The organism is uncultured Maricaulis sp., assembly GCF_947259345.1.
Taxonomy (GTDB): Bacteria; Pseudomonadota; Alphaproteobacteria; order Caulobacterales; family Maricaulaceae; genus Maricaulis.
The window spans coordinates 1-50,919 of sequence record NZ_CAMYLS010000021.1 but is presented as its reverse complement, the minus strand read 5'-3'; the positions used below and the strand labels follow the sequence as shown (position 1 = coordinate 50,919).

Genomic DNA, 50,919 nt, shown 5'->3' with positions numbered 1-50,919 from the left:
GCGTGCGACCGGGTCGCGGGGCACTAAACGACCGACCCCATCTACCTGGCGCATTGGAATCGGGGTGGAGACAGCCCGGGAAAACTCCGCAAGCGGGATGCCGAGGACACCACGGACACCGCAGACCCGCCACACGGACACCCCGGTGTCCGCCGGCATCCCGCTTCCTCCCACCTCCGCCGCAATCGCGTGCGGAGCTGGACGCGCATGCCTGCACCCATCACCGCCGGCAATCAGCCGCCCGGCTACGCCCCCCGTCCTGTCAGGAGAGTCCCAATCCGGACTCGCCTGGACCCGGTTTTCGTGTAGGGTAAACGCCTCGGAACATAGAGGGAACACCACAATGCTTGGATATGTGACACTGGGAACCAATGACCTGGAAAAGGCCGCCGCCTTCTACGACAAGCTGTGCGCCGAATTCGGCGTCGGACGGATGATGGGCGACGAGAATTTCATCGCCTGGGGCAAGCCCGGCGGCGGCGCCGGCATCGGCCTGACCAAACCCTTCAATGGCGAGCCGGCCAGCGTCGGAAATGGCGTCATGGCGGCCTTCCAGGCCGACAGCAAGGAACAGGTCGACAAGGTCTACAAGATGGCCGTCGAAGAGCTCGGCGCCACCTGTGAAGGCCCCGCCGGCCCCCGCGGCGACACTTTCTACGCGGGCTATTTCCGCGACCCCGATGGCAACAAGCTGAACGTGTTCACGATGGGCGGCTAAGCCCGGAACGCACGTGGATAAGGCCTCCCCCCGCCCGGCGTGGGGAGGCCTGACCCGTGAGCGCCGGACCAGGACGTGCCTGCCAACCTTTGCCCGGGGCCCGTGCCCAATCGGCGTCTGACAGCTGACTCCCGGCCTGTGGATCCAGCGCGCCTGCGCGCAGGGCTGTCCATACATCGCTTGTCAGCCAGCAGGCCGTCTCCGCTTCTTCAGCTCAAGGGTGAAACCGCGACGCGGCGCGTACGCGCCCTTGACCTGAAGAAGCGGATACGGCGAGATCTCGACAAGCGGTCTATGGGGTGGTTTGCGCTGTAGGCGCGGGATGGGCCACTGGGGGCACCAACCTTCCCTCACCCGCCCGCCAACGCTTCAAAGAAATGCTTGCGGCAGAGCGAGACGTAATCCGACTTCTCCACCGCAACCTGCTCGCCCTCGGCGATGGCGCTTCCGTCCGCCTGGCGGCGCAGATTCATGGTCGCCTTCCGGCCGCAATGGCAGATGGTGCGCACTTCGCGCAAATGGTCGGCGAGGGCCAGGAGTTCGGCCGAGCCGGGAAAGAGCGCGCCGCGAAAATCCGTTCGCAAGCCATAGCACAGGACGGGCAGGCCGAGCTGGTCAACGACGCGGGCCAGGGCGCGGACCTGGTCGGCGGTGAGGAATTGTGCTTCGTCAAAGAAGATGGCGCCCAGCGGTCCCTCGCCCTGGCGGGTGGCGATGGCGGTGAAGAGGTCGGTCTCCTCACCGAAGATATGCGCCGGTGCGTGCAGGCCGATCCGCGACTCGATAGCGCCCATGCTGGCATTCGGCGTGTCGGCATGATGCGCCGAGGTCCACAACATCACCTCCATCCCGCGCTCGCCGTAATTATGGGCCGCCTGCAGCAGGATGGCCGACTTGCCGGCATTCATCGCGGAATAGGTGAAGTAGAGCTTGGACATGGCGCTTTGCTAGCGCGATTCCGGGCCGCGCAAATCGGCTCTGTCAGGTCGCGGATCTGCGCACGCGAAGCATGGCCAGCCAGACCAGCACGGACAGATCGAACAAATTTGTGACCAGATCAGCGATGACCGTCCACCGCGTCGCCGCCACATCCGGCAGGAAGACCGAGGTATAGGCGATCCAGATCGCGGTATCGATCGCAAAGCCACCGGCATAGACAAGCAGGGCCAGATCGGTCCGGCCGCGCCAGATCATCGCGCCGGCGAGGCCATAGGCGAGTACATAGAGCAGCCAGGGCGCGAGAATCCAGACCGGCCCGGCACGGAAAAAGACCGTCATTTCCGGTCCGGTGGTGACCAGGCCGGCGACAACCAACACCCCGAGCGCCCAGACCCCCAGAGCGTAGACCGCACGCACCATGATCGCGATGGCGAAGACCGATGACAGGTTGAAGGGATTGGTTTCACGTCCCACGTCTCGATCTCCTTGCGGCTCCCCTCAAAGATAGAGCCGCGATGGCGCGCGGACCAGAGCGATCCGACGTGCGTTCTCCACGAGCTTGTTGCGCCCCGGCCAGCTGCCCGCTTAGATGATCCCCGGGGGCCAGTCATGACCAGTTCATCTACATCCGGGAGCGATGCCACAATGGCCGAGCGTTGCGCCAATTGCGGCGCCGCGCTCGACGGGCCCTTTTGCGGGCAATGTGGCCAGTCGAGCACGGAAATCCGCCGCCCGATCCTGGTGCTGGCGACGGACACGATTGGCGATATTTTCGTATGGGACGGGCGTTTCCTGTCCACCTTGCGCGCCCTATTCTCCCGACCGGGCAGTTTGGCACGCGCCTATGCCGATGGTCAGCGGGCCCGATGGACGCCCCCGATCCGGCTCTACCTGCTGGTCAGCCTCGCCTTCTTCGCCGCCATGAGCCTGGGCGGGGTGCGGCCGATCGCCGTCTATCTGTCACCCGATGGTGACACCATCCGCAGCCAGAGCGCCGGGGACATCGCGGCCCGACGGGCAAACATTGCAGCCTATGCCGAGCTTTACGCGCCCGGCAGAGCCCCCATGAGCTGCGGCGTCCTGCCCGGGCCCGACGAGATCACCGCAGACGGGCGCCTCGTCTTCGCGCGGGGCACCGATATCGCAATCACGCCCATGCTATGGGGCCAGGCGCCGGAGGCGCGGGTCATTGATGATGCGACACAGGCCTGCATGGAGGAGGACATACGGACGGTCGGCCTGCACGACGCCTTTGCCCAGCTTCTCATCACCGCCATCCGCGACCCCGCCGGCTTCGAGGCCCGCGCCTCTGCGGCCGCGGCCCAGGCGCTGGTCCTGATGGTTGTGGCCCTGGCCCTGCTCAACCTTCTGCTCCACCCGCGGCGGACCCTGATCGAGCATGTGATCCTGTCGCTGTATTTCCATGCGCTGCTCTTGCCGGGTTATGCCGGCATGCTGCTGATCGGTTATCTGGCGGCCGGGATATCGCGGCGATCAGCCTTCCCCTGGCCGTGGCGGCCATCATCGCCGTGGCCGGGCTGATCTGGATATCCGACCGGCAATTCTACGGATCGAGCTGGTATGGCGCCTTGCTGCGCCTGCCGATCCAGCTGGCCGGATATTCCGCCGCGATCACCGCCGCGATCTTCGCCCTGATGTTTCTCCCACTGCTCTGACGGCTCAGGCCGCCTTGTCACTGAGAGAGTGAGCGGCCTGCGCGATCTCCTCCGCTGAGCGCTGAAGCTCTTCATTGCCGCGGGCAATGTCTGTGACGGCGTCGGACACCTTGGAGACGTCGGACGCGGCCTCGCCCATGTTGCGGCTGATATCCTGGGTAACCGCGACCTGCTCCTCGACCGCCGCCGAAATACCTGCCGCGATGTCCTCGATCTGGCCGATGACGCCGCCGATCCGGCTGATCGCCTGGACCGCCCCGACCGTGCTGTCCTGGACCGCCGTGATCTGCTTGGTAATATTCCCGATGGCGTTGGCGGTCTGGCCGGCCAGGTTCTTGACCTCCGAGGCCACGACCGCGAAACCCTTGCCGGCTTCACCCGCGCGGGCCGCTTCGATGGTGGCATTGAGGGCGAGCAGGTTGGTCTGCTCGGCTATCGAGTTGATCAGCTCGACCACTTGTCCGATCGATTGCGCCGCGGTCGACAAGGTATCGATCACCGCCGCGGTTTCCTGCGTCTCGGTGACTGCTTGCCGGGTGACATCGAGAGCGCCGGTAACCTGATGCCCGACTTCCTGGAAGGAGGCTGACAACTCCTCGGCTGCCGCAGCCACGCTCTGCACCATCTGCGCGGCCTTGCCGGAAGAATTTGAGGCCTCGCCCGTTTTCTGCCCAGCCGATGCGATATTGCGCGTCACGGTTTCCAGACCCCGACCGACCTGCTCGCGCACCTGGTCACGACGTTGGCTCGCCCTTACCGCTTCGGTAACGTCAACGGCCAGCTTGACCACGCTGACCGGCTTCCCAGCGAGATTGAAGACCGGGTTGTAGGTCGCCTGCAACCAGACATCACTTCCGTCCTTGCGAATACGGCGGTACTCGCCGGACTGGAATTCGCCGCTCCGCAGGCTGTTCCAGAACTCCTGATAGGCCGGGGACCTTACGTAATCGGGATGGCAAAACAGGGAATGGTGACGCCCGACCACTTCACCGGCGTCATATCCCAGGGTCTCACCAAAAATCGCGTTTGCCGAGAGAACATTGCCCTGCAGATCGAAACGAATGAGCGCCTGGGAGCGTTCAATGGCCTCTATGGTACTCTCAAAGGCGAAACGGCGGACCCGGCTCTCGGTGATGTCCGAGGCCAGCTTGACCACGCGCTTCACCCGCCCGGCGCTGTCGAGCACCGGATTATAGGTGGCCTGGATCCAGACGGTCTCACCGTCCTTGCGCACACGGCGGACTTCCTCTGCGTAGAACTTGCCGGCGCGCAATGCATCCCAAAACTGACTATAGTCGCTGGAGCTTGCATCGCGTTCGGACAGGAACATCCGATGATTGCGGCCAATAATCTCGGCGGCGTCATAGCCGAGAACCCGACAAAAATTGTCATTGGCGCCGACGATGGTTCCGTCAGGCTTGAAGCTGATCATTGCGTAGGATTTGCCAAAAGCGTCCAACACTGCACGGTTTTCAGACCCAAAAAGCCTCATCGTGAAAATCCTCACTAGGCAGGGCAGGCATTTCGCCCCGCAACGCCATCGATAATTTTATTACAAAACGAAAAAAATCCTAAAAATGCGTCAATACATGTAGTTACCAATTTCCAACTATAGACGAAATCTGCTCCATCTCAGGATGCAAATAATACAGATCAAAACTATTCCGAAAGGCGAAGACCGGAACCTGCACAACCCTGCTGGCGCAAAACCCAGCGTCCCGGCGCCTCCAAAACCGGCGCGCCCGGACTGCGCCGTCGTGTACCGCTGGGCTTGCCCCTTCAATCCGCCACAGTCCTCACCTATATTAGAGGTGTCGGCTTGCCGACTATGGCGATAAACGCGCTTGTAATAACCGGACCGGACCCGGGGGCAGTACCCGGCGGCTCCACCATAACTGTTCTGCGTTGGCGGACATGCTTGGGGCCGAAACAGGATCGACGGACGGGTAAAGAAGATTGCTTTCGCCGGGGTGAGGCCCCTTACAGGCTCATTTTCAGAGTTGCCAACGACAACTTTGCTGAAGAGGTCGCTCTCGCTGCGTAATGCGGTGCGAATGACTTCGCTTTAAACTCCTATTCCCTTTAGCCGGAATAGGCGGGGCCCGGAGGCGCCTGGCAACAGAAGCCTCCACTTTCACGCGGCCGGACCCGAACCGCGCCACCCCACCTCATGGCTTATAAAATACTATTGCCGGGCCCATTGACTTGCGCGCGAAATATAGTACGCTGACAAAACCTTCGGCGCTGGGCCGGTTCTTTCTGTCTGCGAGGTTACGCCATGGCGCACGCTCACCCGCTGATAGACCGACTGGAAAACCACACACTCCTCCTTCGCTTCGACAGCGATGCGGAATGGGCCGACCTTCTCACCGGTGTGGAACGCTTGTCCGAACACAATACGTCCGGCCGTCCGGTCAATTATCTGCTGGAATTCGTCGGCACGGCGGCCTTTTCCAACCAGGGCCGCGCGGAGAATATCGCGGAGTTCTTTCTGCAATTCATCCCCGCACGCACGGCCCTTGCGATCGTACGTCCCGCCGGACTGGCAGAAAGCCCGGGCGCCATGGTGTTCCGGACCCGGCTGGCGGAAGCGGGTTTCCTGACCGGATGTTTCGACACGACCGACGCCGCCCGATTCTGGCTCGAATTGCACCCACCACAGTGCGGCGCTACCGCCCGCAATTGCGGACCGGACTGCGCCAACGCGTTCACGACCGCCTGCCCGCCCATCCGTGCATCGACATCCCGCTGACACCGTTGTCTCCATGTGCAATGGCGCAGCCCTTACTCGTTGACCTGCTTGAGGCTTGGAGTACCCTTCCGGACGTATGATGGGGGAGTATGACATGGCCAAGGATCTGATGCGCTACGACCTGATGGCGCAGGACGCGCTTCGCGGTGTTGTGCGCCAGGCTCTGCTCAAGGCCCAGGCGCCGGAAGGCCTGCCCGGTCCGCACCATTTCTACATCACCTTCCGCACCACGGCGCCGGGCGTCGATATCGACCCGACCCTGCTGGAGAAATACCCGGAAGAGATGACAATCGTCCTGGAACACCAGTTCTGGGACCTCAATGTCACGGAGACCGGTTTCGAGGTCACGCTCAAATTCTCCGGCGTGCCGAAATATCTCAAAATGCCCTATTCCGCGATCTCCCGCTTCCACGACCCAAGCGTCGGCTTTCATCTCCAGTTCGAGCATGAAGGCAGCGAAGACGAGGCCAGCTTCCCGGATGATGATCCCAAGCCGAAAAAGGGCAAGACCGGGACCGATAATGGCAGTGCCGACAAGGGCGATGGGGCCCAGGTGGTCAGCCTCGACAGCTTCCGCAAGAAGTGAGTGAACCCTCTCATCTGCTGGCACCCGACCTGGCGGGTGGACCGCCACCGGAGCCGCTGAGTGACGGTGACATACGCGACCGACTTTCCCAGCGCGGCGTGCGCACCAATGTTTCCACCCTTCTCGGCTTCGAACTGATCGATTTTTCGGTCGAAGAGCGCTGGATTGATGCGCGTTTCCATCCCACGCCGCAGCTCGCCAATCTGCGCGGCAGCGTGCAGGGCGGCATCATCACCGCGATGATGGACGAGGTCATGTCCCTCTCCGTACTGGTCGCTGAACGCTTTACCTGCGGCGTGCCAACCCTGGAGATCAAGACCAGCTATTTCGATCCGCTGCCGGTGGAGCCCTGCCGCGCCCGCGGCCAGGCCACACGGATCGGCGGACGGGTCGCCTTCATGGAGGGCACGATCTGGACACCGTCCGGCTCGATCGCGGCGCGCACCAGCGCCACCTGCCAGGTCCGCCGGGTCAAGCCAGCCGCGAAATCGTGACCCTCGCACCGGCCCCGACCGGCAAGACAACCGCCCTCATCCTGATCGCGGCCTCACAAGTCCTGGCCCTGTCGATCTGGTTTGCCGGGGCTGCGGCCCTGCCTGCCCTGATCGCATCCAGCGAGATCGACCCGATCCGCCAGGCGGCCCTGACCAGCAGTGTCCAGCTCGGCTTTGTCATCGGCGCGCTGGCCAGCGCTCTCACGGGTCTTGCCGACCGCTTCCCACCGCAACGCCTGTTTGCCGCCGGCGCGATCATTGCCGCGCTGGCCAATCTGCTCGCCCTGCAGCTCGAGCCCGGCGGGCTCGGCATGATTGCCAGCCGGGCGGTCGCCGGTGGCGCCCTTGCCTTGGTATATCCGGTCGGGATGAAGCTGGCCGCCAGCTGGGCGCGCGGCGATGCCGGCTTTCTGGTCGGCCTCCTGGTCGGCGCGCTGACCCTGGGCTCGGCCCTGCCCTTTGCCTTCAACCTGGCAGGCGAGGTCAGCGACTGGACCCTGCCCTTCGCCGCCTCGTCCATCGCCGCGCTCGCCGCCGCCGGACTGATCCTGTTCGCCCGCGGTGGTCCGGGCCTGCGCCCGGCAGCACCTTTCGACCCGGGTGCGGTCGCGCTCGCCTTTCGCGATCCGGCCCTGCGCCTGACCAATCTGGGATATCTCGGTCATATGTGGGAGCTCTATGCGATGTGGGCCTGGATCGGCCCCTTCACCCACGCCTACTGGCAGCGCCTGGATGGCAGTGCGCGGCTGGGCGATCTCACCGCCTTCGCCGTCGTCGCCAGTGGCGCTCTCGCCTGCCTGGCAGCCGGACGCCTCGCCGATCGCCTCGGGCGCACCCGCATCACCATGATCGCCCTGGCCATCTCCGGCAGTTGTGCACTTCTGGTCGGCCCGCTTTTCGGACTTTCGCCCTGGCTGATGATCCCGGTCCTCATCGTCTGGGGCATGGCGGTGATCGCCGACAGTGCCCAGTTTTCAGCCGCCATCACCGAGCTCGCCCCGCCCGAGCGCACCGGCACGCTTTTGACCCTGCAGACCGCGATGGGCTTCGCGCTGACCGTCATCATGGTCCAGGCACTGGGCCTGTGGATCGACTGGGTGGGCTGGAGCTGGGCCTTCGCACCGCTGGCTATCGGCCCGGCAATCGGCGTGTGGGCCATGGCCCGCCTGCGCGCGCGACCGGAAGCGGCCAGACTCGCAGGCGGTCGCGGCTAGGCCCAACCGGCGTCAATAGGCGCGCGTGGTTGATCCATTGGCAAGCGCGGCGTCGAGGCTGGGCGAAGCCGCATCCACCACCCAGATCTCGCCGCTCCCGCAATCGAAATCGGCAGCCAGACGGTCCGCCATCTCACGGGCAATCGCATTGGCATTCGGTACGGCAGACGCATCGACATAACCGATATGGCAGGAGGTCGGTGTTTCGCCGGCCCGTAACGCCGTGACAATCAGGGTCTCCTGACGCTCCGCATCACCGGTCTCGAACGTCGCCGAGATATAGCGATGGATGGTGGCATAGGGCGTACCGGCGAGGCTCACCCGCCATTCGATCACCGTGTGATACTGACCGAAATTGCCGACATAGCCGCCATACTGACCGCGTATATCGGGGTCCTGCCGATCGCTGAAACGCGACGACTGACCGTGCTCACCAGAGACGGAATACCAGGTCCAGTCACCCACTCCGTCGCAGGACTGGATATAGCTGGGCCGCTCATCCTCGGACATCAATTCCTGTCCCGTGCAGCTGCCGCGCTCATCGGTGTAGGTATAGACAGCGTCCTGCGCCATCGCGATAGCACCCAGACCCAGACCGCTGGCCAGAATGGCCGCCAAACTCATGCGCTTCATCTCAAACTCCCCCTGAAGACCATCAGGAAAGCCTGACAGTGCAGCAAGGGCAAGCCCCGGATCCGCCATTCCAGCGAAAGCCGCGGGCTGGCCAAGACCGCGGGAATTGTCTTTATGGTGAGAAATTCACTGCCCGGGGAAGACGTCATGATCCTGCGCCGACTCAAGCGCCACGTATCGGACCAGAACTGGTTTGCCGTCGCCATCGAGTTTCTCATCGTCGTGATCGGTGTCGCCGCCGGCTTCCAGTTGACTGGCTATTATGACGAGAGCAAACGCCGCTCGATCGAGACGTCCTATCTTGAGGGCATTGCCGACGATTATGCGATTTACCAGGAATTGCTGCTGTGCAGGGTCGATGGTGAAGCGGCGATTGCGGCGAGCCTGGTTGACCTGATCCATGAGATCGATGGAGCCGAACTGACACCCGCGGAACGTCGCGCGGTCATTTCCACCTTGCCCATGAGCCATGTCGTACAGCCCGGGCTGGTCATGGAGGGCAATACGAGCGCGCTGATCGGCGGCGATCTGGTCGCGATGATCAGCGATAGCGTCTTGCGCGGGCGCATCCTGGCCGCGCAAAGCATCGGAACCGCGTCCGTCGGTTCACTCAACCAGATCGAACGAGCCTATTACACGATTGATCCCATCACACCCTACACCACGCGACACTGGGATGACTCCATTCGATACTTTGTTGCGACCGATTACGACATCGGCGCGATGCGTCAGGCGCCGGGGCTGCGGGACGCATTGATGGATCTCGCCAATCTTCATCAGTCGGCGCGCACAAGTCACCAAATCCTGCTTGACGCCGTCGACGCCGTCCTTGAGCGACTTGTGGACATGGGTGTGCGAGACGCCCCTCAAGCACCGGCCACTTGTCCTTATGATCTGACGCTGCGCGACTCCGAGCCTGCACCGTCAAGCAGACCGGAGTAAAAACGCGGTTTCGCTTGTCATTACGGTTGCAACAAACCACAATCGGTTGAGGCACAAGGGCGAGGGCCACATGGCGTTTCAGACGCATTACCGGCCGGAGCCGGGCTTTTTCGAAACCACCATCACCGGGTCAGTCAATGCGGATGACGTCATCGCAATCGACGTGGAGGTTCTGGGCTCCCCACATTGGGACGGCGGCAAACCTCGCCTCGTCCTCGTCGATCACAATGTCGATCTGAGCGAGATCGACATGGCTTCTCTGGCGGAAGAAATCCTGCCGCATCTCGAAGCTGCCCGCGCACGCCGAACCCGCAAGGAACGCATTGCCTGGGTCGTGCCGAATGACCGCAATCGACCAATCGTGGCGGTGTGGGAATTGATGCCCGACAAGGACAGTCTTCAGGATTTCAAGAGCTTCAGCAATCAGCCCGAAGCGATGAGCTGGCTGCTCGCGGCGGACGATTAGGCGTCTTCGAGCACCCGCACTTCCTGCATCGGACGCGCCGTCACCGAAATCCGCGGACGATCGCCGTCCATCTTCGTGACAATTAGCCGCTCGACCTGGCTGTCATCATGAAAGACCACACCGGTCAGCGCGTCGAGCACCGCCTTGGCAACATTGTCGACATCATGGGTTGGTGTATTGGGAGTCCGTTCGATCTCGATACAGACTTCGTACGGCCCCCATTTCGGCCGCGCCCGCTTGAATTCCAGACGGAAGAACTCCCCGATCAGCGATTTGAAACGCCGGGTCTGGGTCGTGACCGCATCGACACGCAAATTGAGTTCGTCGCCAGACATGTGTGCCTGAACCTTCCCTCGTCCAACCCAGTTCTGCGCCTTGCCCCCGCGGCGATGCGCATCATCGTCTTGATCGCTCATGTGCGAGTGATACACGTTCGAATCAACCGTCACCATCATCGACCCGCGCCCATGGCGCTGCAAGGAGCCTCCCCTGATGAGCGAGATGCGCACCGAAACCGACAGCTTTGGCCCGCTTGAAGTCCCGTCCGAAAAACTCTTTGGCGCGCAGACCGCCCGCTCGCTGATCAACTTCCCGATCGGTACCGAGACCATGCCGGTCCCGCTGATCCGGGCGCTGGGCGTGGTCAAGCGCTCCGCGGCCCTGGCCAACAAGAAGCTGGGCAATATGGAGGCCCGCGAGGCGGACGCGATTGCCGCCGCGGCCCTCGAGGTCGCGGAAGGCAAGTGGAATGACCATTTCCCCTTGTCTGTCTGGCAAACCGGCTCAGGCACCCAGTCCAACATGAACACCAATGAAGTGGTCTCCAACCGCGCCATCCAGATGCTGGGCGGCGTGGTCGGCTCGAAGGATCCGATCCATCCGAACGACCATGTGAACCGCTCCCAATCGTCGAACGACACCTTCCCGACGGCCATGCATATCGCCGCCGCCGAGGAAATCACCCACGCCCTCCTGCCCGCCTTGCAGAAGCTGCACAATGCACTCAACGACAAGGCGAATGCCTTCAAGGATATCATCAAGATCGGCCGCACCCATTTGCAGGATGCGACCCCGCTGACGCTGGGCCAGGAATTCTCCGGCTATGTCGCCATGGTCGGCAATGCGATCCGTCGCATCGAGGCGGCCTTGCCCGCCCTGCTGGAGCTGGCGCAAGGCGGTACGGCGGTCGGTACGGGTCTCAACACCCTGCCCGGCTTTGCCGAGACCTTCGCCGAGGAAGTCGCGGCCCTGACCAAGCTGAAATTCGTCACCGCGCCGAACAAGTTCGAGGCGCTGGCGACCAAGGACGCGCTGGTTGAAGCCCACGGCACACTGAACTCGGCCGCCGTCTCCCTGTTCAAAATCGCCAATGATATCCGTCTGCTGGGCTCCGGCCCGCGCTCGGGCCTGGGCGAGCTGGCCCTGCCGGAAAACGAGCCGGGCTCCTCGATCATGCCGGGCAAGGTCAATCCGACCCAGTGCGAAGCGATGACCATGGTCTGCGCCCAGGTGATGGGCAACAACACGACGGTGAGCTTTGCCGGCAGCCAGGGCCATTTCGAGCTCAATGTCTTCAAGCCGGTGATCATCTTCAACGTGCTGCAGTCGATCCGCCTTCTGGCCGACGCCGCCAACACCTTCACCGACAAATGCGTGGTCGGCATCAAGGCGCGCGAAGACAATATCACCGCCCTGATGGAGCGCTCGCTCATGCTGGTGACGGCGCTCAATTCGACAATCGGCTATGACAACGCCACCATCGTCGCCAAGACCGCCCACAAGAACGGTACCACGCTGCGCGAAGAAGCGGTGAAGCTGGGCTTTGTCACCGGCGAACAGTTCGACGAGATCGTGCGTCCGGAAAAGATGATCGGTCCGAAAACCTGAACATCGCCAAAATCATCTCATCCGAACCAAGCCTAGATGGCGCAGCCTGACGACGCGCACAATCGAGCGTCTAGTCAGGCTGACGCGCCGCCATGAACTCAACAAGTCCGGCATATCGGGCACGGTTGGGCTCCACGCTTTGCTGACAATATTCCTCGTCAGCATCTATCTCGGCCTGGAACTCGGCGCTGCGATGATTGGCATAAGCCTCAACGACCGACAAAACGGACAGACGGGCGGCGTAGGCGAGCATTTCAGGTGACATGGAGATTTCGCCGGGAGACAGCCGGCTGGCCATCCGGGTCGCCAGCTGCTCGCTGGCACGCCGCAGCATGTCATCCGCCAAGGCATTGAACTCCTCGTCAATGACGAAGGGGTATTGGCAATTGATTTCGCCCATGAATACGCGCAGATAATCGTCGATATAGGCGCCATATTCTTGCTCGAACGCGGCAACAAAGGCTTGGCTGTCCTCACTGGCGGCAGCGTCCAGATCAAGCTGGGCGTTGACAGGCGCCGTCAACACCAAAGCCCCGGCAAGAAGGGCGGCAAACTTGGCCGGAATGGCCCGCAGATTAAACTCTATCAGCAAGTCGATGACCTCCATTGCTCGACGCAAACCGGCAGCGGCAAACAGGTCACAACCACCGAAAGCTTGTCTACCACAGTATTGCCTGCTGAGCGCGTTCGGCCAGCTGAATTGACGCGAGCGCCAATCCTGACATCGCCATCAACGCGCAGTGGGGCGCCCGCATCCGTTCGGAAGCGCTGAGCAGCGCGAGACCTGGCCGAAATCGCGCCGATGGCAAACGGAGGGCGGCTTTGTCGAGCCGCCCTTCGCGTGTCTGCCTACTGGATACCCTGCCAGTACCGCCCATGCAGCGGCGCCCCGGCCTCGGCCAGCGCCTCCAGCGCCAGTTCCAGCCCTGAATAGCGCATCCCGTCGGGTGAGACGCTCATCTCGCCGCCGGCCATTAACACAACAGCGATATCGCCGGTTTCAGGCCAGGTGATCGCAAACGCCTGGTAGCCGGGATAATTGATACCCCAGTGCCAGAGCGAGGGCGCGTCGCCGTCTTCAACGGCAATGCCGAGCCCCCAGGCCGTGTCCTCCTGCACCGGCAGGAGGTCGGTGCGCATCCGCGCCATGACCGGATCCTCGCTGGCCATGACGGTATCCAGGAAAGCCAGATAATCCGCCGCGCTCGCCCGCAGGCCCGCGGGAGCGAGGAAGATGGCGGGCCGCTCGGCCAGCGATACGGGCGGGCGCATCACGCCCACCGCCACCAGCAAGGCCAGTGGCAGAAGCGCCAGCCCGCGGGCCCCGCGGCCACCGCTTGCCCACAGGGCGAAGGCAATGGCAATCAGACCGAGGAAAAGGACTGCGAATGGTCCCACCTGCACGAGATTCTGCATGCCCGGCAAGGCCAGCGCGGCGAACACGCCACCGCCCGCGGCCAGACTCGCAAGCAGTGCCAGCAGAAAGGACATGACCAGCCCCCGGCGCAGCCGCAGGCCGGCACTGAGCGCGCCCAGGACCAGGCCGGGCAGCAGGAAGACGATCGCCGCGCCCAGCAGGGAGAAGGCGAGCACAATGCCCCCATCAATGGCCGGCAGGGCCAGGTCGGCGTCCGGGTCGGCCCCGAACGCGCTGTCGGTCATCCCCAGCCGGGGCAGGACAACCGAATTCATATAGGTGGCAAAATCCTGCCCGGTAGTCTCCTCGATCACCGTGGCAAGATACATGAAGCCCTGCCCCGCATAGGCGAACTCGCCCGGCGGCCCGACCGGTTCGACCGCCAGACCCAGGGCGTTGTCGAACCCGGCCGCGTGATGCAACACATCGCGCAGGGTGAATTCCTCTCCCCCGGCATGGCGGGGCGCATCCAGATCCAGCCGGCCCTGGCGGGCGAGATCGAGCACGGCCCAGGCTGTGACCGGCTTGGACAGGGAAGCGACCTCGTACACTGTCCCGGCGTTCGGCGTGTCAGCACCCGCCTGGGCCAGATGGACCCTGCCATCAGCCCCGGCCCGGGCCGCTACCGAGAGCGACCGGACACCGGCCGCCTCGTGACGATCCACCAGAACCGCCGTCAAGCGCGCCGGGTCAAAGCCGGCCGAGTCCGGCGTACGCTCGCTTCCCGACCAGGCGGGTCGCATCAGCAGCGCCGTGGCGACGAGCGCCGCCACGACCAGTCCCAGTGTCAGGCTGAGAAAGGGGTAACCCCGGCTACGCGCCCTACTCATCGCCCGTTTCGATCGCCCGGATCGCCTCCATGGCCGGGTCGCGGCCCGCGACATAATCGTCCCAGTTCATGGGAGCCGGAATGTCGATATCGAGATCATCCACGATGACCGGGAAGATGTGCAGACTGCCCCAGGGACAGATGAAAAGGCCCTCACAACCATTCTGCAGGTCGTAGAAACCCGTGGAGTAACGCGCCCGGAAACCGGAGTTTGGCAGCGAGAACCACCAGCCCTCAGCCCAGAATTGGAGACGGTCGCCAATCTCCGACCCGACCAGACGAACCTGCTCCGGCGCGGCTTCCTTGGCCATGGCCAGATTGACGATACCGGCCGAGAAGGTGCTGCCGCTGGTGAGCAAGTACACGCGCCCATCGGGCCCGACAATCTCGCCCAGGCGGGACATCAGCGGTTCGGTGATGGTCAGGTCGCCGCCGCCATTCATGCGCTGGTCGACAATGATGACCGACGGGGCCATGGCCGCGATCTCGTCACCCGCACGGATGACAAAATCGGGCAGGCTCTCGCCGCTCTCATCATCATAATTGCGGGCCAGATTGAGATAGACCGCGTCCATGTCCGGCAGGGCCTGGAACCAATAGCCGCGGTCCGTGTGTTGCAGATAAAGCGGCTCGGCGGCCGGACGCACGCTCAGCCAATCGTCTGTTTCACGCCAGTTCGGCAGGACCAGATCGCCCGAATAATAGCGGTTCGCACCCTCGACCGGCTCGACCGGGGACAGGCTCACCTCTTCCACACGCCCATCATCAAAGCGCAGGCGCAGCGTCGTGTCCGTGATGCCGACCGCGGCCAGATAATCCGGGGTATCGAGAAAGAGCGGCGCAAAGGTCACAAAGCTCGCATCAACGCCGCCAAAGGCATCGCGGAAGCGCATCATGGCTTCGTCAGCCGGAATGCCACCAACATGGGTCAGCTCGGCGCCCAGCAGGGCTTGCTGGTCGGGCAAGGCGCGCATCACGCGGAGCTCGCCATCCAACCAGGTGAAGCGCACCGGCAAGCGCGGGAAGCTCGCCACCATGCGGGTCGCCGACCCATTGGAGTGACCATTGTCGATGATCGCCTGGACACGGGCCAGGGCCAGCTGGAACTCGGCGTCGGTCAGATCAGCCGCCTCGGCCTCCAGCGCGTCGACAGCCGCATCAAAGCGGGCTTTCATGTCGTCATCCATGGAGCGCTCATTGCGTCGCACATGATGGAAATGCCGAAGGTCCTGGGCGCGCGCCTCGGCAATCGTCTCGGGTTCGCCCTGGAAAATCGGCGGGACGGGAATCGGGTGAAAGGCAATGATCGTGGCGATGATCAGGAGGATATTTCGCCCCAGCCAGGCCAGCACCGCAGCAGCGGCCAACCAGACATACCAGGGGATGAGTCGAAAGGGCGCCGTCAGGACGCGGAGGGCAGAAGCCAGCATGGGTTTTTCCTTATCGAACGCACGAGCCGTTGATAGGATGCTGCCGGGATGAATTTGGATGCACACGAACTGTGCAAGACTTCCGCGAGGCCTGGATGACCAAACCCGTCAATCTGCGTCAATACCGCAAACAAAAGGCGCGCCGGGACAAGGCGGAGACCGCCGCAACCAATCGCGTCATCCACGGCACGCCCAAGGCCTTGCGTGACGCGGCGGCGGCTGAAGCCGCCCGACGCCAGGCCGAGCTGGCCGGCAAGAAGCGCGACTAGCGACCAACCGAAATTCCTACCACTGGGAGTTCATCACCGGCGCGCGGCCATGCTTGCGCTTGTAGGCGACGATCAAGCGCTGGGCTTCCTCGGCATCAGCCCAGGTTTCGGCGAACATCATCGCTTGCGGGTGCAGGCCGCGGCCCTTGTCCGGGATCGCCAGCTCGCGCTCATACATCGCACGCAGCGAGCGGGCGGGACCGATCTTCAACACACTCGAAATATCGTCCGGATCGCGCAGAAGCACATAGACGCCCGGCAAGTCCGGCACGTCTTTGACGCGCAACTTGGAAAACGGCAGGGGTTTGTACCAACGCAGCATCAGGCCACCACCATCGAGTTGTGTGACAGGACTCAGATGACGCCAATCCGCCGCAATATCCAGCCGCACGAACAGTCGCTAGCCGACGCTGAGCGCAAGCACGCGACTGACCTCGGACTGCGAGCAAGCTCCCTCTTTCGCCCATTCGGCGATCGCCGACGCAGATTTGGCGATCGCGGCCTTGGAGGTCGGAGCCTTGTCGACCACGCCTTCCCGCACCAGGGCGGCGCCGACATCGGCCGACAGTATCCACGCATCCCAGCCGGAAAAGCGCAGGAAATACTGGGCGGTCATACCCGACAGGCGCGAACCGCGCGATTTCAATACCGCCAGCAGCCCCGCCTGGTCATGCGATGGCCAATCCGCCATGAAGTTCCCGAAGCCGCCATGCTCGGCGGACAGGTCGGCAACCATGCGGGCATTCTCTACCGTGGCCATGATCTTCTGGCCATTGCGGACGATGCGCGCGTCTGACACCAGACGCGCGATATCATCATCGGAGAAAAAGCTGATCCGGTTCGGATCAAAGCCTTCGAACGCCGCTTCGAACCCGTCCCACTTGGCCTCGATCACCTTCCAGACAAAACCAGCCTGAAAAACGCATCGCGTCATCTGGGCCAACCAGCGATCATCGGGTATGGCGCGAAGCTCATCCGGCGACTTCGGGCCTGCGTGAGCGGCAAGGCGCGCCTCAAGGTCAGGATGATGCCGGGTGGCCAGCGCACGGATATCCGAAAACGTCTTCATTGAGTTCTCTCCCCTGCGACATAAGTGGAGTGTCTCGGGGGTTTCGCAAGAGCCCATCCAATCGCGTGGAGATTGAGCTTTCGATAAAGCGGGATTAAGGTTGCAGAACACGATCGGAGACGCGCCATGTTGCCAGTCAATGCCGACACCCTGCGGGCCATTGCGCCGCGCTTTTCCGGGACCCGCGGTGAGCGACAGGGCGAGATCATCGCCATCGCAGGCGAGGCCCTTGCAGGGACCCTGGAGCGCTACGCCATAAACACGCCGCTGCGCATTGCCCATTTCCTGGCCCAGACCGCCCATGAAAGCGCCGGATTCCAGACCACCGAGGAGTTTGCCTCCGGCGAGGCCTATGAAGGCCGCACTGATCTCGGCAATACCGAGCCGGGCGACGGCAGGCGCTTCAAGGGCCGCGGCCTGATCCAGCTCACCGGGCGCGCCAATTACAAATCACTGGGTGCCACTGTCGGCATCGATCTGGAGGCTGAGCCCGATCGCGCGGCCGAACCGGCACTCTCCCTCGTTATCGCGTGCGAATACTGGCAGAAGCGCGGCATTGGTGACCATGCCGATCGCGACGACATCATCGCCGCCACCTGGTCGGTCAATGGCGGACTGAATGGTCTGGATGACCGAATTCGCTATCTGGTCAAGGCGAAGGCGGAATTGGCAAACGCCCTGTTCGGCGAGCCCGCCGCCTTCCCGCTTCTGCGCGAAGGCGCCCGCGGGCCGGTCGTGGCGCGTCTGCAATTCGCCCTCCGCGACGCCGGTGTCGCTACCGGAATCGATGGTGATTTCGGTCCGGGCACCAAGGCAGCGGTGATGACCTTCCAGACACAAACCGGTCTCGTCGCCGATGGTGTTGTCGGCCCGGCCAGTTGGTCAAAGCTCGGTATCAAGCTCGAGGCACATGCCTGACCGGCTGGCCGAAGACCAGCTGGCATGCCAGTTTTTCAATCCCGTTCGAATAGAGTTCCCATGCCCCTCATCAAACGTTCCCTGTCCCTGGCCGGCCACCGCACGAGCATCTCGCTGGAGCCGGACTTCTGGGCAGAAGTGGACCGGATTGCCCAACAGCAGGGCCGCTCGGTGGCAAGCCTGGTCGGTGCGATTGATGCCGCGCGTGAGGATGAACCGCTGGCCTCGTCGGTGCGTGTCTGGGTGCTTCGGTCTCTGCGCGCCCATGCCAATCAGGACGCAAGCTGACTACTTGATCCGCACGCGCGCCAGATAGGCATCAACAGACTCCAGATCGACGTCAAAACGCACCACCTCATTGCCGCAATCCCAACCGCGCGACAGCCGGTCCGCGACATCCCGGGCGATCTCGTTGGCATCGGGCAAAGTCGACGCGTCGATATAGGCAACCGGGCAGACCGTATAGCCACCCTCGGCTGCGAGTGCGGTGACAATCAGTGTATTGGGCTCTTCGACACCGCCCATCGTGTCCAGCAATTCGGGCGGATTATAGTGGACGTACCGGTGGATTGTCGCGAAGGCCTCACCACCCTCCAATCGCCATTCAAGCACGGTATGGAAGCTGCCATACAGGCCGCGCATCGGGGCGTAGACGGTTTCGGATCGGGTCCCGTCCGGGCCAATATAGGCCGCCGCCGCGCCATGCTCTCCCGAAGTGATGTGGAGCGTCCACGCCCCATGGCCGGGACACACGGTTTCGTAGACGGGCTCATCCGGCAATTGGGTTGTGGAACAGGCGTCGTCGATCCGCGTATACGCGCTATCGAGTCTGGCATCCTGCGCTGCCAGCGCACCGCCACCCAGCATTGCGACTGCGAGCAAGCTCGCCGTAGGAAGTTGAAATTCAGACATGTGACCCCCGCACCAGGCGATAAGCTTACTCGCTCGATACGGGGGCACAAGCGGCAGATCAGGCCGGGGCGGTTTCTGTCTCAACAAGGCACTCACGCAGATTGCCGAAATGCTCGTCCCAGCCGGCGTCGTGATCACACAGGCTTTCGAAGATATCGGTTTTTGCGCCTTCAAACCCGTCATGCACCAGTTTCAGCAAGGTGCCGTTGGCAACCGGCGCCAAGGTCCATTCCACACGGGTCTTGTGACCTTCCAGCCACTGATGGGTGAAGCTGTAGACCAGCCGCGTCGGCGGTTCGGCCTCGAGAACATCGCCCCAGCACACCTTCGTCCCGCCACCATTATTGCTCAGCAGGGCATAGGCGGCACCCGGCACCAGCTCGGTGTCGGACGGGTGAAACCAGCGGGCCAGCAATTCGGGCCGTGTCAGAAAGTCCCAGACCCGTTCCGGGCTGGCCTTCAGGAAGAGTGATTTTTCAATACGGGCTTCAGTCATCTGTCGTTTCCACTTCTGCCTTGAGGGCGGCGAGGCGCTCATCCCAGAACACCTCGAACCGGGCGACCCACTGGGCCACTTGCGCCAGCGGCTCCGGATTGAGGCGATTGATCCGTTCACGGCCACGCGCCTCGACCGTGACCAGTCCGCCATCGCCCAGCACCTTGAGATGCTTGGCCACAGCCGGTCTGGTCATGTCGAAACGGCTCGCCACCTCGCCCACTGTCCGGTCACCATCTGCCAACATCAGCAGAATGGAGCGGCGGGTCGGGTCGGCCAAAGCCTTGAACACGTGATCCTGGATCGTCATAACCACCTCATGAAACCATCTGGTTTCGGATATATGATACTGAATGGTTGCATGTCAAGGCGCCGCTCCGAGGCGACGCGCGCTTGACCCTGACAGGCGACGCGCGCCAAACCTCGAACAGGATCGATTTTTCGAGGCGGGACAGCGTGATCACCCGGATCGGACAGGCTTTCCGCGACGGTCGCGGCCCGGCCCTGTTGGGGCTGGCTATCGTGGTCGGCATCATTGCCGGCTATGCGACGCTGGGCTTGCGACTGGGTATTGGCTGGGTCGAGCAAACGGCCTTTGGCGCCACAGAGGAACGCCTGGCCTCCACCGCCGCCAACCTGCCCGCCTGGCGGCTGGTCCTTATCCCGGTCATCACCGGATTTGTTATCGCCGGCCTGCTCGGCATCGGCCGCCGCCTGGGTCTGTCGCCGGACGGACGTGGTCTGGGCGTTGCCGACGTACTGGAGGCGCGGGCCGTCAAGGCCGGGCGGATTGATCTGCGCACGGGCCTATACTCCGCCTTGCTCTCCGCGATTTCACTCGGTGGTGGCGCCAGTGCCGGCCGCGAAGGTCCGGCCGTCCATCTCGGCGCCACGCTGGCCTCGGCCCTGGGACGGTGGTTCGGCATGGCGCCGCGCGGTTCGCGCATCCTGCTGGCCTGCGGCGCCGCGGCCGCCGTCTCCGCGAGCTTCAACGCCCCGATCGCAGGGGCCTTATTCGCCTTCGAGGTCGTGCTTGGCCACTACGCCTTGCGCTCGATTGCACCGGTGGCAACGTCCAGTGTTGTCGGCGCCTTGATCGTACGCCACCATTTCGGACAGGCACCAGTCTTCGGTGTGCCCGAAATGGCCGCCGCCAGCCTGTGGGACTTCCCCGCCGCAGCCGTTCTCGGCGTCGCCGCCGCCGGCCTGGCCATCCTGTTCAACCGTGGCGTCATCCATCTTCCTCCGCTTTTTGCCGGCTGGAGCGAGCGCTTTCACATTCCCAGCTGGCTGCTGCCCATTCCCGGCGGGCTGGCGATCGGATTGCTGGCCTTGATGGCACCGGAAATCCTCGGTGTCGGCTATGAGGCGACGTCAAACGCCTTGGCTACCGAGTACACATTCGGCCTCCTCCTTCTCCTGCTGGTCCTGAAAACCGTCGCGACAATCATCTCGCTGGCCTGCCGCTTTGCCGGCGGCGTGTTCTCGCCCTCACTCTACCTCGGGGCGATGCTGGGTTCGGCCTTCGGGATTGCCCTGACCATCCTCACCGGGGATCAAACCGCCGGCCCCGGTTTTTTCGCCGTGATCGGAATGGGCGCAGTCGCCGGCGCGGTATTGGGCGCGCCCCTCTCGACGACGCTGATCGTGTTTGAACTGACCACGAGTTATGAAGCCTCCGTCGCGGTACTGGTGGCCGTCTCGCTGGCCACCATCCTATCCCAGTCGACGCTCGGGGGATCGCTCTTCCAGCTGCAGATGCGACGGCGCGGCTATGACATCGCCGGCGGGGCCAGTCGGCTGGTGTTGCAAATTGTGCGGGTCCGCGACGTCATGGAACCGCTGGGCAGTTGGGGCGAGGAATCCGTGCCCGACGGGACCTGCCTCTATGAGGATGACACGCTGGGCCGGGCCTTCGCGGTGCTGGACGCGGAACAGATCGACAGTGTCATCGTCCGCGAGCGCTCGGATGCCCAGGCCGTCACGGGCATCATCTCGAAATCCGACGCCCAGGCCGCCTATGCAAGGCGCCTGGCCGAGATCAGCGAGGAAGAACACCGGTGACCCGATTTCCCCGCTTTCAGTCCGGTTATCCCTCTGGAAAGAATGTCCGCGATATGGTCGCGGGATGAGACTGACCGGGGCTGAAAATCTGGACTTGGACGGCGCTGTGCTGGGCGAAGGCCCGCTGACGCCTGAGGCCCTGCGCGCGGCCAATATCAATCCCGTGACCGGTTTGGCGACCGACTATCTCAATCATTTCAACGAAGTCGTCATGTTGATGGAAATGCTCCCCGACATGCCCGACTGCGCCGAAGACGTGCTCGAATGGGCCCCGTCGGACTATCCCGGCCACTTCGCCAATTCCGCCTTCAAGGACAAGGATCTGGCCATTCTCGCCTATCGCGCGGCGCCGAACGCGGTCCGGGCGCATCTGGAAACGCTCATTCTCCAGATCGATGGCGAAGTCCTGCGCGCCCAGTCCCTGCTGCGCGAGACGACCGATCCGGAAGCCTGTTCGAAAATCGCGCAACTCGCGACGGAAGAAATCAAACCGCTGATCGCGGCCGCCTCAGGCGCCATCCATGGCCGCACCGATGGCGAGGACGAGCTGGATGATGAAGCCGCCCAGGCCAATGTGGATGCGCTCTTCGGCTAAGCGACCGCGTCTGCCATTTCCTGAATGATATTATATTCTTGCAAAGCGACGGCACGCAGACCTTCAGGATCAGTCGCATTAACCTCAATTTCAATCAGGTTATGAACACTGTCTCCAACACGAATTGGAGACGGCCATGCCGATCATGGAATGGAGCAGCGACCTCGACGTTGGCGTCGAACGCATGAATGACGAACACAAGGATATCCTTGATCTGATGAACCGGATCTCGGATGCCGCGGAAAATGGCCAGAGCGGTCCGCCCGTCATCGCGCTGGTCGATCAGCTCGCCCAGGTCACGATTGACCATTTTCACGACGAGGAAGCCTTCATGGCCTCGATCAACTATGAGGGCCTGACCACCCACAAGCTGATCCACCAGGACCTGCTGAAGAAATACGGCGAATTCGCCGACCTCATCCGGGCTGACAACGGTCAGCTGCCACACAAATTTCTGATGTTCCTGAAACTCTGGCTCACTGCCCACATCAAGGGCATCGACATGAAATACTCACCCAAAACGCCGCTGAGGCTGGCGGGCTAGGACTTAGCGATAATCCGCCGGGTCGAAATCGAGAACAAGCTCGGCGCCAAGCAGCTCCAGATCGATCAGCTCTTCAGGCACGGCACTGCGATGCCAGTAGCCCGGACCTCGACGGTCCGATTGAGCGCGGATCGCGGTCCACTGATTCAGCAGGCCCCGATCCGGCTCGATCACGAGTTCCGCCGGTGCGACCCCATCCATATCAACCCGATAAATCCGCCGAGGCAGGAAACCGGGCTCAAATACAATGGTCTGAACGCGCTGCCCGTCGAAGCGCTCCGCAACCGGCAAGTGCAATGTCATGAAGATCCCGCCGGGCCCCCGCGCTGCGCCAACCTGAGCGGTCAGCCCGTCCCCGAGAAAAATCCCCTGCACGATCGGGGTCAGCGACACCAGCTCGCCCACCGGTGCTCTGACGGGAGCGTCTTCACGCAGAGCCGCGGTCGCACAGCCTGCGAGGCTGAAAGCGCTAGCGATCATCAACACTCCACCGACATTCATGTCAGCCTCCTCCCGGGCGCGCCAAAGCGAACAAAAAACGAACAATCACACATGTCTCCCTTGGGATCGGGCGCCAATCGGTCCAGTATGGCGCATTGAATCGGTTCGACAAACAGGGGTTGCCCCCGCCGTCCAAGCAGCAGGGAATTGCATGTCCGGTCTTTCCATCTCCGACATGGCGCGCCCCGCGCCGCCGACGCCCTATCTGGAAGGGTTGAACAACGAGCAGCGCTCGGCCGTGGAAGCGATGGACGGGCCGGTCCTGGTGCTGGCGGGCGCCGGGACTGGCAAGACCCGTGTTTTGACCACCCGCCTCGCCCATATCCTCGCCACCGGTCGCGCGCGGCCATGGGAAATTCTCGCCGTCACCTTCACCAACAAGGCGGCCCGCGAGATGAAGGAACGGGTCGGCAAGATCATCGGTGAGGCGGTCGAAGGCGTGCCCTGGCTGGGAACTTTCCACTCGGTCTCGGCCCAGATCCTGCGCCGCCATGCCGAGCTGGTGGATCTGAAATCCTCCTTCACGATTCTCGACACGGACGACCAGCTGCGCCTGATGAAGCAGATCATCCAGGCGGAAAATATCGACGAGAAGCGCTGGACGCCGCGCCATCTCGCCAGCCTGATCGATGGCTGGAAGAATCGCGGCCTGATGCCGGCCCAGCTCGGCGAGGATGACAAATGGGCCTTTGCCGAGGGCCGTGGCCAGGGTCTCTACCAGATTTATCAGGACCGTCTGAAAACGCTCAATGCCTGCGATTTCGGCGATCTACTGCTGCACACGCTGCACATCTTCAAGGACAATCCGGACGTCCTGAAGCTCTATCACGAAAAATTCCGCTATCTCCTGGTCGACGAGTACCAGGACACCAATGTCGCCCAGTATCTCTGGCTGCGCCTTCTGGCCCAGGGTACGGGGAATATCTGCTGTGTGGGCGATGACGACCAGTCGATCTATGGCTGGCGCGGCGCCGAGGTCGATAACATATTGCGCTTCGAAAAGGACTTCGTCGGCGCGGAAGTGATCCGGCTGGAGCGAAATTACCGCTCGACCGCGCATATCCTGGGGGCCGCCTCCGGCCTGATCGCCGCCAATCGCTCGCGCCTTGGCAAGACCTTGTGGACCGATGATGCCGATGGCGAAAAGGTCCAGGTCCGCGGCATCTGGGATGGCGAGGCCGAGGCCCGCTATGTCGCCGAGGAAATCGAGAATTGGGTCTCCGGCGGCCGCGCCTATTCCGACAGTGCCGTCCTCGTCCGCGCCGCCTGGCAGATGCGCGCCTTTGAAGACCGTTTCATCATGCTGGGCCTGCCCTACAAGGTGATCGGCGGACCGCGCTTCTTCGAGCGCGCCGAAGTCCGCGACGCCCACGCCTATCTGCGCCTGGTGCGCTCGCCGGAGGATGATCTCGCCTTCGAGCGCATCGTCAACACGCCCAAGCGCGGCATTGGCGACACCACGGTCCAAAAGATTGCCATGACCGCGCGGGCCCAGGGCGTGCCGATGACCGAGGCGACCCGGCTCATGCTCGGCACGGACGAGATCCGCGGCAAGGCGCGCACGGCGCTGGGTGTCTTCCTGCGCGATATCGAGCGCTGGCGGGAACAGTCCGAACAGAGCCGGCTGGACGAGCTGGCCGAAATCATTCTCGACGAGAGCGGCTATACCGCCATGTGGCGGGAGGACAAGACACCCCAGGCTGCCGGCAAGCTGGAAAACCTCAAGGAGCTGGTCCGCTCCATGGGCGAATACGACACGCTGGAAGCCTATCTCGAACATGTCGCCCTGCTCACGGATGCCGATCGTCAGCCGGATGAAGACGAGATTTCCCTGATGACGCTCCACGGCGCCAAGGGTCTGGAATTCCCGCTCGTTTTCCTGCCCGGCTGGGAAGAGACCGTCTTCCCCTCCCAGCGTTCGCTGGATGAGGGCGGCACGCGTTCGCTCGAGGAGGAACGCCGCCTCGCCTATGTCGGCATCACCCGCGCCCGCGAACGCGCCATCATTACCTTCACCGCCAATCGCATGATCTATGGCCGCTGGCAGACCGTCATCCCGTCCCGCTTTATCGATGAGATGCCGGTCGATCATGTCGAGGCGCGCTCGGAGACCGGCTATTACGATAGCGGCCCCGGTTTCGAAAGCGTCAGCCAACAGCCCGACGCCATGGCCTCGAGCTATTCCAGCCCCGGCTGGAAGCGCTATCAGGCCAACCAGCAATCCGGCCGCCGCTCCTCACCGCCCACCATCAACGCCAAGGCCACACTTATTGAAAGCGGAGGGTCCGACACCAACGGCACCTGGCGCGCCGGCGACCGCGTCTTCCACGACAAATTCGGCTACGGCACTGTGAAGAAAGCCGATGGCTCCAAATACACGGTGAAATTCGACAAGGCCGGCGAGAAGAAGGTGGTGGAGAATTTCTTGCGGGAATTGCCGTGACGCCCAACATCGAGACCCCATGATCCGCGCCTTCCTCCTTGCTGCCACTACTGCCCTCGCGGCCTGCCAATCGCTTCCGGCGTCTGCGCCGGCCTTCACCGACCCGCATGCCGACGTTCGCCCCATCGCCTGGAACGAACTGCTCGACCGGCCGCGCGAGTCGGCGACAGCGCGCATCGCCTTTGGCGAAGGCGAGCTGGAATTCGGCGAGTTGTGGCTGCCTGACGGCGACGGGCCTTTCCCGGTCGTGGCCATGGTGCATGGCGGGTGCTGGCTGTCGCAGATTCCCGGCACCATACTGCAGGATTATGTCGCCGCCGATCTGCGCGATCACGGGATCGCCGTCTGGAACCTCGAATACGCCCGCATCGGGCATGAGACAGGCGGCTGGCCGGGCACGTTCGAGGATATTGCCGACGGGATGGATCATCTGCGCGCGGTCGCGGATGACTACCCACTCGATCTCGACCGTCTCGTCTTCACGGGCCATTCCGCTGGCGGCCATCTGGCCCTGTGGGCGGCAGCACGGGGTGGCTTGCCCGAGGACAGCGCGCCCTGGCGTGCCGATCCGCTCCTGCCCGACGCGGTGGTCACCCTGGCCGGCATCAATGACCTCGCCGATTATCGCGCGCACGGGCCGGGGCGCTGCGGCGAGCCGGATACGGTCGACAATCTCATCGGCCCGGTTGACGGACAGACGCGCGAGCTGATGGCCCAGGTCTCGCCCGGCTCAATGGATGGGATCGCGGTGGATCAGGTGATCGTGTCTGGTGAACTCGATCCCATTGTGCCGCCGGTTCTCGGCGCGCGCTACACGCTTCTTGCCGCCGAGCGCGGTGACAGTGTCCGGCATGTTGTGCTGCCCGGGGCCGGCCATTTCGAGCTGATCGATCCGGTTTCTGCCGCATGGCAGGAGATCCGGGCGGTGCTCATCGAGGCGCTGGAAGTGGAGTAACAGTGACAAGCGGGGGCCGCCCCCACCCGTCCTTGCTTGTCATGCCAGCCAGCAGGCCGCATGGGTTCATTCGCGTCAAGGCCGCCTTCGGCGCCGCAAAGCGGGCATGCGCCTTGACGCGAATGAACCCATGCGGCGGTCTCCCGGCAAGACATTCAAGGTCTTCTCCCGAGCTTTCGCTCGCGAGGTTCAACTCGGCACCACCACCCTCCCCGCTTGATTTCCGCCGCGCCAGCGTCCACACCGCCCGCCTTATCCGGAGACCGCCCATGACCACGCTTTGGCGCCTGACTGCCCTGTCCGATTTTGCCACCCTGGCCGATGTCGTCGAACGCCTCGACGAAGTCTATCCGCCGGTCGCCTTGAGCTGGGCCATCTTCGAGGAAGGCCCGACGGCTCGCCTGGACGTGCTCTTCCAGTCCATGCCCGATGAAGCGGCTTTCCGCGCCGCCTCGGGCATCAGCGATGATATTTCCGTGGAGTTCGGGCCGCTGCCGGAAGAGGATTGGGTGCGCCTCTCGTTACAGGGTCTCAAACCGGTTGATGCCGGACGCTTCACCCTGTTCGGCGCGCATGATCGCGACGCTGTGGCCGACGGTCAGATCGGCATCGAGATCGAAGCCGGCCCGGCCTTCGGTACGGGCCATCATGGCACCACGCGTGGCTGCCTGATCGCCTTTTCGGAAATGCTTGATGCCGGCGCCTCGCCCAGAACGGTCTTCGATCTGGGCTGCGGCACAGCGGTGCTCGCCATAGCCGCGGCGAAAGTCCTGCCCGACGCCGAAATCCTCGCCTCCGACGTCGACCCTGAAGCGGTCGATGAAAGCGCGGAGAACTGCGCGAAGAACACCACACCCGGCATTGACTGCTTTGTCGCCGAGGGCCTCGATCATCCCAAGCTGGCGGGTCGCCAGTTCGAGCTGGTCTTCGCCAATATCCTCGCCGGTCCGCTGGTCGAACTGGCGCCCGGTGTCGCAGAAATTCTGGCCCCGGGCGGCAAGGTCATCCTGTCCGGTCTGCTGACCGAACAGGAAGCCTGGGTCCGCGCCGCCTATGAGGCCGCCGGCCTCAGCGTCCACCGCCAGCCGCCACTTGAGGGCTGGGAGACGCTGATCGCCAGCAAGGGTTAGGCCCTCTAATCCTCAGCTGCCTCGTCGTCGAAACCGGCAAACAAATCCGCCAGTTCAATCGAGAGCGCCTGCAGGTTTTCGCTGTCGGCATTGCCCGTCAACGCGACCGAAATTTGCGGTTCGACATAGACAATCAGGAAGGACCGCCCGCCCGGCGAGCCACCGGAATGGGCCGCATAGTGCAGGTCAACACTCTCGGCATAACCCGCCCAGGGGCCCGGCAAGTCAGTCCAGGTGTCAAGATCAACGATTTCGCCTGCGGCCAGGAATTGCCCCATTGCCGCGAGATCGCGCGAACTGGCCAAGAGGCCACCTGCGCCGAACTTGCACTCGGCGGACAGGCCCTCAATGGCTTGCGGCCCCTCACCCAGATCTACCCAATTGGTGGCCTTGTCAGCGTCGTCAGAATCACGCCGGGCCAGATAGCTGTCGCCGAGCACGGCCTGCATCGCGGCATCGAAACTGTCGGTATCGGTCAGCCGGACGAGCAGGTGACTCAGAAGGACATAGCCATAGGTCGAATAGGCGATCTCGCCGTCAGCCGGCGATGAGAGCGGCGCGTCGATAAAATGATCCAACGCATCCGCGGGCGTTTCACACCGACGATCGGAAAAGCTGATCCAGTCCTCGCGCGATGTGTAGTGACGCACGCCGGCGCGATGCGCGAGCAGGTCACGGAGCGTGACCGCCTCATATTGCGAGGGCAGACCCGGATCTATGTGACGCACCGGTGTGTCGAGGTCGAGCTCCCCGGCCTGCTCAAGCCGGGCATAGGCCAGGGCCGTCAGCATTTTCGCGACCGAGTAGACATTATAGTCCCTGTCGACACCGTCGGCCGCGTCGCGCTGCCAGCCGCCTTCGGCCTCCCAGGCAATCTCGCCCGCGACCATCACCGTCGCATTGAGCGCGGGATAGTCCTGCGCAATCGGGTCGAAGGCGGCCTGTGCCTGTTCCGCGAGCGTCGGCGTCGCGACCTGGCCAGCCATACTCAACCAGAGACTTGCGGCTCCGGCGCTTGCGGTCAAAAAACTTCCAATCGTCAGCATGTGCATTCCTGTTATTGACTTGCCCCCCGGCAAAAGGCGCTCATGCCGGGCATTCCGGGCCTCGCCCACCACAAAAGGATGAATGGCTCACATCATGGCTGGATGGCTCAAAGCGATAGCAGACCGCCGGCCGGGCCTTGAAAGTGTCGGCCTGGTCCTGCTGGCACTCGCCTTCCTCCTCGGCGCGCCTCAGCCCCGTATCGATGCGCGCATGCCGGAGACGGTTCGCTATTTCGACGCGGATATCGGTCTGGACGCCATTCTCGCCGACCCGGCAGCGGGCCAGCGGATCGCCTATCGCAGCATTGAGCATCCCGAGACCGCCGGCTGGCTGGTCTGGGATGATGTGCCGATCGCCCGGGACGGACCGCCGCCGGCCATCAGCACGTCCGGCCCGTTTTCGGCGACGCTCTGGTTCAATGGTCAGCTGATCGGCGAAAAGGGCCAGCCCGGCACCGACGCGGCAGGCGAGACCGCCGGGGCGATCGACAGCCTCTTCGCCCTACCGGCGCGATTGATCCGGTCCGACGGCAATCAACTCGTCATGCGCCTGTCCAGCCACCGCGCCGGCTACACGCCCCACACCCTGGTCCAATCCCTCTTCATCATGCCCTATAGCGCCGAGACGAGACGGCCGGTGCGCTATTACCTGCCCCTGACCATTCTCGGCGCCGGACTGGTCGCTCTGGCGCTCGCCTTTGCCTTGCGGGCATGGCGCGTCGGAGACGGGCGGGGGCTCTGGCTGGCGATCGCATTGGCCGGGCTGACCTTTGCTGGCCTGGCCGAGATTTCCCGGGCCCTGATCAACTACCCCTATGACTGGCACCAGCCGCGCCAGGCACTCAGCCTGCTCGGCCTCGCCGTGTTCGGACTCGCCCTTCTGCGCTTTGCCCAACAACGTTGGGCAGCAGCGGGGCGGGTGGCTGCGGTCTGGATGGGTGCAAGCGCATTGATCGCGTTGATCGGCCTGCTGGCGATGACCGGCTATGATGCCAAATCCGCGGCAGTAACCGCCTGCCTGACAGGTTCGACCGCCCTCTGGATGGCGTGGCGCGGCGACGCATCCGCGCGGGCACTGGCGATCGGGCTGGCATTCCTGCCGCTCTACGCACTTCTCCTGCCTGCCGATCTCATCGATCGCGGCGTCTATGCGCTGGTGCTGGGATTGTTTGCCTTGCCCGCCATTCGCTGGCCGGAGTTTCTCCAGCCGGAACCGACCGCGCCACCTGCCGTTCTGGCGCTACAATCGACCGGCCGCCTGACACGGTTGGCCTGCCCGGACATTGTCCATCTCGCCGCAGCCGGCAATTATACCGAGGTGCATGTCACCGACGGCGCGACACATCTGGACAATCGCAATCTGAGTGCGCTGCTCGACCTGTTACCGGCCGGCTTTGTCCGCGTTCACCGCTCGCACGCGGTCAATCTCCAGCATGTCCTGGCGCTGACCAGCGAGGTTGGCAGCCGCTACCAGCTCGAACTGGCTGGCGGCGCATCCATCCCCGTCAGCCGCCGCGAAGTGGCCGGTCTGCGCGAGCGCCTGGCCGGCCGAAAGGCGTGATCAGGCGCGCTTGCCCTTGAGGCCGAAACTGGCAAGGAAAGCGTTGACATCATTGGTGCGCGGCAGGGCGCGGATGCCGCTGCGCGAACGGTTGCGCTCCAGCGAGCGGTTGAGCATGTCGTTGGCGTTCATGGAGCGCCAGTCATCAATCCCGTACAGCATGGGAAACTCCTTTGAATTCCCCGCGCTTTAGCCATGGATTGCTGCGTCTGCGAAGCGCCGCTTCCGCAAGTCAGGACTGCGCAATTGCATGGCGTGGTAAACACGGTATGCACAGACACCGGTGCACGCGACGGGTGCGCCTCCGCTGACAAACATTGAACCGCCCCGGCGACACGCATACCTTGCCCGCCATGACCCAGATGATTTCCCAGACTTTCGACGTTAAGGGCGGCCCGCATTATGGCCGCGAAAACCTGCCCAAGCTGCGCGCTGCGCTGAAAACGCTTGGCCTGGATGGCTTCCTCATCCCGCACGAGGATGAGTATGACAATGAATACCTGCCGGACTGCAATGAGCGGCTCCTGTGGGCGACCGGCTTTTCCGGCTCTGCCGGTGCCGCCATTGTCATGGCTGACCGTGCCGCCCTCCTGGTGGACGGCCGCTACACGGCGCAGGGCCGCCAGCAAACCGATACCAGCCTGTTCGACCAGTGCGACCTGGTTGGCCAGGGCCTGTATGGCTGGATCGAGGAGAATGGCCGCAAGGGTGAGAAGATCGGCTATGACGCCCGCCTGCACAGCCCGGCCGCGCTCGATCTGCTTCAGACAGCTGCCATGCGGGCCGGGGTCGAACTGGTCTCGGTCGACACCAATCCGATCGATGTCGCCTGGACCGACCGTCCGGCGGCACCCAAGGCCGACATCATCCCGCACCCGATCGAGTTTGCCGGCGAGGATCATGCTTCCAAGCGCCAGCGCATCGGAATTGCCATCGAACGCGGCGGTGCCGACGCGGCCGTGATCACCGCACCGCCCTCCATCGCCTGGCTGTTCAACGTGCGGGGCGGCGACGTCTCCCGCTCGCCCCTGCCCCTGTCCGCGGCCCTGATCCACAAGGATGGCACCGCGACCTTCTTCGTCGATCCGGACAAGCTGACCGACGAAACCCGCTCCCATCTCGGCAACGAGATCGCCGTGCGTCCGGAGAGCGAATTCGGGGCCGGCCTCGCCGAGCTTGAAGGCAAGAAAGTCCGCGTTGACCCGACCACGGCGTCGGCCTGGGTGTTCGAGATGCTGAAATCCGGCGGCGCCGAGGTACAGTCGCTGGAAGACCCGGTGATGCGTCCCAAGGCGGCCAAGAATCCGGCTGAAGTGGAAGGCTCGCGTCAGGCGCATATCCGCGATGGCGGCGCCATCACGCGTTTCCTGCACTGGCTCGATACCGAGGCCCAGTCCGGCGAGGTCGACGAGATCCAGGCGGCGCAGAAACTGGAAAGCCTGCGCAAGGAATTGCCGGAACTGCGCGACCTGTCCTTCGACACGATTTCGGGCGCCCAGGGCAATGCCGCTTTCGCGCATTATCGCGTGTCGGAAGCTTCCAACCTCAAACTGACACCCGGTTCGCTCTTCCTGGTCGATAGTGGCGGCCAATATCCGGACGGCACGACCGACATCACTCGCACCGTGCCCATCGGTGACCCAACAGCCGAGATGAAGACGCAATATACCCGCGTGCTGAAGGGCCATATTGCCCTGTCCATGGTGCGCTTTCCAAAGGGCACCACGGGAACGCAACTGGATATCCTGGCCCGCTTCCCCTTGTGGCAGGCCGGCTTTGACTATGACCATGGCACCGGTCATGGCGTGGGCAGTTTCCTGGGCGTGCATGAAGGTCCGCAGCGGATTTCCAAGGCGCCCAATGCGGTGCCGCTGGAGCCGGGCATGATCCTCTCCAACGAGCCGGGCTATTACAAGGAAGACGGGTTCGGCATCCGGATCGAGAATTTGCAAGTGGTGACCGAGGCCGCCGAGATACCCGGTGGCGAACGCCCGATGCTGGGCTTTGAAACCGTCACCATGGCGCCGATCCACAAGGGTCTGATCGATACCCATCTGCTGACCGGAGATGAGATCGCCTGGCTGGACAGCTATCACGCCCTGGTGCGCGAGCGCGTCTTGCCGCTGGTCGAGGGCGAAGTCGCCGACTGGCTGATCAAGGCCACCGAGCCGATTGCGGGAGCCACGCCCTAGTGCGCGCACCCGCCATCATCCTCACTGCAGCCGCCTTTCTGGGCGGCTGCTTTTATTCCGAGGATGCCCTGATTTCCCGCGGCCAGGCCGACTTCCCGCTCGAGGAAGGCATCTACAGCCATACGCCCTATCTGACCGATGGCGTCACGCCCTTCGATCGCCCGGCCTGGACCGGCGAGATCGAACACAGCTGGGGCCGCTATGTCTCCGATGATGACAGCTTCCCGCATGGGGGCGTCCGGCTGAAGGAAATCGCCGATGGTCTCTACATCGCCCAGCGGCGCGATGAGGAGAATTGGAGTTATGGCCTGCTGCGGGTTTTCCCCGGCGGTGTCGCCACCTATCACGCACCGGAATGCCGTAATGTCGAAGCGGTCGTGCTCGAACGCTATGACGTCACCGAGCATGAGGAAGAACGCGGTTACTGCCGCGTCGACGACTGGGACCGGCTGGTCGGCGTGATGCTGAGCTATGTCGATGCGATGGGCGAAGACATGCCGATAGACGGGGTTTATCGGCTGGTGGAATGAGCCAACATCACAGCATTCCATCAACGATATAACCACCGTCATCCCACGGTGATCGCGCAGCGGGCATCCGGGGGACCGCAGCCAACAGATTGCCGATAGAGACATTGAGCACGCCGTGCACCTGCGTCAATTGGGTAGCAGGGGTCCCCCGGACAAGCCGTGGGATGACGGTTTTACCCATGGGTCAGACGAACGCCCCGACCCTCATTCCCCAATCAGCGTGAACCACTCGTCCTCGGTGAGCGTTGTGACGCCCAGATCGGCGGCTTTCTTGGCCTTGGAGCCAGCGCCGGGCCCTGCCACCAGGTAATCCGTCTTGCCGGAAACAGACCCGGCCACCTTGGCGCCGAGCGATTGGGCCTTGGCCTTGGCTTCGTCGCGGGTCATTCGCTCCAGCGCGCCGGTGAAGACCACCGTCCTGCCGGCGACCGGGCTGTCATTGGCGACGGCTTCGGCGTCCTCGATGGTGAGCTGCTCGACCAGACGGTCCAGAAGCTCGCGATTATGGGCTTCGGTGAAATACTGGTCGAGCGCTTCGACGGCCGCATTGCCGATCCCGTCTATACCCAGCATGTCGGCACGCACGGTCTCGTCAGCAAGGTTTTCAGCAGCAGCACGGAAGGCCGCCCAGCTGCCATATGTGCGGGCAAACAGGGCTGAAGTGTTCTCCCCGACATGGCGAATGCCCAGCGCGTTGAGAAAACGGGCCAGGGCAATGGTTCGGCGCTCTTCGATCGAGGCGAAGAGATTGCGGATCGAGGTCTCGCCGAAACCCTCGCGCTCCTGCAAGGGCGGCGTGATCTCACCCGCCTCATTGCGCGCCTTGAGGGTGAAGATGGCGGCCGGTTCGGTAATCAGCCCTTCCTCGTGGAACGCCTCGATCTGCTTGGTGCCGAGACCTTCAATATCGAACGCCTTGCGCGAGACGAAATGCTTGAGGCGCTCTTTCAGCTGGGCACCGCAGATGAGGCCGCCGGTGCAGCGGCGAATGGCGTCCAGCTTGCCGGACTTCTCGTCATGCTCACGCACGGCCTGGCTATCGCAAACCGGGCACTTGGTCGGAAACGCGAAAGGCTCGGCGCGACCGGCACGATCTGCATCCACCACGCGTACGACCTGGGGAATGACATCGCCGGCGCGCTGGATGACGACCGTATCGCCGACCCGGATATCCTTGCGCTCGATTTCGTCCTGATTGTGCAGCGTAGCATTGGTCACCACGACCCCGCCCACTGTGACCGGGGTCAGGCGGGCGACCGGGGTCAGGGCGCCGGTACGGCCAACCTGGATATCGATCGCCTCCAGCACCGTAGTCGCCTGCTCGGCCGGGAATTTGTGGGCGATGGCCCAGCGCGGGGCTCGGGCGACAAAGCCCAGCCGGGCCTGCCAGTCGAGCCGGTCGACCTTGTAGACAACACCATCAATGTCATAGCCGAGCCCGGCCCGCTTGGCCTCGATATCGCGATAGACCGCGATCAGCGCCTCCACGCTGTCACAGCGCTGCATGAGGTCATTGATGGGAAAACCCATGGCGCCCAGCCGCTCGACCGCGCCCATCTGCGTGTCGGACAAAGGCGCGGAAACCTCGCCCCAGGTATAGGCGAAGAATTTCAGCGGCCGCTGCGCCGTCATTTTCGGATCGATCTGGCGCAGGGAGCCAGCCGCGGCATTGCGCGGGTTCTTGTAGGCGTCCTTGCCGAGTTCTGCCTGGCGTTCATTGAGAGCGGCGAAATCGGCATGGGACATGTAGACCTCGCCGCGCACCTCGACCACATCGGGCCAATCACCGGGCGGCAGGGTTTCGGGGATGTCGTCGAGGGTGAGCAGGTTCTGCGTCACATCCTCGCCGGTCTGACCATCGCCGCGCGTGGCGCCATGGATCAGTTGGCCCTTCTCATAGCGCAAGCTGGCCGACAGGCCGTCAATCTTGGGCTCGGCGGTGATGGCGACGGGCACGTCTTCGCCAAGTCCGAGAAAGCGGCGGATACGCCCGACGAAATCGGCGACATCCTCATCCTTGAAGGCATTCCCAAGAGACAGCATCGGGACGGCGTGGCGAATTTCACCGAACTTGCCCGACGGGGTTGCGCCGACTTTCTGGGTCGGGCTGAGCAGGTCTATCAACGCCGGGAAACGCGCCTCAATGGCCTCCAGCTTCTGGCGTAACGCGTCATAGGCCGCGTCCGAGATCTTCGGCGCATCATTCTGGTAGTAAGCCTTGTCATGACCGGCGATCTCACGCGCGAGGCGCGCATGCTCGGCGCGCGCCTCTTTTTCGGTCAACTGGTCGACATCCTTGAGTGCGCTCATCAGTCCTGCCCTGCGGAATCAGTCGGAGCGTGCAGTTTACGCCTCGACGGCCATCAGGGCATCGGCCTGGGCCCGTGCGGCGTCAGTAATGTCAGCGCCCGATAGCATGCGGGCAATCTCCTCGCGCCGGGCTTCGCCCTCCAGCTTGATCAGCGTGGTCCGCACCCCGCCCTTGCCATCATCCGACTTGACGATCTGCCAGTGATGGTCGGCCAGGGCCGCGACTTGCGGCGAGTGGGTGACGACCAGGGTCTGCCCCTTGGCGGCGAGGCGCTTGAGGCGACGACCGACCGCATCGGCCACAGCCCCGCCAACGCCTTGGTCGACCTCGTCAAAGACCAGGACCAGGCCGTCATCCTCGCCGGCCAGCGCCACTTTCAGGGCCAGACCGAAGCGCGAGAGTTCACCGCCCGAGGCAATCTTGTCGAGCGCACCGAAGGGCGAACCCGGATTGGTCGCGACTTCAAAGACGACATGATCGCGTCCGTCCGGACCGGCCTTGTCATCATCGGAATTGATCGCGACGCGGAAGCGCGCCTTGTCCATTTTCAGCGGCGGCAACTCGCTCGCCACTGCCGACGAAAGCGCCTTGCCCGCTTTCTCGCGACTGCGGCTGAGTGCATGGGCGGCGTCATCATAACGGGCGCGCGCGGCCTTCACCGCCGACTCGGCTTCGGCAATGCGGTCCGTGGCATTCTCGATCCCGTCGAGCTGCAGGGTCAGTTGTCCATGCAGCTCGGCCAGATCATCGGGCGCGACATGATGCTTGCGGGCCAGCCCCCGCAGGGCAAAGAGACGCTCCTCGACCTCGTTCAGGCGGCCCGGCTCGACATCGAAAGCCTGGGCCGCATCACCGAGCGCATCCTCGGCTTCGGCAAATTCAATCAGGGCGCGGTCAATCGCCGTGGAGGCCCGCTCAAGCGCAGCCCCGGCATTGCCGCCGCCGGTGCCGATATGATCACGAACGCGCTCCAGACCGCGCAGGGCAGCATTGAGGCGCGATTCCAGCCCGCCCCCCTCACCGGCCAGCGCCTGCTGGGCTTCCTGAAGATCGCCCAGGGCTCGCTCGGCGCCTTGCAGGAATTGTCGCTCCTCGGCGAGTTCCGCTTCCTCGCCAGGGCGCGGATCAAGACGGTCCAGTTCCTCGATGGCATGGCGCAGGAAATCCTGTTCGCTGTCAGAGGCCTGATTGGCTGTCACCAGCTCATCCAGCTTGCGCTGCGCCTCGCTCAAGCCACGCCAGGCTGTGCGACAGCTTGCCACCAAGGCGGCGTGACCGGCGAAACTATCGAGATAGGTGCGGTGCGTGCGCGGATCCATCAGACCGCGACCATCATGCTGGCCATGGACTTCAACCAACACGTCACCCAGTCCGCGCAACAGGCCGATACTGGCAGGCTGGTCATTGACATGGGCCCGTGATCGGCCGTCTTCGCCGAGACGGCGGCGCAGGATCAGAGGCTCACCCGGTTCGACGGTCAGACCCGCCTCCTCGATCACTTGCCAGGCCGGATGTCCGGTCGGCAGGTCGAATTCGGCAATAGCCTGAGCCTCGTCAGCGCCGCTGCGGACCTGGGCACGATCAGCGCGCTCTCCGGCCGCCAGGCCCAGGGCCCCGAGAAGGATGGATTTGCCCGCGCCGGTCTCACCGGTGAGCGCACACAATCCACCGTCGAACGCGGCATCAAGCGCGTCGATCAGGACGACATTGCGAATAGAGAGGGAGAGCAGCATTCAGTGCGTAGGCACCCCCGAACCGGATCAGCCAAACAGGCGTTGCATGGCCCGTTCAAGGAAGGTCGGGTCAGCCTGCTCGATGGCTTCGCCAATCGAGATCCCCTCACGTGTGAGGAGGTCATAGCTGTCCTCATACCATTCACTGCCCGGGAAATTATAACCGAGGACGGCCGCAACCTGGCGGGCTTCCTCGTCGACACCCAGCGAGACATAGGACTCGACCAGTCGGTGCAGGGCTTCCGGCACATGGCTGGTATTGCCGTACTCGCGCAGCACATTCTGGAAACGATTGATGGCGGCCAGATGATAACCGCGGCGCAGATACCAGCGGCCGACACTCATTTCCTTGCCGGCAAGATGGTCGCGCGTCATGTCGATTTTCAGACGCGCATCCGTCGCATAACGGCTTTCCGGGAAGCGGCGCACAACCTGCTCAAGCGCGGCCATGGCCTGCTGGGTCGCGGCCTGGTCACGACCGACATCCATGATCTGCTCGAAATGAGAAATCGCGATCAGGTAGTAGGCATAGGCCGCATTGCGATTGCCCGGGTGCAGCGAGATAAAGCGCTGCGCATCGGAGATCGCCTCTTCATAATTCGACGATTCGTAATTGGCATAGGCGGCCATCAGCATCGAGCGTCGCGCCCATTCCGAATAGGGGTGCTGGCGCTCGACTTCGTCGAACTGGGCCGCGGCGAGCGGGAACTGGCCCCGATCAAGCGATTCGAAGGCGGTGGCGTAGATCGTCTCCGCCGGACGCTCGACATAGGCGACGGACGTATCCGGGCCACTGGCACAGGAAGCCAGGACGGCGGACAGGAGAAGCGGGACAACTAAACGCGACTTAAGGGTCATGAAGGCACGGCTCAACAGCTCTGGCAGCCGGAAGGGCCGCCCGTTCGAATAGGTTTGTAGCGGATGATTGGCTCGCGCAAAAGGCCGCTGTCAGGTAACAGCGGGTTCAGGATGCTTTCACATGAGCCGGGAGGCATAGGCGCCGGTGAAAACGGCTGCGCGAAACTGCCCTGACGATATGTCAGCAGCCATGGATCCACAGCGTATTCTGAGGTGTGGGTACAGTCGGAAAAGCGCGGTTCAACGCGCCATCGCGAGCGCGCGGGTCTCGACATCGCGCAAATTGACCCACTTCCAACCGGACGGATCATCCAACAAGGCCCGAACAGCGGCATTGTTAATGGCATGCCCCGGGCGGGTCGCCCGGTAGCAGCCCAGGATGGGAGCGCCCGCAAGAGCTATGTCACCCAGAGCATCCAACGCCTTGTGACGCACGAACTCATCCTTGAATCGCAAACCTTCCGGATTGGCGATGCCGTCATCATCAAGAACGACCGCATTCTCCATCGAGCCACCACGGGCCAGGCCGGCCGCGAGGAGGGCTTCGTAATCCTTGCGGAATCCGAAAGTCCGGGCCGAGGCGATATCATCGCTGAAAATGTCCGGGGCAATATCAAAGGCACAGGACTGCCGCCCGACGGCCGCATGCTCAAAGCTGATCTCGATTTCGATGGACGGCTTGAGTGCCGGCATGAAACCGGCACTGCGGTCATCATCCTCGATCATGACCGGCCGCAGGACCTGAATGGCGCGACGCGGCATCGCGTGCGCTTTCAATCCAACCTGCCGGATGAGTTTGACGAAAGGCTCCGAAGACCCATCCATAACCGGGATTTCGGATCCTTCGACCTCGATCACCGCATCATCCACGCCGAGACCGGCCAAGGCTGCCATGAGATGCTCGATAGTCGCGACCGATACACCGTCGTCATTGGAGATCGTGGTGCCGAGGCGCACTTCATTGACGTTGCGGGCCAGTGCCGCAATACGGTTGTTGCGGTCAGTTACATCGGAGCGGACAAAGATGATGCCAGCGCCAGCACTGGCCGGCTGCAGGACCATGCGGACCCGCTCTCCCGAATGCAGACCAATCCCTGCGAAAACAACAGAAGCCGCCAATGTGTGCCGGTTAATCACGAGTACGCGCCATTCTGCGTTAGAGTTACGCTCAACAACAAATGATGGCAGACCCGCCATCCCCGTCTGAAGTGAACGACAGGCCGCGTCTGCATTCAATTAAAGCATTGTTGCGGTTTGTTACGCGTTTGCAGCAAAAAGGGGCGCCCGAGTGAACGCCCCTTTTTCGTGTTAAAATTCAAATAGTTGATCTGTCAGTTTGCCTGCCGGCGCAGGAAAGCCGGGATTTCCAGATCGCCTTCTTCGAGACTGTCGCCGAACAGGTCACCAGATGCCGGGCGCTGAGCCGACTGAACCGGGGCGGTTTTGGTGATCGGCGCGGCCTTCGGTGCAGGCTCGATCGGCTTCTTGCGGCGGCCGAAGAGCGAGAAGCCTCGCTTCTCTTCCTTGGCCTCGGGATCGGGCGCGGCGCCATGCGAGCGACGCTCTTCATAGCGTGCGTTGAGGCGCTCGGCTTCCTGTGCGAGACGGGCCTGATCCTGGACGACTTGCGGGGTTTCAGAGCGCATTTCCGTCTGCGAAGTGCGGACTTCGGAGACATAAGGGTCACGCTCGATATTGATCGAGTTGGCCGATATGGCATCCGACAAATCCTCGGCGCCCACCGCGCGCTTCATGGGCTCGACCTGGAACTCATTGTCGGTATCAGCCTCGGGACGAGGCTCTGGCATTGCTTGGGACGCCGGCGCTTCACGTCGCGTTTCCGGGGCTCGCGCTTCCTGAACGCGCGGCTCGGCGCCGCGCTCGGGCATCGCCCGTCCGGGGCGGTCCGAATTGGTGCGTTTCCAGGGCAGGATGGCATCATTCGGGCTGGACTGTGCCGCCGCCGATGTGCGCTGGCGAGAGCGTGGATCCGCCTGAACCATCACCTCGGCGTCAATACCGGTTGCCACCACGGAGACCCGCATGGAACCGTCCATATTCTCGTCGAAGGTCGAGCCGACAATGATATTCGCTTCCGGATCGACTTCCGCCCGGATCTCATTGGCCGCTTCGTCGACTTCGTAGAGGGTCATGTCATAGCCGCCGGTGATGTTGATCAGCACGCCGGTCGCGCCCTTCATCGACACATCATCGAGTAGCGGATTGGAGATCGCAGCCTGGGCGGCTTCAACAGCGCGCTTCTCGCCGCCGGCTTCGCCCGTCCCCATCATCGCCTTGCCCATCTCGTTCATCACCGCACGCACATCGGCAAAGTCGAGATTGATCAGGCCCGGCATGACCATGAGATCGGTAATCCCGCGAACGCCGGAATGCAGGACCTGGTCGGCCATCGAGAAGGCTTCGGCGAAGGTGGTCTTTTCGGTGGCGATGCGGAACAGGTTCTGGTTCGGGATCACAATCAGCGTGTCGACATGATCCTGGAGTTGTTCAATACCGCTCTCGGCCAGCTTCATGCGGCGCGAGCCTTCGAAGTGGAAAGGCTTGGTGACGACGCCGACGGTCAGGATGCCCATTTCACGGGCCGCACGCGCCACAACGGGCGCGGCACCTGTACCGGTGCCGCCACCCATGCCGGCGGTGATAAAGACCATGTGGGCACCGCCCAGGTGTTCGCGGATCTCCTCGAGCGAGTCTTCTGCCGATTGCTCACCGACTTCCGGGCGCGCCCCTGCGCCCAGACCTTCAGTGATCGCCGCCCCCATCTGCACTCGCTTTTCAGCCTGTGAGCGTTGCAGGGCCTGGGCATCGGTATTGGCGACGACAAAGTCGACGCCCTCGAGCTTGGCTTCGATCATGTTGTTGACGGCATTGCCCCCGGCGCCCCCGACACCAAAGACGACAATGCGCGGCCGCAATTCGGTCGTTTCAGGAATGGAGAGGTTCAGCGTCATGGGAGACCCCGTGCTCGGTACTGGAGTTAACAACGATTCACCATGAAGTTTCGCCCCAAGACGCTTAAGCAGGGGTTAAAAACAGCGGCAGTGAGGCAGGGAAGGCTTTACATTTCGCATGAGAGTCGGGGCTGGTTCGACGCGCGCCGGTGACCGGTTACCGCGCGTGGGAGACGGTTTCACCCGTTGGCTGCGCACGACTGCGGACCGGCCAGCCAGATTTCGCGGTCGATATCGCTGCGCAATTGGGTGATCTGGTGACCAAAGGCGCCGAGTGAATCGGCGAAAGTCTGGATGACCGTGATATCACGCTCGGCCTCGGGGAGGCGAACCCCCACATCTAGGGTGCGAGTCGCGAAGGAGTTGAAGAATTTTGCGATTTCCGGCGCTTCCACAAGCGCGACCCTCAGATTGACGCGAGTGAAATCAATCAGGATGCGCGACCAGTTGTAGATCTCTGCCAGCTCCGTCATCTCGACAATGGAGTCGGTGGCGCTGTCCCAGTCTTCATAGCCATCGATGATGGCCTCGACACAGGCATGCTCCGGCAGGGCGGTGACTTGGTTGAAAGACATATGACTCTACATGCGACCTAGGGTGGGAAAATAGGGGTCGCACCAGTTGATGTCCTTAACGGCACCGGTAATTGATTATGAAATGCAGATTGCCGCCCAGCGGGCTCAGAAGCTCTCGGCGAACCAGCGCCACATGGACGCTGCACCACCCTGCCCGGCATCACCGCGAAAACGGCGCGGCACGACCGGCAGGCCGCTCAGGCGCGGCGGCCCCGCGATCGCTTCAGCAGCCCCGCGGGTCTCGCGACGTACCACGCCTGCAGCAGCGCTGAAGGCCGGACCCGACACGGCATCACCCAGGCCGCTGACACCGCAGGGACCGGCAATCCGAACCTGCTTGCCAAAAACCCGGGCCGCCAGTTCCGCAGCCCCGGGCATCTGGGCCCCGCCACCGGTCAGGACCAGGCGGCGCCCCGATGTCTTGCCGACACCGGCCGCATCAAGGCGGTCGCGGATCAGCTCGAAGGTTTCTTCCAGGCGCGGGCGGATGATCGAATTCAACAGGGAGCGCGGCGCGCTGTCATACATCGCACCATGCTCGCCGGAGACCGAAGGAACCTCGATCATCTGCTGATCGTCCTCCGGGCTGTCCAGAGCCGAGCCGTAGAGCGTCTTCAGGCGCTCGGCAGCTGCCAGCGGCGTCGATAGGCCGCGCGCAACATCGGACGTCACGTGTGAACCACCGACCGGTACGGCGTCGATATGCAGGAGGGCACCTTCGGCGAAGACCGCGGCGGTCGTCGCACCGGCGCCCATGTCAATCAGGGTCGCGCCCAGCTTGACCTCGTCATCGGCCAGCGCCGACAGACCGGAGGCATAGGGTGTGGCCACCACGCCCTTGAGGTCGAGATGACAGCGTTCGATACAGGTCGACAGATTGCGCAGCGGGCCGATGGCCGCGGTGATGACATGCACTTCCACGCCCAGCGTCTTGCCGAACATGCCGCGCGGATCCTTGATCCCGCGATGATCATCGACAGACCAGGACAGCGGAATGGCATGCAGGACGACGCGGTCCTCGATCGCAAACTCGGCCAGCGCGCCATCAAGCAGGCGGCGCGGCTCACGCTCGGTGATTTCGCGCTGCGGCAGATCAATCTCGGCGGCCAGTCGTGTCGAGGCCGGTTGACCGGCCGACAGGGTGACGGTGACCGCATTGACGGCAATACCGGCCATGCGTTCCGCCTGCTCGACAGCCGTACGAATAGCGTCGGCGGCCGCATCCATGTCGACAACGGCACCGGCGCGCATGCCGCGCGAAGACTGGTGGCCAACCCCGATCACGCGCGGGCGCGGCCCGGAAATGGTCTGGTCCGTGCGGGCGATGAAGCAGGCGATCTTGGACGAACCGACATCGAGCGCGGCGCAAACGCCCTGGGATTTGGAACCGCTGACAGCACTGGGCTGCCGCGACCGGAACATATCGAACACACTCACGCTTCACGCTCCCGCATACCGGCCGCCGCTGCCCGATCAGGCAGAGCCCGGACGATCAGATCGCCCTCACCGCGTAGGTCAAAACTCTCGGCCGCCAGACGCAGGACACCGCGCTCGGCCTGCAAGCGGGCAAGGATGGCGATCGAGGCCACCACATCGCCTTCCGGCAATTTCACGTCGGCCCCACTGTCGAGGCGTAAATTCCAACGCCGCTCACCAACCCGCACCGCACCGACCACGCGGCCGGCGACTTCAGGATAGTGGCTGAGCGCATCGACGATTTCCGTCGCGGCCCGGTTGGCGCCCTCGGCGACCACCAAAGGCAGGTCCGGAGGGTTCATGACATCGGCCTCTGCCAGCACTACGCCAGCACGATCAATCACATGCAGCCCGCCCTCGACTTGCCACAAGGCAAACGCCTCGCGGGTTTCCACAACGATGGCAATCCGGTTCGGCAGCAATCGTGCGACACGAGCCCGCCGGATCACCGGCATGGCCTCAACGCGATCGCGAATGATTTCAGGATCGACCGAGAAGATGGATTGACCGTCCGTGATCTGCGAGGCGAGCACGATCTCGTGCGCCATCTCACCACGTGCGCCGGTCACATCAATCGCACGAACCGCAAAGCCGGCATCTGCCAACTGGCTCTCAACACGCTCACCGGCCCAGGCGGTCACGTCGTCCAGCTGTCCGAAAAGCGCAAGCCCGCCCAGCGTGGCAGCCGACAGGCCGACCACGGCCAGCCCGCCGAAACGGGCTGCATTCGCCATACGGTACCTGACACCCCGGACCTGGGCCTCAGCCCAGTTACGCAAACGCCGCGGTGCGGACACCGCGGCGGACTGGGGTTTGGTCTTGCGACGGCCCGCTTTACGCGAACCGGCACGCCTCACCTTCGACACGACGCATTCTCCGCCATCCATGCAACGAGATCAGGAAACGCGATCCCGCAATACTGCGCCTGTTCTGGCGCTAGTGATGTCGGAGTCATGCCCGGTTGGGTGTTAATTTCGAGTAACCATAGCGGTGTATCCGAATCAGTATCGTAGCGAAAATCCGAACGAGTCAGCCCGCGGCAACCCAAGGTCTGATGGGCTTTCAGGGCGAGGGATTTGGCCAGTTCGGCAATCTCGTCCGACACCGGCGCCGGTAAAATATGATCCGATCCGCCGGCGGAATATTTAGCCTCGTAATCATAAAAGGTCGTGTTCGGCTTGATCTCGGTCACACAGAGGGCGCGATCCTCCATGACCGCGACCGTCAACTCGCGTCCGGGCACATAGCGTTCGATCAGGATTTCATCGCCCAGCGCCCAGGCGGTCGACCCCAATTCGGCCGGCGGGCGATTGGCGCCTTCCAGCACGATATGGACGCCCACGGAGGACCCCTGGGCATTGGGTTTGGCGACATAGGGTGGCTTCATTGCGTGCGACTTGGCGGCCTCGAAGCGATTGGTGATCAGGCCTTCCGGGCAGGGAATGCCGGCTGCGCGCAGCACATCCTTGGCTTTCTGCTTGTCCATGGCCAGGGCCGAGGCCAGCACGCCGGAATGGGTGTAGGGCTTGCCGAAATGCTCCAGCACACCCTGGACCAGCCCGTCCTCGCCCCATTCGCCGTGCAATGCATTGAAGACAATATCCGGATCGGCGGCGGCGAGTTGTTGTGACAGGGCCCGCCCGGCATCGATCTCGACGACGTCATACCCCGCCTCACGCAGTCCTTTGGCACAGGCCGCACCCGAGACCAGGGAGACATCCCGTTCCGGCGACAGACCGCCGAGAAGAACTGCAACACGCTTGCTCATGATCTCGTCCTGACTGGACCCCTGTGACCGCAAGGCGGCCGAGGTCGGGCTAGTTCAATACGTCGCCGGCCGGCGCATTGGGCGTCATCGGTTTCACGGTCGGGTCACTGATCGCCATCGCGCTGGCACCGGAGCGCGCACCGATACCGATCAGTTCGATCAGCGCCTCCAGCGGCGCGGTGCCGAAATCACAATGCAGGAGCTCGTCCTGCAGCGAAGCGGCATGCAGGCAGCCGCCCGTTTGCACGCCCGGCATGGTGACGGGCACGCCCTTCATCAAGCCGAAATAGCGGTCAAACCAGTCCAGCAATGCCGCCTCGTCCCATTTCGCGTCGCGCAGCTGAATAACCGCCGCATCCCAGCGAAAGGGGTGGAGATGCAGGTGCACGCCATCCATCGGCCCGTCCCAGGACTTGAAGGCGATCATTTCCTGCATCCGGAATTCGCGAAATTCCGGTTTCGGCTCGAGCTGGGTCGCGAAATCAATCCGGTAGAGGCTGCGCAGCAGGGCCTTGTCCGCCTTGATCGCAAAGGGATGCTCGCTGACCCCCTGCGGAAACTGCTTGGCCATTTCCGGCAGCCATTGAGTGTAAGCGTAGACGAATTTTTCGCGGATCGGCTCAATGGCCGAGGCCAGAGGATGTGTCATACGGGTTGCCCCTCTTTGTGTCAGGTGCCGGACGTCCGGCCGATGCGCCGGACTTCCCAGCGCAGATCGATATCGTGTGTCTCGCGAACCCGCGCCCGCACGTCTTCTCCGACCTGTTCTAGATCGGCCGCGCTGGCCGTGCCGTCATTGATCAGGAAGTTACAATGCTGCTCGGAAAAATGCGCCCCGCCAACGCGGTAGCCGCGGCCGCCGACGCTGTCGATCAGCTCCCAGGACTTGCGTTGGTCGGGCGTGCCGGGCGGATCGGGATTGGCGAAGGTCGATCCGGAGGTCTTTTCGCGGATCGGCTGCGTACTCTCGCGCCGCGCTGTGATCGCATTCATGCGTTCGGTGATCGCTTCGGGATCATCGGCCTGCCCCTGGAAAACGGCCTCGGTGAAGATCCAGTCATCCGGTGCCGAGCAATGGCGATAGCTGTAGGCCAGCTCTTCCGGCGTCGCGATGATGCGCCGCCCCATCCGGTCGAGCGCGATGGCTTCGACCAGCACATCGGCGGTCTCCTGATCATAGCAGCCGGCATTCATGCGCAGCGCGCCGCCAATCGTGCCGGGCACACCGACCAGATATTCCAGCCCGCCAATTCCGGCCTTGGCCGCCGCCTTGGCAACCATCTTGTCCAGCGCTCCGGCCCCGGCGCGCAGGCGGTTGCCGTCGAGTGCCTCGGTCTTGGCAAAGGCCCCCGTCAGCCGGATCACCACGCCCGGCACCCCGCCATCCCGCACCAGCGTGTTCGACCCGGCACCCAGCACGGTCACCGGAATATCGTCCGGCGTTTCAGCCAGGAACCGGCACAGATCGGACTCGTCCGCCGGGAGGTAAAGCACATCCGCCGGACCGCCGACCCGAAGCCAGGTCAGGTCCTTCAGCGGCGCGGCCTCGATATATTTGCCGCGAACGGGCGGGAGTTGGGCGAGCAGGGTCATGCCGTGTGCCATCCTCTGCCTTGAGCCCGCAAACAATAACCAACCCCGATTGTCATCCCGGCCGGATGCCCGGCCTTGAGCCGGGCGTAGAGCCGGGACCTATAATCCCGGCACGCACCGAGAAAGCTGCGGCGTCGAAATCGCGCCAATCGTCGGCCATGGTCAGTGACAATGGGTCCCGGCTCTGCGCCCCGCTTTCGCGGGGCATCCGGCCGGGATGACAAGGTGGATGCCTTTCCCGGGTCGGGCTGGACAAACGTGTCGCTCACGCACCTCACTTGCCAACCGCCTCCAGCTCACCCGGCAGCGCATAGGCCCATTGCGTGATGTCACCGGCGCCCAGGCAGATAACAACATCGCCGTCACCGGCCCGGCTGGCGACATCCGCGGCGACGGTTTCGCGCGTGGTGGCAATTGCGTCGCGATGGCCATGCGCCCCGAGGCTCTCGACCAGATGGGCCTGGTCCGCGCCCTCGATCGGGTCCTCGCCAGCCGTATAGACCGGGGCGACCAACACGCTGTCAGCATCGTTGAAACAGGTCGAGAAGTCGTCGAACAAATCGTGCAGGCGGCTATAGCGATGCGGCTGCATGACGGCGATCACCTTGCCGGTCGCAGCCTGGCGGGCCGCCTTCAGCGCGGCGAGAATTTCGACCGGATGGTGGCCGTAATCATCAATAATGGCCGCGCCCTTCCACTCGCCCGTGCGCGTGAAACGACGCTTCACCCCGCCAAACTGGCCCAGCGCTGTCTTGGCGCCCTCTTCGGTCAGACCCAGTTCGCGCGCGGTCGCCAGGGCGGCGACGGCATTAAGCACATTGTGCTCGCCCATCATCGGCAGGAAAAGCCCCTGCCACACGACTTCATCCTGTCCACGAAGGCGGAAGCGAACATCAAAGGTCGCGCCCGACGGGTCCATCTTGAGATTCTCCAGCCGGGCATCCGCCTGCGGGTTTTGACCATAGGTGATGACCCGGCGATCTTCGACCCGGCTGGCCAGGGACTGGACCTCCGGATGGTCGGTACACAATACGGCAAAGCCGTAGAAGGGCAGGTTCTCGACAAATTGGAAGAAGGCCTGACGCAACGTGTCGAAATCGCCGTAATGCTCCATGTGTTCGGGATCGATATTGGTGACGACCGCCACAGTGGAGCGCAATTTGAGGAAGGAGCCATCGCTCTCATCCGCCTCGACGGCCATCCAGTCGCCCAGCCCCATCTTGGCATTGGAGCCATAGGCGGAAATGATGCCGCCATTAATCACGGTCGGGTCGACCCCGGCCGCATCCATCAGCACCGAGACCAGCGAGGTCGTCGTCGTCTTGCCATGCGTGCCACCCACCGCGACGGCGAATTTCAGCCGCATCAGTTCGGCCAGCATTTCCGCCCGGCGCACAACCGGGATCTTGGCCGCGCGGGCGGCGACCAGTTCGGGATTGTCCGGCTTGATGGCGGAAGATACGACAATCGCGCCGGCGCCGTCGACATTCTCGGCCTTGTGGCCGATCGCGACTGTGGCACCGAGGCCGGTCAGGCGCTCGACATTCGGGTTCGCCTTGATGTCGGAACCCTGCACCTTGTAGCCGAGATTGAGCATAACCTCGGCAATGCCGGACATGCCGATCCCGCCAATACCGACGAAGTGAACGGGGCCAACATCAAGTGGCAGGGCAGTGAATTTCATACGAGGGCTCCGGTGACCAGGCCATCAACCGCCCGCGCCAGCGCATCGGCGGCATCGGGGCGGCCGAGCGCGCGCGCCGACTGGGCGCGGCTGGCGAGATCGTCAGGGTGGGACAAACGGGTTTCGACGAGGGCGGCGATCTTTTCGGCCGTGAACTCGCCTTCATGGACGACATCACAGGCCACGGCCTGGACGAGGCCATCAACATTGGCGGCCTGGTGATCATCGGCGGCGATCGCCAGTGGGCAGAAAATGGCCGGTCGGCCGACGCCAGCGACTTCCGAGACCGTCGACGCACCGGCTCGGCCGATCACAAGATGGCTGGCCGCGTAGAGCGCCCCGACATCCTCGAAGAAGGGTTCGCATCGGGCAGAAATACCGGCGGTTTGATAGAGGTCTCGGGCCATGGGGAGGGATTCCTCCCGCGTCTGTTGGACGACATCAAGGCGGGAACGGAGCTTTTCCGGGATCATCGCCAGCGCCTTCGGGACGGTCTCGGAGAGGATGCGCGCGCCCAAGGACCCGCCCAGCACCAAAATGTTGAGGCGTCCGTCCGCCGTGATGGCCGGATAGCCGGCGGCGCGGGCCTTGATGATCGGCTCGCGCAGCGGATTGCCGGTCAGGATATGGCGTTTCTTCGCCTTGGCCGGCAGGCGGTCGAGACGTTCAAATCCCGAAGCGATGAAACCGGCCTTGGCCGCGAAGACCCGATTGACCCGGCCGAGCACCGCATTTTGCTCGTGAATGGCAAAGGGCGTGCCCATGGAACGGGCCACCGCCAGCGCGGGGAAAGCCGGGTAGCCGCCAAAACCGGCCACGACATCGGGCTTCCACTTGCCGGCAATGGCGCGCGCCTGGGCAAAACCCTGGGTCAGTTCCAGCGCCGCTTTCGCGAGCTTGATCGGGTTCTTGGTCGACGGGCTTGCGGCATGGATCTCATCGACCGCGACGGCCGGAAAGTCCGTGGCATGGCGCAGGCCGCGCGCATCGGTGACCAGGCGCACCTGCCAACCGCGCGCGATCAGGGCCTCGGCCGCGGCGCGCGCGGGAAACATGTGCCCGCCGGTACCACCGGCGGCAATCAGGCAGCGTCTGGGTGTCATGCGGCGTAACGGGGCGTGTAGGCGCCGGGACGGCGGCGCGTGAAGGCGAGCAGGAGGCCGGCGCCGAAAGCGAGGGCGAGCATGGATGAACCTCCATAGGACACGAAGGGCAAGGTCATGCCCTTGGGCGGAATGAGGTTCAAGTTTACGGCGATATTGACCAGGCTTTGCAGTCCGAATTGCAGCGCCAGCCCGGCGACGGCCAGTTGGGCGAAACCATCCTGCAAACGCATGACCTGCATCCAGGCCCGTGTCACAAGGATGGCGAACAGCCCGATGATGGACAAGGAGGCGATCAGGCCGAATTCCTCGGCCGCGACGGAGAAGATGAAATCGGTGTGCGCGTCGGGCAGCAAATGCTTCACCTCGCCCTCACCCGGCCCCACGCCGGCAATCCCGCCGCGCGAGATGGCCTCGGTCGCGCGGTCGATCTGATAGGTGTCGCCGCTTTCCGGATTGAGGAAGCGATCAACCCGCGAGGCGATGTGCGGGAAGGTGAAATAGGCCAGGGTCGACCCGGTCGCCGCCATCCCGCCCAGCACAGCCACCCAGATCCAGGACAGGCCCGAGGCGAAGAAGATACCGCCAAAACACAGAGTCAAAAGCACCGACTGGCCGAAGTCCGGCTGCAGCATCAGCAGGGCGATGGCCACAGCGAACAGGCCGAACGCAATGATCCGTCCGGGCACGGGCGCGCCGCGCTTTTCCTCGGAGAACAACCAGGCCGCGGTGACCAGAAGCGCCGGTTTGAGAAATTCGGAGGGCTGCAGCGAGAAGGATCCAACCCGCAACCAGCGTGTTGCTCCCTTCACCTCATAGCCCACAAGCAGAACAGCCCCCATCAGCACGAAAGCGCCCACCAGGGCCAGTCCGGCCAGACGCCGCGCACCCTTGGGCGAGAGCGCGGAAATACCCAGCAAGCCGATCAGGCTGAGCACGGCAAACACGCTCTGCCGGTAGAGAAAATAGAAGGGATCATCCAGCCCTAGACGTTCCGAAGCGGCCGGGCTGGCGGCCATGGACAGAACCAGGCCGGTGATAATCAGCGCCAGAATGACGAAAAGCAGGGTGCGGTCTATGCCGCGCCACCAGGTCGCCAGCGCCCGCGGAAAGCTCTGGATCACGCAACACCCTCCGCGACAGCATCGGCGGGGACGAGCGCGCGCACCAGTTCGCGGAAAGCATCGCCCCGCGCTTCATAGCTGGTGAACTGATCAAAGGACGCCGCGGCCGGCGAAAGGAGAATGACCTGGCCCGGCTCGCCCGCTGCCGCCGCATCCCGCGTCGCGGCCTGCAATGCTGCGGCAAGGTCACCGCATTGTTCGTGCTGGACACTGCCATCGAGTTCGGTCGCGAAATCCGCGGCCGCCTCGCCGATCAGATAGGCCTTTGCAACGCGGTTGAAATGCGGACGCGCCGCGACCAGGCCACCGGCCTTGGCCCGACCGCCGACAATCCAGCGGATATGGTCGTAGCACCCCAATGCCTGCGTCGCGGCCTCGGCATTGGTCGCCTTGGAGTCATTGATGTAGGTGACGCCATTGAGCGTCGCGACGCGCTCCTGGCGATGCGCCAGGCCCGGGAAGGTCGCGATGGCGTCGGCCGCCGCCCGCCCGGAAACACCGAGCGCGCGCACTG

52 protein-coding genes, 1 other RNA gene and 1 pseudogene are annotated in these 50,919 nt (G+C 63.5%); 23 read left to right on the top strand and 31 right to left on the bottom strand.

Annotation, left to right across the window (positions count from 1 at the left end; all coding sequences use genetic code 11):
- The first annotated feature begins 343 nt into the window (after nucleotides 1-343).
- Entirely contained in the window at nucleotides 344-718 is a 375-nt protein-coding gene (locus tag Q0X62_RS10605; protein WP_297735255.1) for a VOC family protein, read from the top strand.
- A 350-nt stretch (nucleotides 719-1,068) separates the two neighbouring features.
- On the opposite strand, the gene Q0X62_RS10600 is transcribed toward Q0X62_RS10605, so the two are convergent.
- Nucleotides 1,069-1,656, bottom strand: coding sequence for a thymidine kinase (locus Q0X62_RS10600; RefSeq protein ID WP_297735252.1), 588 nt, complete (start codon nucleotides 1,654-1,656; stop codon nucleotides 1,069-1,071).
- A 43-nt stretch (nucleotides 1,657-1,699) separates the two neighbouring features.
- Entirely contained in the window at nucleotides 1,700-2,131 is a 432-nt protein-coding gene (locus tag Q0X62_RS10595; protein ID WP_297735249.1) for a hypothetical protein, read from the bottom strand.
- Between the two features lie 135 nt (nucleotides 2,132-2,266).
- On the opposite strand from Q0X62_RS10595, the gene Q0X62_RS10590 reads away from it, so the two are divergent.
- Together Q0X62_RS10590 and Q0X62_RS10585 are read left to right on the top strand one after the other, a co-directional pair.
- Nucleotides 2,267-3,199: a DUF3667 domain-containing protein gene (locus tag Q0X62_RS10590; protein ID WP_297735245.1), complete on the top strand. Its 933-nt coding sequence runs from the start codon at nucleotides 2,267-2,269 to the stop codon at nucleotides 3,197-3,199.
- On the top strand, nucleotides 3,169-3,333 hold the full coding sequence (locus Q0X62_RS10585) for a hypothetical protein (protein WP_297735242.1): 165 nt from the start codon (nucleotides 3,169-3,171) through the stop codon (nucleotides 3,331-3,333). Before Q0X62_RS10590 ends, Q0X62_RS10585 begins: the two co-directional genes overlap by 31 nt.
- Before the next feature lie 4 nt (nucleotides 3,334-3,337).
- Here Q0X62_RS10585 and Q0X62_RS10580 read toward each other — a convergent pair whose 3' ends face one another.
- A complete protein-coding gene (locus Q0X62_RS10580; protein ID WP_297735239.1) occupies nucleotides 3,338-4,765 on the bottom strand; it encodes a PAS domain-containing methyl-accepting chemotaxis protein in 1,428 nt (475 codons plus the stop codon).
- A gap of 342 nt (nucleotides 4,766-5,107) precedes the next feature.
- Between Q0X62_RS10580 and ssrA the strand changes: the two genes are divergently transcribed.
- From ssrA to Q0X62_RS10555, 5 genes are all read left to right on the top strand, one after another.
- Nucleotides 5,108-5,466, top strand: a transfer-messenger RNA (tmRNA) gene (gene ssrA, locus Q0X62_RS10575).
- A 145-nt stretch (nucleotides 5,467-5,611) separates the two neighbouring features.
- Nucleotides 5,612-6,085 carry a hypothetical protein gene (locus Q0X62_RS10570; RefSeq protein WP_297735236.1) on the top strand — a complete coding sequence of 158 codons (474 nt, stop codon included), beginning with the start codon at nucleotides 5,612-5,614 and terminating at the stop codon, nucleotides 6,083-6,085.
- A 94-nt stretch (nucleotides 6,086-6,179) separates the two neighbouring features.
- Nucleotides 6,180-6,671 carry a ClpXP protease specificity-enhancing factor SspB gene (locus Q0X62_RS10565; RefSeq protein ID WP_297735233.1) on the top strand — a complete coding sequence of 164 codons (492 nt, stop codon included), beginning with the start codon at nucleotides 6,180-6,182 and terminating at the stop codon, nucleotides 6,669-6,671.
- Nucleotides 6,668-7,165 (top strand): PaaI family thioesterase, encoded by a 498-nt coding sequence (locus tag Q0X62_RS10560; protein ID WP_297735230.1) that lies wholly within the window; start codon nucleotides 6,668-6,670, stop codon nucleotides 7,163-7,165. The genes Q0X62_RS10565 and Q0X62_RS10560 overlap by 4 nt, the downstream gene beginning before the upstream one ends.
- A complete protein-coding gene (locus Q0X62_RS10555; protein WP_297735228.1) occupies nucleotides 7,162-8,379 on the top strand; it encodes an MFS transporter in 1,218 nt (405 codons plus the stop codon). The genes Q0X62_RS10560 and Q0X62_RS10555 overlap by 4 nt, the downstream gene beginning before the upstream one ends.
- 12 nt (nucleotides 8,380-8,391) lie before the next feature.
- Here Q0X62_RS10555 and Q0X62_RS10550 read toward each other — a convergent pair whose 3' ends face one another.
- Nucleotides 8,392-9,012, bottom strand: coding sequence for a hypothetical protein (locus Q0X62_RS10550; protein WP_297735225.1), 621 nt, complete (start codon nucleotides 9,010-9,012; stop codon nucleotides 8,392-8,394).
- A gap of 147 nt (nucleotides 9,013-9,159) precedes the next feature.
- On the opposite strand from Q0X62_RS10550, the gene Q0X62_RS10545 reads away from it, so the two are divergent.
- A complete protein-coding gene (locus Q0X62_RS10545) occupies nucleotides 9,160-9,954 on the top strand; it encodes a hypothetical protein (RefSeq protein WP_297735222.1) in 795 nt (264 codons plus the stop codon).
- 70 nt (nucleotides 9,955-10,024) lie between these two features.
- Nucleotides 10,025-10,420, top strand: coding sequence for a hypothetical protein (locus tag Q0X62_RS10540; protein WP_297735219.1), 396 nt, complete (start codon nucleotides 10,025-10,027; stop codon nucleotides 10,418-10,420).
- Here Q0X62_RS10540 and Q0X62_RS10535 read toward each other — a convergent pair.
- Entirely contained in the window at nucleotides 10,417-10,755 is a 339-nt protein-coding gene (locus Q0X62_RS10535; RefSeq protein ID WP_297735215.1) for a RusA family crossover junction endodeoxyribonuclease, read from the bottom strand. The two genes, Q0X62_RS10540 and Q0X62_RS10535, sit on opposite strands and share 4 nt — an antisense overlap.
- A gap of 157 nt (nucleotides 10,756-10,912) precedes the next feature.
- On the opposite strand from Q0X62_RS10535, the gene fumC reads away from it, so the two are divergent.
- Nucleotides 10,913-12,307, top strand: a complete 1,395-nt coding sequence (gene fumC, locus Q0X62_RS10530) for a class II fumarate hydratase (protein WP_297735212.1) — start codon at nucleotides 10,913-10,915, stop codon at nucleotides 12,305-12,307.
- Between the two features lie 70 nt (nucleotides 12,308-12,377).
- Here the strand turns inward: fumC and Q0X62_RS10525 are convergent, their stop codons facing one another.
- The 3 genes from Q0X62_RS10525 to Q0X62_RS10515 all read right to left on the bottom strand — a co-directional run bounded on the left by Q0X62_RS10525 (nucleotide 12,378) and on the right by Q0X62_RS10515 (nucleotide 15,983).
- Complete coding sequence (locus Q0X62_RS10525) at nucleotides 12,378-12,899, bottom strand: hypothetical protein (RefSeq protein ID WP_297735209.1); 522 nt, start codon at nucleotides 12,897-12,899, stop codon at nucleotides 12,378-12,380.
- 257 nt (nucleotides 12,900-13,156) lie between these two features.
- Nucleotides 13,157-14,554: a serine hydrolase gene (locus tag Q0X62_RS10520; protein WP_297735206.1), complete on the bottom strand. Its 1,398-nt coding sequence runs from the start codon at nucleotides 14,552-14,554 to the stop codon at nucleotides 13,157-13,159.
- A complete protein-coding gene (locus tag Q0X62_RS10515) occupies nucleotides 14,547-15,983 on the bottom strand; it encodes a hypothetical protein (RefSeq protein WP_297735203.1) in 1,437 nt (478 codons plus the stop codon). Before Q0X62_RS10515 ends, Q0X62_RS10520 begins: the two co-directional genes overlap by 8 nt.
- Before the next feature lie 95 nt (nucleotides 15,984-16,078).
- Here Q0X62_RS10515 and Q0X62_RS10510 point away from each other — a divergent pair, with 95 nt between their 5' ends.
- Complete coding sequence (locus Q0X62_RS10510; RefSeq protein WP_297735199.1) at nucleotides 16,079-16,252, top strand: DUF4169 family protein; 174 nt, start codon at nucleotides 16,079-16,081, stop codon at nucleotides 16,250-16,252.
- Nucleotides 16,253-16,268: 16 nt separating this feature from the next.
- On the opposite strand, the gene Q0X62_RS10505 is transcribed toward Q0X62_RS10510, so the two are convergent.
- Both Q0X62_RS10505 and Q0X62_RS10500 read right to left on the bottom strand, forming a co-directional pair.
- Nucleotides 16,269-16,574: a hypothetical protein gene (locus Q0X62_RS10505; RefSeq protein ID WP_297735196.1), complete on the bottom strand. Its 306-nt coding sequence runs from the start codon at nucleotides 16,572-16,574 to the stop codon at nucleotides 16,269-16,271.
- A gap of 78 nt (nucleotides 16,575-16,652) precedes the next feature.
- On the bottom strand, nucleotides 16,653-17,321 hold the full coding sequence (locus tag Q0X62_RS10500; protein ID WP_297735193.1) for a DNA-3-methyladenine glycosylase I: 669 nt from the start codon (nucleotides 17,319-17,321) through the stop codon (nucleotides 16,653-16,655).
- Nucleotides 17,322-17,447: 126 nt separating this feature from the next.
- On the opposite strand from Q0X62_RS10500, the gene Q0X62_RS10495 reads away from it, so the two are divergent.
- Both Q0X62_RS10495 and Q0X62_RS10490 read left to right on the top strand, forming a co-directional pair.
- On the top strand, nucleotides 17,448-18,239 hold the full coding sequence (locus tag Q0X62_RS10495) for a peptidoglycan-binding protein (RefSeq protein WP_297735190.1): 792 nt from the start codon (nucleotides 17,448-17,450) through the stop codon (nucleotides 18,237-18,239).
- A 60-nt stretch (nucleotides 18,240-18,299) separates the two neighbouring features.
- Nucleotides 18,300-18,527 carry a ribbon-helix-helix domain-containing protein gene (locus Q0X62_RS10490; protein WP_297735187.1) on the top strand — a complete coding sequence of 76 codons (228 nt, stop codon included), beginning with the start codon at nucleotides 18,300-18,302 and terminating at the stop codon, nucleotides 18,525-18,527.
- On the opposite strand, the gene Q0X62_RS10485 is transcribed toward Q0X62_RS10490, so the two are convergent.
- Genes Q0X62_RS10485 through Q0X62_RS10475 form a run of 3 tightly spaced genes read right to left on the bottom strand, consistent with a single transcriptional unit; the run spans nucleotide 18,528 to nucleotide 19,957 of the window.
- The gene (locus Q0X62_RS10485) at nucleotides 18,528-19,151 is read right to left on the bottom strand and encodes a hypothetical protein (RefSeq protein WP_297735184.1); all 624 of its coding nucleotides are present in this window, start codon (nucleotides 19,149-19,151) and stop codon (nucleotides 18,528-18,530) included.
- Nucleotides 19,152-19,209: 58 nt separating this feature from the next.
- Nucleotides 19,210-19,647 carry an SRPBCC domain-containing protein gene (locus tag Q0X62_RS10480; protein ID WP_297735182.1) on the bottom strand — a complete coding sequence of 146 codons (438 nt, stop codon included), beginning with the start codon at nucleotides 19,645-19,647 and terminating at the stop codon, nucleotides 19,210-19,212.
- Complete coding sequence (locus tag Q0X62_RS10475; RefSeq protein ID WP_297735179.1) at nucleotides 19,640-19,957, bottom strand: metalloregulator ArsR/SmtB family transcription factor; 318 nt, start codon at nucleotides 19,955-19,957, stop codon at nucleotides 19,640-19,642. The genes Q0X62_RS10480 and Q0X62_RS10475 overlap by 8 nt, the downstream gene beginning before the upstream one ends.
- A gap of 83 nt (nucleotides 19,958-20,040) precedes the next feature.
- Between Q0X62_RS10475 and Q0X62_RS10470 the strand changes: the two genes are divergently transcribed.
- The 3 genes from Q0X62_RS10470 (at nucleotide 20,041) to Q0X62_RS10460 (ending at nucleotide 22,850) form a co-directional block, all read left to right on the top strand.
- The gene (locus tag Q0X62_RS10470) at nucleotides 20,041-21,711 is read left to right on the top strand and encodes a chloride channel protein (RefSeq protein WP_297735176.1); all 1,671 of its coding nucleotides are present in this window, start codon (nucleotides 20,041-20,043) and stop codon (nucleotides 21,709-21,711) included.
- 64 nt (nucleotides 21,712-21,775) lie between these two features.
- Nucleotides 21,776-22,306: a hypothetical protein gene (locus tag Q0X62_RS10465; protein ID WP_297735172.1), complete on the top strand. Its 531-nt coding sequence runs from the start codon at nucleotides 21,776-21,778 to the stop codon at nucleotides 22,304-22,306.
- 136 nt (nucleotides 22,307-22,442) lie between these two features.
- A complete protein-coding gene (locus Q0X62_RS10460; RefSeq protein WP_297735169.1) occupies nucleotides 22,443-22,850 on the top strand; it encodes a bacteriohemerythrin in 408 nt (135 codons plus the stop codon).
- 3 nt (nucleotides 22,851-22,853) lie between these two features.
- On the opposite strand, the gene Q0X62_RS10455 is transcribed toward Q0X62_RS10460, so the two are convergent.
- Nucleotides 22,854-23,351, bottom strand: coding sequence for a hypothetical protein (locus Q0X62_RS10455; RefSeq protein ID WP_297735166.1), 498 nt, complete (start codon nucleotides 23,349-23,351; stop codon nucleotides 22,854-22,856).
- A gap of 151 nt (nucleotides 23,352-23,502) precedes the next feature.
- On the opposite strand from Q0X62_RS10455, the gene Q0X62_RS10450 reads away from it, so the two are divergent.
- The 3 genes from Q0X62_RS10450 (at nucleotide 23,503) to Q0X62_RS10440 (ending at nucleotide 27,879) form a co-directional block, all read left to right on the top strand.
- A complete protein-coding gene (locus tag Q0X62_RS10450) occupies nucleotides 23,503-25,794 on the top strand; it encodes an ATP-dependent helicase (protein ID WP_297735164.1) in 2,292 nt (763 codons plus the stop codon).
- A gap of 19 nt (nucleotides 25,795-25,813) precedes the next feature.
- On the top strand, nucleotides 25,814-26,749 hold the full coding sequence (locus Q0X62_RS10445) for an alpha/beta hydrolase (protein WP_297735161.1): 936 nt from the start codon (nucleotides 25,814-25,816) through the stop codon (nucleotides 26,747-26,749).
- Between the two features lie 269 nt (nucleotides 26,750-27,018).
- Entirely contained in the window at nucleotides 27,019-27,879 is an 861-nt protein-coding gene (locus Q0X62_RS10440) for a 50S ribosomal protein L11 methyltransferase (protein WP_297735158.1), read from the top strand.
- A 5-nt stretch (nucleotides 27,880-27,884) separates the two neighbouring features.
- Here the strand turns inward: Q0X62_RS10440 and Q0X62_RS10435 are convergent, their stop codons facing one another.
- A complete protein-coding gene (locus tag Q0X62_RS10435; RefSeq protein ID WP_297735155.1) occupies nucleotides 27,885-28,925 on the bottom strand; it encodes a serine hydrolase in 1,041 nt (346 codons plus the stop codon).
- Between the two features lie 94 nt (nucleotides 28,926-29,019).
- Here Q0X62_RS10435 and Q0X62_RS10430 point away from each other — a divergent pair, with 94 nt between their 5' ends.
- Nucleotides 29,020-30,486: a LytTR family DNA-binding domain-containing protein gene (locus Q0X62_RS10430; RefSeq protein ID WP_297735152.1), complete on the top strand. Its 1,467-nt coding sequence runs from the start codon at nucleotides 29,020-29,022 to the stop codon at nucleotides 30,484-30,486.
- On the opposite strand, the gene Q0X62_RS10425 is transcribed toward Q0X62_RS10430, so the two are convergent.
- Complete coding sequence (locus tag Q0X62_RS10425; RefSeq protein ID WP_297735149.1) at nucleotides 30,487-30,648, bottom strand: hypothetical protein; 162 nt, start codon at nucleotides 30,646-30,648, stop codon at nucleotides 30,487-30,489.
- A gap of 191 nt (nucleotides 30,649-30,839) precedes the next feature.
- On the opposite strand from Q0X62_RS10425, the gene Q0X62_RS10420 reads away from it, so the two are divergent.
- On the top strand, nucleotides 30,840-32,678 hold the full coding sequence (locus tag Q0X62_RS10420; RefSeq protein WP_297735144.1) for an aminopeptidase P family protein: 1,839 nt from the start codon (nucleotides 30,840-30,842) through the stop codon (nucleotides 32,676-32,678).
- On the top strand, nucleotides 32,678-33,208 hold the full coding sequence (locus tag Q0X62_RS10415; RefSeq protein WP_297735141.1) for a hypothetical protein: 531 nt from the start codon (nucleotides 32,678-32,680) through the stop codon (nucleotides 33,206-33,208). The genes Q0X62_RS10420 and Q0X62_RS10415 overlap by 1 nt, the downstream gene beginning before the upstream one ends.
- Before the next feature lie 204 nt (nucleotides 33,209-33,412).
- Here Q0X62_RS10415 and ligA read toward each other — a convergent pair whose 3' ends face one another.
- The 15 genes and pseudogenes from ligA to murD all read right to left on the bottom strand — a co-directional run.
- Nucleotides 33,413-35,518 carry an NAD-dependent DNA ligase LigA gene (ligA, locus tag Q0X62_RS10410; protein WP_297735139.1) on the bottom strand — a complete coding sequence of 702 codons (2,106 nt, stop codon included), beginning with the start codon at nucleotides 35,516-35,518 and terminating at the stop codon, nucleotides 33,413-33,415.
- A gap of 36 nt (nucleotides 35,519-35,554) precedes the next feature.
- Nucleotides 35,555-37,252 carry a DNA repair protein RecN gene (recN, locus tag Q0X62_RS10405; protein ID WP_297735137.1) on the bottom strand — a complete coding sequence of 566 codons (1,698 nt, stop codon included), beginning with the start codon at nucleotides 37,250-37,252 and terminating at the stop codon, nucleotides 35,555-35,557.
- Nucleotides 37,253-37,279: 27 nt separating this feature from the next.
- Nucleotides 37,280-38,110: an outer membrane protein assembly factor BamD gene (locus tag Q0X62_RS10400; RefSeq protein WP_297735134.1), complete on the bottom strand. Its 831-nt coding sequence runs from the start codon at nucleotides 38,108-38,110 to the stop codon at nucleotides 37,280-37,282.
- Nucleotides 38,111-38,350: 240 nt separating this feature from the next.
- The gene (lpxC, locus tag Q0X62_RS10395; protein ID WP_297735131.1) at nucleotides 38,351-39,307 is read right to left on the bottom strand and encodes a UDP-3-O-acyl-N-acetylglucosamine deacetylase; all 957 of its coding nucleotides are present in this window, start codon (nucleotides 39,305-39,307) and stop codon (nucleotides 38,351-38,353) included.
- A 134-nt stretch (nucleotides 39,308-39,441) separates the two neighbouring features.
- Entirely contained in the window at nucleotides 39,442-41,082 is a 1,641-nt protein-coding gene (gene ftsZ, locus Q0X62_RS10390; protein ID WP_297735128.1) for a cell division protein FtsZ, read from the bottom strand.
- Nucleotides 41,083-41,261: 179 nt separating this feature from the next.
- A complete protein-coding gene (locus tag Q0X62_RS10385; protein WP_297735125.1) occupies nucleotides 41,262-41,657 on the bottom strand; it encodes a hypothetical protein in 396 nt (131 codons plus the stop codon).
- Nucleotides 41,658-41,762: 105 nt separating this feature from the next.
- Nucleotides 41,763-43,094 (bottom strand): cell division protein FtsA, encoded by a 1,332-nt coding sequence (gene ftsA / locus Q0X62_RS10380; protein WP_297735122.1) that lies wholly within the window; start codon nucleotides 43,092-43,094, stop codon nucleotides 41,763-41,765.
- Nucleotides 43,091-43,867 (bottom strand): cell division protein FtsQ/DivIB, encoded by a 777-nt coding sequence (locus Q0X62_RS10375; RefSeq protein WP_297735119.1) that lies wholly within the window; start codon nucleotides 43,865-43,867, stop codon nucleotides 43,091-43,093. Before Q0X62_RS10375 ends, ftsA begins: the two co-directional genes overlap by 4 nt.
- Nucleotides 43,868-43,986: 119 nt before the next feature.
- On the bottom strand, nucleotides 43,987-44,901 hold the full coding sequence (locus Q0X62_RS10370) for a D-alanine--D-alanine ligase (protein WP_297735116.1): 915 nt from the start codon (nucleotides 44,899-44,901) through the stop codon (nucleotides 43,987-43,989).
- 49 nt (nucleotides 44,902-44,950) lie between these two features.
- A complete protein-coding gene (locus Q0X62_RS10365; protein WP_297735113.1) occupies nucleotides 44,951-45,550 on the bottom strand; it encodes a hypothetical protein in 600 nt (199 codons plus the stop codon).
- Between the two features lie 20 nt (nucleotides 45,551-45,570).
- Nucleotides 45,571-46,494 carry a UDP-N-acetylmuramate dehydrogenase gene (gene murB, locus Q0X62_RS10360; RefSeq protein ID WP_297735110.1) on the bottom strand — a complete coding sequence of 308 codons (924 nt, stop codon included), beginning with the start codon at nucleotides 46,492-46,494 and terminating at the stop codon, nucleotides 45,571-45,573.
- A 274-nt stretch (nucleotides 46,495-46,768) separates the two neighbouring features.
- On the bottom strand, nucleotides 46,769-48,178 hold the full coding sequence (murC, locus tag Q0X62_RS10355) for a UDP-N-acetylmuramate--L-alanine ligase (RefSeq protein WP_297735107.1): 1,410 nt from the start codon (nucleotides 48,176-48,178) through the stop codon (nucleotides 46,769-46,771).
- Nucleotides 48,175-49,281 (bottom strand): undecaprenyldiphospho-muramoylpentapeptide beta-N-acetylglucosaminyltransferase, encoded by a 1,107-nt coding sequence (gene murG, locus Q0X62_RS10350; RefSeq protein WP_297735104.1) that lies wholly within the window; start codon nucleotides 49,279-49,281, stop codon nucleotides 48,175-48,177. The genes murC and murG overlap by 4 nt, the downstream gene beginning before the upstream one ends.
- Entirely contained in the window at nucleotides 49,278-50,405 is a 1,128-nt protein-coding gene (ftsW, locus tag Q0X62_RS10345) for a putative lipid II flippase FtsW (protein WP_297735101.1), read from the bottom strand. The genes murG and ftsW overlap by 4 nt, the downstream gene beginning before the upstream one ends.
- Nucleotides 50,402-50,919: pseudogene (gene murD / locus Q0X62_RS10340) on the bottom strand (UDP-N-acetylmuramoyl-L-alanine--D-glutamate ligase); the annotation flags it as partial. The gene ftsW and the pseudogene murD, both read right to left, overlap by 4 nt.

What these genes read in the sequence shown, in the direction of transcription:
- Q0X62_RS10605 (WP_297735255.1), top strand. Translation starts at nt 344, where the DNA reads ATGCTTGGATATGTGACACTGGGAACCAATGACCTGGAAAAGGCCGCC.
- Q0X62_RS10600 (WP_297735252.1), bottom strand. Translation starts at nt 1,656, where the DNA reads ATGTCCAAGCTCTACTTCACCTATTCCGCGATGAATGCCGGCAAGTCG.
- Q0X62_RS10590 (WP_297735245.1), top strand. Translation starts at nt 2,267, where the DNA reads ATGACCAGTTCATCTACATCCGGGAGCGATGCCACAATGGCCGAGCGT.
- Q0X62_RS10580 (WP_297735239.1), bottom strand. Translation starts at nt 4,765, where the DNA reads ATGATCAGCTTCAAGCCTGACGGAACCATCGTCGGCGCCAATGACAAT.
- Q0X62_RS10570 (WP_297735236.1), top strand. Translation starts at nt 5,612, where the DNA reads ATGGCGCACGCTCACCCGCTGATAGACCGACTGGAAAACCACACACTC.
- Q0X62_RS10565 (WP_297735233.1), top strand. Translation starts at nt 6,180, where the DNA reads ATGGCCAAGGATCTGATGCGCTACGACCTGATGGCGCAGGACGCGCTT.
- Q0X62_RS10550 (WP_297735225.1), bottom strand. Translation starts at nt 9,012, where the DNA reads ATGAAGCGCATGAGTTTGGCGGCCATTCTGGCCAGCGGTCTGGGTCTG.
- Q0X62_RS10545 (WP_297735222.1), top strand. Translation starts at nt 9,160, where the DNA reads ATGATCCTGCGCCGACTCAAGCGCCACGTATCGGACCAGAACTGGTTT.
- Q0X62_RS10540 (WP_297735219.1), top strand. Translation starts at nt 10,025, where the DNA reads ATGGCGTTTCAGACGCATTACCGGCCGGAGCCGGGCTTTTTCGAAACC.
- Q0X62_RS10535 (WP_297735215.1), bottom strand. Translation starts at nt 10,755, where the DNA reads ATGTCTGGCGACGAACTCAATTTGCGTGTCGATGCGGTCACGACCCAG.
- fumC (WP_297735212.1), top strand. Translation starts at nt 10,913, where the DNA reads ATGAGCGAGATGCGCACCGAAACCGACAGCTTTGGCCCGCTTGAAGTC.
- Q0X62_RS10520 (WP_297735206.1), bottom strand. Translation starts at nt 14,554, where the DNA reads ATGAGTAGGGCGCGTAGCCGGGGTTACCCCTTTCTCAGCCTGACACTG.
- Q0X62_RS10515 (WP_297735203.1), bottom strand. Translation starts at nt 15,983, where the DNA reads ATGCTGGCTTCTGCCCTCCGCGTCCTGACGGCGCCCTTTCGACTCATC.
- Q0X62_RS10510 (WP_297735199.1), top strand. Translation starts at nt 16,079, where the DNA reads ATGACCAAACCCGTCAATCTGCGTCAATACCGCAAACAAAAGGCGCGC.
- Q0X62_RS10505 (WP_297735196.1), bottom strand. Translation starts at nt 16,574, where the DNA reads ATGCTGCGTTGGTACAAACCCCTGCCGTTTTCCAAGTTGCGCGTCAAA.
- Q0X62_RS10500 (WP_297735193.1), bottom strand. Translation starts at nt 17,321, where the DNA reads ATGAAGACGTTTTCGGATATCCGTGCGCTGGCCACCCGGCATCATCCT.
- Q0X62_RS10495 (WP_297735190.1), top strand. Translation starts at nt 17,448, where the DNA reads ATGTTGCCAGTCAATGCCGACACCCTGCGGGCCATTGCGCCGCGCTTT.
- Q0X62_RS10490 (WP_297735187.1), top strand. Translation starts at nt 18,300, where the DNA reads ATGCCCCTCATCAAACGTTCCCTGTCCCTGGCCGGCCACCGCACGAGC.
- Q0X62_RS10485 (WP_297735184.1), bottom strand. Translation starts at nt 19,151, where the DNA reads ATGTCTGAATTTCAACTTCCTACGGCGAGCTTGCTCGCAGTCGCAATG.
- Q0X62_RS10480 (WP_297735182.1), bottom strand. Translation starts at nt 19,647, where the DNA reads ATGACTGAAGCCCGTATTGAAAAATCACTCTTCCTGAAGGCCAGCCCG.
- Q0X62_RS10475 (WP_297735179.1), bottom strand. Translation starts at nt 19,957, where the DNA reads ATGACGATCCAGGATCACGTGTTCAAGGCTTTGGCCGACCCGACCCGC.
- Q0X62_RS10465 (WP_297735172.1), top strand. Translation starts at nt 21,776, where the DNA reads ATGAGACTGACCGGGGCTGAAAATCTGGACTTGGACGGCGCTGTGCTG.
- Q0X62_RS10460 (WP_297735169.1), top strand. Translation starts at nt 22,443, where the DNA reads ATGCCGATCATGGAATGGAGCAGCGACCTCGACGTTGGCGTCGAACGC.
- Q0X62_RS10455 (WP_297735166.1), bottom strand. Translation starts at nt 23,351, where the DNA reads ATGAATGTCGGTGGAGTGTTGATGATCGCTAGCGCTTTCAGCCTCGCA.
- Q0X62_RS10450 (WP_297735164.1), top strand. Translation starts at nt 23,503, where the DNA reads ATGTCCGGTCTTTCCATCTCCGACATGGCGCGCCCCGCGCCGCCGACG.
- Q0X62_RS10445 (WP_297735161.1), top strand. Translation starts at nt 25,814, where the DNA reads ATGATCCGCGCCTTCCTCCTTGCTGCCACTACTGCCCTCGCGGCCTGC.
- Q0X62_RS10440 (WP_297735158.1), top strand. Translation starts at nt 27,019, where the DNA reads ATGACCACGCTTTGGCGCCTGACTGCCCTGTCCGATTTTGCCACCCTG.
- Q0X62_RS10435 (WP_297735155.1), bottom strand. Translation starts at nt 28,925, where the DNA reads ATGCTGACGATTGGAAGTTTTTTGACCGCAAGCGCCGGAGCCGCAAGT.
- Q0X62_RS10430 (WP_297735152.1), top strand. Translation starts at nt 29,020, where the DNA reads ATGGCTGGATGGCTCAAAGCGATAGCAGACCGCCGGCCGGGCCTTGAA.
- Q0X62_RS10425 (WP_297735149.1), bottom strand. Translation starts at nt 30,648, where the DNA reads ATGCTGTACGGGATTGATGACTGGCGCTCCATGAACGCCAACGACATG.
- Q0X62_RS10420 (WP_297735144.1), top strand. Translation starts at nt 30,840, where the DNA reads ATGACCCAGATGATTTCCCAGACTTTCGACGTTAAGGGCGGCCCGCAT.
- ligA (WP_297735139.1), bottom strand. Translation starts at nt 35,518, where the DNA reads ATGAGCGCACTCAAGGATGTCGACCAGTTGACCGAAAAAGAGGCGCGC.
- recN (WP_297735137.1), bottom strand. Translation starts at nt 37,252, where the DNA reads ATGCTGCTCTCCCTCTCTATTCGCAATGTCGTCCTGATCGACGCGCTT.
- Q0X62_RS10400 (WP_297735134.1), bottom strand. Translation starts at nt 38,110, where the DNA reads ATGACCCTTAAGTCGCGTTTAGTTGTCCCGCTTCTCCTGTCCGCCGTC.
- lpxC (WP_297735131.1), bottom strand. Translation starts at nt 39,307, where the DNA reads ATGGCGGGTCTGCCATCATTTGTTGTTGAGCGTAACTCTAACGCAGAA.
- ftsZ (WP_297735128.1), bottom strand. Translation starts at nt 41,082, where the DNA reads ATGACGCTGAACCTCTCCATTCCTGAAACGACCGAATTGCGGCCGCGC.
- Q0X62_RS10385 (WP_297735125.1), bottom strand. Translation starts at nt 41,657, where the DNA reads ATGTCTTTCAACCAAGTCACCGCCCTGCCGGAGCATGCCTGTGTCGAG.
- Q0X62_RS10375 (WP_297735119.1), bottom strand. Translation starts at nt 43,867, where the DNA reads ATGGCGAATGCAGCCCGTTTCGGCGGGCTGGCCGTGGTCGGCCTGTCG.
- Q0X62_RS10370 (WP_297735116.1), bottom strand. Translation starts at nt 44,901, where the DNA reads ATGAGCAAGCGTGTTGCAGTTCTTCTCGGCGGTCTGTCGCCGGAACGG.
- Q0X62_RS10365 (WP_297735113.1), bottom strand. Translation starts at nt 45,550, where the DNA reads ATGACACATCCTCTGGCCTCGGCCATTGAGCCGATCCGCGAAAAATTC.
- murB (WP_297735110.1), bottom strand. Translation starts at nt 46,494, where the DNA reads ATGACCCTGCTCGCCCAACTCCCGCCCGTTCGCGGCAAATATATCGAG.
- murC (WP_297735107.1), bottom strand. Translation starts at nt 48,178, where the DNA reads ATGAAATTCACTGCCCTGCCACTTGATGTTGGCCCCGTTCACTTCGTC.
- murG (WP_297735104.1), bottom strand. Translation starts at nt 49,281, where the DNA reads ATGACACCCAGACGCTGCCTGATTGCCGCCGGTGGTACCGGCGGGCAC.